The 57671-nt window shown below is 72.0% G+C and carries 43 protein-coding genes (2 of these 43 only partly in view); 18 read left to right on the top strand and 25 right to left on the bottom strand.

All coding sequences use genetic code 11. The features are described from left to right. From L3078_RS04740 to L3078_RS04720, 5 genes are all read right to left on the bottom strand, one after another. On the bottom strand, positions 1–1402 hold the start of the coding sequence (locus L3078_RS04740) for a vWA domain-containing protein (protein WP_239751034.1). 2504 nt of this gene lie to the left of the window's left edge; 1402 of the gene's 3906 nt are visible here — the first part of the coding sequence; its start codon is at positions 1400–1402; its stop codon lies beyond the left edge, outside the window. Next, positions 1399–2559, bottom strand: coding sequence for an ATP-binding protein (locus tag L3078_RS04735; protein WP_239751032.1), 1161 nt, complete (start codon positions 2557–2559; stop codon positions 1399–1401). The genes L3078_RS04740 and L3078_RS04735 overlap by 4 nt, the downstream gene beginning before the upstream one ends. 115 nt (positions 2560–2674) lie before the next feature. Continuing rightward, positions 2675–7588, bottom strand: a complete 4914-nt coding sequence (locus tag L3078_RS04730; protein WP_239751030.1) for a DNA-binding protein — start codon at positions 7586–7588, stop codon at positions 2675–2677. Beyond that, positions 7585–8451 (bottom strand): DUF4132 domain-containing protein, encoded by an 867-nt coding sequence (locus L3078_RS04725; RefSeq protein WP_239751028.1) that lies wholly within the window; start codon positions 8449–8451, stop codon positions 7585–7587. The genes L3078_RS04730 and L3078_RS04725 overlap by 4 nt, the downstream gene beginning before the upstream one ends. Positions 8452–8816: 365 nt before the next feature. Continuing rightward, positions 8817–11663, bottom strand: coding sequence for a M4 family metallopeptidase (locus tag L3078_RS04720; RefSeq protein ID WP_468164485.1), 2847 nt, complete (start codon positions 11661–11663; stop codon positions 8817–8819). A 527-nt stretch (positions 11664–12190) separates the two neighbouring features. Between L3078_RS04720 and L3078_RS04715 the strand changes: the two genes are divergently transcribed. The 10 genes from L3078_RS04715 (at position 12191) to L3078_RS04670 (ending at position 24302) form a co-directional block, all read left to right on the top strand. Beyond that, positions 12191–12718 (top strand): hypothetical protein, encoded by a 528-nt coding sequence (locus L3078_RS04715; protein WP_239751005.1) that lies wholly within the window; start codon positions 12191–12193, stop codon positions 12716–12718. 409 nt (positions 12719–13127) lie between these two features. After that, entirely contained in the window at positions 13128–15317 is a 2190-nt protein-coding gene (locus L3078_RS04710; RefSeq protein ID WP_239751003.1) for a hypothetical protein, read from the top strand. Positions 15318–15411: 94 nt separating this feature from the next. After that, positions 15412–16920, top strand: a complete 1509-nt coding sequence (gene pelF, locus L3078_RS04705; RefSeq protein WP_239751001.1) for a GT4 family glycosyltransferase PelF — start codon at positions 15412–15414, stop codon at positions 16918–16920. Continuing rightward, positions 16917–18335, top strand: a complete 1419-nt coding sequence (locus L3078_RS04700) for a hypothetical protein (RefSeq protein ID WP_239750998.1) — start codon at positions 16917–16919, stop codon at positions 18333–18335. The genes pelF and L3078_RS04700 overlap by 4 nt, the downstream gene beginning before the upstream one ends. Positions 18336–18411: 76 nt before the next feature. Continuing rightward, on the top strand, positions 18412–19413 hold the full coding sequence (locus L3078_RS04695) for a GDP-mannose 4,6-dehydratase (RefSeq protein WP_239750996.1): 1002 nt from the start codon (positions 18412–18414) through the stop codon (positions 19411–19413). A gap of 40 nt (positions 19414–19453) precedes the next feature. Continuing rightward, positions 19454–20167 carry a nucleotidyltransferase family protein gene (locus tag L3078_RS04690; protein WP_239750994.1) on the top strand — a complete coding sequence of 238 codons (714 nt, stop codon included), beginning with the start codon at positions 19454–19456 and terminating at the stop codon, positions 20165–20167. A gap of 7 nt (positions 20168–20174) precedes the next feature. Beyond that, complete coding sequence (locus L3078_RS04685) at positions 20175–21302, top strand: SDR family oxidoreductase (protein WP_239750992.1); 1128 nt, start codon at positions 20175–20177, stop codon at positions 21300–21302. Beyond that, positions 21299–21961: a spherulation-specific family 4 protein gene (locus L3078_RS04680; protein WP_239750989.1), complete on the top strand. Its 663-nt coding sequence runs from the start codon at positions 21299–21301 to the stop codon at positions 21959–21961. Before L3078_RS04685 ends, L3078_RS04680 begins: the two co-directional genes overlap by 4 nt. Continuing rightward, positions 21958–22764, top strand: coding sequence for an endo alpha-1,4 polygalactosaminidase (locus L3078_RS04675; protein WP_239750986.1), 807 nt, complete (start codon positions 21958–21960; stop codon positions 22762–22764). The genes L3078_RS04680 and L3078_RS04675 overlap by 4 nt, the downstream gene beginning before the upstream one ends. Positions 22765–23072: 308 nt before the next feature. Beyond that, a complete protein-coding gene (locus L3078_RS04670; RefSeq protein ID WP_239750984.1) occupies positions 23073–24302 on the top strand; it encodes a PP2C family protein-serine/threonine phosphatase in 1230 nt (409 codons plus the stop codon). 6 nt (positions 24303–24308) lie between these two features. Here the strand turns inward: L3078_RS04670 and ligA are convergent, their stop codons facing one another. The 3 genes from ligA to L3078_RS04655 are packed head-to-tail and all read right to left on the bottom strand — an operon-like array spanning position 24309 to position 27312. Continuing rightward, the gene (ligA, locus tag L3078_RS04665) at positions 24309–26402 is read right to left on the bottom strand and encodes an NAD-dependent DNA ligase LigA (protein ID WP_239750981.1); all 2094 of its coding nucleotides are present in this window, start codon (positions 26400–26402) and stop codon (positions 24309–24311) included. 58 nt (positions 26403–26460) lie between these two features. After that, the gene (locus L3078_RS04660) at positions 26461–26871 is read right to left on the bottom strand and encodes a VOC family protein (protein ID WP_217178351.1); all 411 of its coding nucleotides are present in this window, start codon (positions 26869–26871) and stop codon (positions 26461–26463) included. 48 nt (positions 26872–26919) lie between these two features. Further along, on the bottom strand, positions 26920–27312 hold the full coding sequence (locus L3078_RS04655) for a helix-turn-helix domain-containing protein (protein ID WP_239760208.1): 393 nt from the start codon (positions 27310–27312) through the stop codon (positions 26920–26922). A gap of 505 nt (positions 27313–27817) precedes the next feature. On the opposite strand from L3078_RS04655, the gene L3078_RS04650 reads away from it, so the two are divergent. After that, positions 27818–28531 (top strand): hypothetical protein, encoded by a 714-nt coding sequence (locus tag L3078_RS04650; protein ID WP_239750978.1) that lies wholly within the window; start codon positions 27818–27820, stop codon positions 28529–28531. A gap of 90 nt (positions 28532–28621) precedes the next feature. On the opposite strand, the gene L3078_RS04645 is transcribed toward L3078_RS04650, so the two are convergent. Further along, positions 28622–30361 (bottom strand): AIPR family protein, encoded by a 1740-nt coding sequence (locus tag L3078_RS04645; RefSeq protein WP_239750976.1) that lies wholly within the window; start codon positions 30359–30361, stop codon positions 28622–28624. Positions 30362–30509: 148 nt separating this feature from the next. Between L3078_RS04645 and L3078_RS04640 the strand changes: the two genes are divergently transcribed. Beyond that, positions 30510–30944, top strand: a complete 435-nt coding sequence (locus L3078_RS04640; RefSeq protein ID WP_239750974.1) for a hypothetical protein — start codon at positions 30510–30512, stop codon at positions 30942–30944. Positions 30945–31228: 284 nt separating this feature from the next. Here L3078_RS04640 and L3078_RS04635 read toward each other — a convergent pair whose 3' ends face one another. Beyond that, entirely contained in the window at positions 31229–31480 is a 252-nt protein-coding gene (locus L3078_RS04635; protein WP_239750972.1) for a hypothetical protein, read from the bottom strand. Between the two features lie 755 nt (positions 31481–32235). Further along, positions 32236–33117 (bottom strand): LysR substrate-binding domain-containing protein, encoded by an 882-nt coding sequence (locus L3078_RS04630; RefSeq protein WP_239750970.1) that lies wholly within the window; start codon positions 33115–33117, stop codon positions 32236–32238. 71 nt (positions 33118–33188) lie between these two features. Between L3078_RS04630 and L3078_RS04625 the strand changes: the two genes are divergently transcribed. From L3078_RS04625 to L3078_RS04615, 3 genes are read left to right on the top strand one after another with little or no spacing between them, the layout of a single operon-like run. Next, on the top strand, positions 33189–34394 hold the full coding sequence (locus L3078_RS04625; RefSeq protein ID WP_239750969.1) for a thiolase family protein: 1206 nt from the start codon (positions 33189–33191) through the stop codon (positions 34392–34394). After that, positions 34391–35086 carry a 3-oxoacid CoA-transferase subunit A gene (locus tag L3078_RS04620; RefSeq protein WP_239750967.1) on the top strand — a complete coding sequence of 232 codons (696 nt, stop codon included), beginning with the start codon at positions 34391–34393 and terminating at the stop codon, positions 35084–35086. Before L3078_RS04625 ends, L3078_RS04620 begins: the two co-directional genes overlap by 4 nt. Then, entirely contained in the window at positions 35083–35730 is a 648-nt protein-coding gene (locus L3078_RS04615; protein WP_239750965.1) for a 3-oxoacid CoA-transferase subunit B, read from the top strand. Before L3078_RS04620 ends, L3078_RS04615 begins: the two co-directional genes overlap by 4 nt. Positions 35731–35866: 136 nt before the next feature. Here the strand turns inward: L3078_RS04615 and L3078_RS04610 are convergent, their stop codons facing one another. The 3 genes from L3078_RS04610 to L3078_RS04600 all read right to left on the bottom strand — a co-directional run bounded on the left by L3078_RS04610 (position 35867) and on the right by L3078_RS04600 (position 41834). Next, positions 35867–37312: a glyceraldehyde-3-phosphate dehydrogenase gene (locus L3078_RS04610; RefSeq protein ID WP_239750963.1), complete on the bottom strand. Its 1446-nt coding sequence runs from the start codon at positions 37310–37312 to the stop codon at positions 35867–35869. 128 nt (positions 37313–37440) lie between these two features. Next, a complete protein-coding gene (locus tag L3078_RS04605; protein WP_239750961.1) occupies positions 37441–40287 on the bottom strand; it encodes a helix-turn-helix transcriptional regulator in 2847 nt (948 codons plus the stop codon). Between the two features lie 257 nt (positions 40288–40544). Next, complete coding sequence (locus L3078_RS04600; RefSeq protein WP_239750959.1) at positions 40545–41834, bottom strand: alpha-L-fucosidase; 1290 nt, start codon at positions 41832–41834, stop codon at positions 40545–40547. A 419-nt stretch (positions 41835–42253) separates the two neighbouring features. On the opposite strand from L3078_RS04600, the gene L3078_RS04595 reads away from it, so the two are divergent. Continuing rightward, positions 42254–42676: an SseB family protein gene (locus tag L3078_RS04595; protein ID WP_184898176.1), complete on the top strand. Its 423-nt coding sequence runs from the start codon at positions 42254–42256 to the stop codon at positions 42674–42676. 72 nt (positions 42677–42748) lie between these two features. Here the strand turns inward: L3078_RS04595 and L3078_RS04590 are convergent, their stop codons facing one another. The 7 genes from L3078_RS04590 to L3078_RS04560 all read right to left on the bottom strand — a co-directional run bounded on the left by L3078_RS04590 (position 42749) and on the right by L3078_RS04560 (position 51514). After that, positions 42749–43150, bottom strand: coding sequence for a MarR family winged helix-turn-helix transcriptional regulator (locus tag L3078_RS04590; RefSeq protein ID WP_239750956.1), 402 nt, complete (start codon positions 43148–43150; stop codon positions 42749–42751). 84 nt (positions 43151–43234) lie between these two features. After that, positions 43235–43588, bottom strand: coding sequence for a VOC family protein (locus tag L3078_RS04585; protein WP_239750954.1), 354 nt, complete (start codon positions 43586–43588; stop codon positions 43235–43237). Beyond that, positions 43585–45939: a 1,4-alpha-glucan branching enzyme gene (glgB, locus tag L3078_RS04580; protein ID WP_239750952.1), complete on the bottom strand. Its 2355-nt coding sequence runs from the start codon at positions 45937–45939 to the stop codon at positions 43585–43587. The genes L3078_RS04585 and glgB overlap by 4 nt, the downstream gene beginning before the upstream one ends. A 4-nt stretch (positions 45940–45943) precedes the next feature. Next, complete coding sequence (locus L3078_RS04575) at positions 45944–47332, bottom strand: maltokinase N-terminal cap-like domain-containing protein (RefSeq protein WP_239750949.1); 1389 nt, start codon at positions 47330–47332, stop codon at positions 45944–45946. A 29-nt stretch (positions 47333–47361) separates the two neighbouring features. Then, entirely contained in the window at positions 47362–49080 is a 1719-nt protein-coding gene (gene treS / locus L3078_RS04570) for a maltose alpha-D-glucosyltransferase (protein WP_239750945.1), read from the bottom strand. Then, positions 49077–51092: an alpha-1,4-glucan--maltose-1-phosphate maltosyltransferase gene (locus L3078_RS04565; protein WP_239750943.1), complete on the bottom strand. Its 2016-nt coding sequence runs from the start codon at positions 51090–51092 to the stop codon at positions 49077–49079. Before L3078_RS04565 ends, treS begins: the two co-directional genes overlap by 4 nt. Before the next feature lie 59 nt (positions 51093–51151). After that, the gene (locus L3078_RS04560; protein ID WP_239750940.1) at positions 51152–51514 is read right to left on the bottom strand and encodes a DUF5133 domain-containing protein; all 363 of its coding nucleotides are present in this window, start codon (positions 51512–51514) and stop codon (positions 51152–51154) included. Positions 51515–51781: 267 nt separating this feature from the next. On the opposite strand from L3078_RS04560, the gene L3078_RS04555 reads away from it, so the two are divergent. Beyond that, positions 51782–52297 carry a pep a2 gene (locus L3078_RS04555; RefSeq protein ID WP_239750937.1) on the top strand — a complete coding sequence of 172 codons (516 nt, stop codon included), beginning with the start codon at positions 51782–51784 and terminating at the stop codon, positions 52295–52297. Then, positions 52294–54420: a glycogen debranching protein GlgX gene (gene glgX / locus L3078_RS04550; RefSeq protein WP_239750935.1), complete on the top strand. Its 2127-nt coding sequence runs from the start codon at positions 52294–52296 to the stop codon at positions 54418–54420. Before L3078_RS04555 ends, glgX begins: the two co-directional genes overlap by 4 nt. Positions 54421–54437: 17 nt before the next feature. On the opposite strand, the gene L3078_RS04545 is transcribed toward glgX, so the two are convergent. The 4 genes from L3078_RS04545 to L3078_RS04530 form a co-directional block, all read right to left on the bottom strand. Further along, entirely contained in the window at positions 54438–55238 is an 801-nt protein-coding gene (locus L3078_RS04545; RefSeq protein WP_239750933.1) for a VOC family protein, read from the bottom strand. A gap of 388 nt (positions 55239–55626) precedes the next feature. Continuing rightward, positions 55627–56658, bottom strand: coding sequence for a LacI family DNA-binding transcriptional regulator (locus tag L3078_RS04540; protein WP_239750930.1), 1032 nt, complete (start codon positions 56656–56658; stop codon positions 55627–55629). Beyond that, positions 56655–57560, bottom strand: coding sequence for a carbohydrate ABC transporter permease (locus tag L3078_RS04535; RefSeq protein WP_093788958.1), 906 nt, complete (start codon positions 57558–57560; stop codon positions 56655–56657). The genes L3078_RS04540 and L3078_RS04535 overlap by 4 nt, the downstream gene beginning before the upstream one ends. Further along, on the bottom strand, positions 57557–57671 hold the end of the coding sequence (locus L3078_RS04530) for a carbohydrate ABC transporter permease (protein ID WP_093788959.1). It continues 809 nt past the right edge of the window; only the last 115 of its 924 coding nucleotides appear in the window; the start codon falls outside the window, past its right edge — the gene reads right to left on this strand; it ends in the stop codon at positions 57557–57559. Before L3078_RS04530 ends, L3078_RS04535 begins: the two co-directional genes overlap by 4 nt.

Genomic DNA, 57671 nt, shown 5'->3' with positions numbered 1-57671 from the left:
CGCCCTGGCCCATCACCGTCGTCAGCGCCTCCAGGACCTCGCCCCGGCCGGGGGCCGCGAGCCCCCGGAGACTGGCCAGGTCGCCCGCCATCCGCAGGGTCTCGGCCGCCTCGCCCGTGCCCGCGGTGTGCCCGGCCGCACGCAGCTCCCGGCACACATCGGTGATCGCCCGCGCGGCGGCGGCGTGCAGCAGCTCGGGGTCGCCACCGGCCGTGAACACCGCCTGCTGCCAGCGCGGGTCACGGATGCCCGCCGGATACCCGGAGCGGGAGTCCAGCAGGTCGAAGGCGTACGGGACGAGCGAGGTGACGACCGGCGGGTGCTCCCCGGCGAGGCCCGATCCCCGGGCCCCGGTCGCGGTGCCGTCCGTCCTGCGGGCGGCCGTCGCACCGCCCGTCGCGGGCCTCCCCGTGCCGACGGTTCCGGCCGCCGCCTCCTCCGCGTCGGACGGGTCGGTGTCCGCGTCGGCCGCGTCTGTCAACGCCGGGGCGTGGAACGCGCCGATCACGGCCGCGACCCGGCGTCCGCCCGCAGCGGCGCGGGCGATCGTGTCGCGCATGTGCGCCTCACGGGCCAGGTCGACCAGCGGCACGCCGCCCGCCGACTCGGCGTCGCGACGCAACGCCCACCCGACGCCGAGGGCCGCGCGCCGGATCGCCTCGGGCGCGCAGCCGGGGGCGAGCACCTCCACGCACCGGTCCCACAGATCGTCCCCGTCACGACCGGTCCCGGCGGCGGTGAGAGCCGCCGCGAACGCCGTCGGCGAGGCGACGGCGGTCCCTTCGACCACCACGCTGCGCGTGCCCACGGCCGGGGCGGGGCTGCCCGGCTCGGCGCCGGTGCTGCTCGCACCCGGGGTTGGGTCGGCCGCGTCGGCGGTGGGGCCGCTCGCATCGGCCATGGGGCTGCCCGGGTCGGAGTCGGGGCCGCTCGCACCGGCCGTGCCACCGGCCGGGTCGGCCGTCGTGGTGTGCGAGCCCGGTGCCGGGTGGTCGGCGTGCGGTGCGGGCGCTTCCGCGCTCGGCACCAGCCGGTCCACGCTCCACGCCGGGTCCGACATCGGGAGATCGCAGCAGATGACCTCCTTGCCGCGGTCCCGAGCCCAGCGGAGGGCGGCGAGTTCGGGGGAGAAGTCGGCGAACGGGTAGAAGCCGAGGCGGCCGCCCTCGCTCGCCCCGGCCAGGGCGACCGGCGCGAGCGTGCCCGGCGCCGCGAGGTGGGGCAGCCAGTGCTGGAAGTCGGCCGGCAGCTCCACGCAGACGACGTCCGCGCCGGAGGCGTCCAGCAGGGCGGGCACGGCCGCGGCCAGGGCCGGGCTGTGGTGCCGTACCCCCAGCAGGTACGGCGCCGCCGAGTCGGCGAGGGCCGTGACGGCGGCCCTCGGGTCCTGAGTGGTCGTCACCGAAGGTTCTCCCGCAGGTCCCAGAGGCGGCGCCACATCGCCGAGCCGTCCTCGGCGCGACGGCGCACCGGGCCGTCCCAGTAGCCGAGGAGGCGGGCGTGGTCGGCCGGGTCGTCCTTGCGGACCACGCCCAGCAGGTGCCCGGGGACGAGATCGAGCGCGTCGCCGCCGGGCAGGTACGCGGCGGCCACCCCGAGGGAGGCCGCGACCGACACGGCCTCGGCGGTGGACATCACCGTGCCCGGACGCTCCACGTCCCAGCCCTCGGCGGAACGCCCCGCACGCAGATCGCGGAAGACGGTGACCAGTACGTCCAGCACCGCGTCGTCCACACCGAAGGCCGCGCCCGCCCGCTGCACGGCCGCCTCCGCCTGCCGCCGGACCAGGGCCGTCTCGGCGTCGACGTCGGCGATGGGGTGCACGGTCTCGAAGTTGAAGCGGCGCTTGAGCGCGGCCGACATCTCCGAGACACCCCGGTCACGCAGGTTGGCCGTGGCGATGACCGTGAACCCGGGCGCGGCCGCGACCTGGGCGTCGTCCGTGCCGGACAGCTCGGGCACGCTCACCCGGCGGTCGGACAGGATCGACACCAGGGCGTCCTGCACCTCGGGCAGACAGCGGGTGATCTCCTCGACCCGCGCCACCCGGCCGGAGCGCATCGCGCCCAGCACCGGCGAGTCGACCAGCGCCTGCGGCGTCGGGCCCTGGGCGAGCAGCAGGGCGTAGTTCCAGCCGTAGCGGAAGGCGTCCTCGGTGGTGCCGGCGGTGCCCTGCACGGTGAGCGCGCTGGTGCCGCACACGGCGGCCGACAGCAGCTCGGAGAGCATCGACTTGGCCGTGCCGGGCTCGCCGACGAGCAGCAGGCCGCGCTCACCGGCGAGGGTGACCACGCACCGCTCGACCAGGGCGCGTTCGCCGACGAACTTGGGTGCGATCACCAGCTTGTCCGGCAGGGTCTCGTGCGGCTTGGGCAGCTTCAGGGCCTCGCCGCCGCTGCCGCAGACGAAGGTGACCACGGAACGCGGGGTCAGGCGCCAGCCGGGCGGGCGCGGGCCCTCGTCATGGGCGGCGAGGAAGTCGAGTTCGGTGGCGTGGCGCTCCTCGGCGGGCAGGATCTGCCGGGCCGGAAGAGCCGTCGCCGTGTCGGTCGCGGTCATGAACGTCCTTGCTCAGTAGGTAAGTAGGAAAGTGTGTAAGGCGGTATGTCGGCAGGTGCGTGGAAGGGCCGAAGTCAGGACGGGGCGCCCGGTGGCCGGGCGCCCCCGATCCCGTTCAGCGGCGGCGGCCCCGCCGCACCTTCAGCTCCTCGAACCGGGGCGCGTCGCCGTCCTGGATCCGCTGCCAGGCCCTGCGGTACAGCTCGGCGGCCGGTTCCGACGGCACGATCACGCCGAACGTGGGGTGCTCGTCGTTCATCAGGCCGGCGAACAGCGGCAGCTTCCACCGCTCCAGCGGCAGCCGAGGTGCCTTCGGGTCGACCCAGGCGCCGGGCAGGAAGAGCGAACGCCCGGCCCTGGCGCGGCTGGCCTCCACCACCAGCTCGCCCCCGGCCAGTTCGGCACGGGCCGCCTTGAGCCGGGCCGGCTTCCACCCCGTCCAGCGGGCCGTCATGCGGTCCGTCGGGTCGGGCATGGCGAGCAGCATCAGATAGAGCGTGGCGGCGTCCTCGCCGATGCCGTACTCCTTCGCCACCTCGGTCACCAGCTCGGGCACCGAACGGCTGGGGTCCTGCGGCCACCAGGTGCCGTCCTTGCCGCGCTCGCCCGCCACCGGGTCGCCCGGGTCGGCCAGCAGCGCGGCGTACGGGGCGGAACGGGCCAGCCGCAGCGCCACCTCGGCGGCGTAGGGCCGCTGGTCGTCGATGCGCAGCGCCGGCAGGTACGGGTCCTCGCCGGCCTCGTCGAGCAGCGAGACCCTGATGCCCGGTGACGGCTGGTCGTCGTGCGTGGCCAGGATGACGGCGCCGTACCGCTCGAAGCCCTCGCCGACCTCGGTCGGGGTACCCGCGGTCTTGCGGAACTGCGGCAGGCCGATGTACCGGTTGAGGTCCAGGACGAGCCCGGGGTGCGCGAGCCGCTCGCGCACGGCGGTGAGCGCGGCGGGCAGCGCTGCCCGCAGCGGGTCGCCGGCGGGCAGCCGGTGGGCGAGCCAGGCGGCCAGGCCGACGGAGCCGACGAGGGTGTCCGCGGTGAACCCGACCGCGTCGTCGTCGACGGGACGGACCCGGTCGCCCTTGACCGCCCATTCCAGGTCCCGGGTGAGCCGGGGTTCACCGGCCGGGTGCAGCAGCGCGGGCAGGGCGGCGCGGAGCTCCCACGGGGAGTGCTTGACCGCGCGGGTCGCGTCGGCGAACAACTCCTCGGGGACGGCCGTCCGCCTGCCCACCTTGCTGTTCCAGACCTCGGCCGCGGCGGCCGCGTCGGGCCCGTCGGTCCACAGCCGGGCGGGGTCGGCGGGCAGCAGCGCGGCCACCACCTCGGCGCGGATCTCGCCGTCGACGCGGCGCAGTTCGTCCTTGGCGACGGCCGCGGGCCCCTGCTTCACACCGAGGGCGGTGCGTGCCTCCGTGGACAGGAACGCACGCTGGTAGACGTCGACCTGGGGCAGTCCGGCGACGATCAGCCGGGCCATCGTCTCGGTGACGCCGGTGCGGCGCGCGAACTCCTCGGCGGCCTCCGGGAACCAGGGGGCCGGGCCGCGCGCGTCCAGCTCCGCGAGGAACGCCGCGAGCCGGTCCGCGTGGTTTGCCCCGGGCACCGGGCAGGACTCGCGGAGCGTGTACGGCTCCGGTGTCTCGAAGCGTCCCGTCGGGTCGTGGAAGAACCCGGTGAAGACGGCGCCGTCGTCGTTCAGGGACAGGCGTCCCACGATCGCGAGGAAGGCGTCGTCGCCCAGCGGCAGCAGACCGTTCCACGAGCCGGAGCGCCACTCGCCCGACGCGGTGCGCAGCTGGGCGGCCGTCAGGCTCACGATCACCCCGCGCCACCGTTCGGCGTGGGCGCCGATCCCCAGGCCCAGCGTCTCGAACCGGTCGAGCAGGGCGCGCAGCGCCTCCCGGTGCTCCGGCGAGGTGGTGGCGGCCGTGGCGCGGAAGACGACGGCGGCGGTGCGGTCGGCCAGCGACCACAGGTCCGGCTGCCCGGTGGGCAGTTCGGTCCCGTCGAGGTGGAGGCGCACGTCCGCCGACCTCGCGGCGGTGGCGGCGGGGAGCAGCCCGGCGGCCCTGCTCAGCGTACGCAGCGAACGGAAGACGGTGTCGGCCTCCTCGTCGCGGTTCCACCAGTGGCTCGTCGGCTCGCCGAGGCCGCTCAGCGCGCCCTGGAGGACGGTGTCGGCGGGGCCGGCGGGCCCCTCCAGCTCGTCCACTCCCTCGTCGAGCGCCCGGGTGAGCCGGGCCGCGGCGGCGTCGAGGACGGCCTGCTGGTCGGCGGCGTGGCGGACGACTCCGGCGATGCCCGCGACGAGGGCGTCGTGCGTGACCGGCAGCAGCGCGCGGATCGCGTCGGGCAGCGCGTCCTTGTCCTCCTGGGCGGCGGCGGCCAGCAGGGCCGTCGACGTGGCCGCGTCGATGCGGCGCAGCGCGGCGGAGCCCTCCGGGTCGCGGGGTGTCATGCACTCCCAGAACTGCACCGGAGGCAGCAGGAGCGTGCCCTCGCCGTAGACGCCCGGCGTGCGGTCAGTCTTCGCGACGGAGGTGACGACGCCGTCGTGGTCGACGATCTCCAGCTGCCAGCCGTTGCGGACGACGGCCCGGGCCCGGTCGTCGCCCGGGAACACGACGAGCGCGGACGGCCGGCCCTTCCCCGCGGGCAGGGTGACGGTGTGCCCGGCCAGGTCCTGCGTGCGGTGGGCGCCGTCGGGCAGCCGGACCGTGCGGAGGCCGACCACGCCGTCCACGGGCGCGGAGGCCGGCGTGCGGCCGACGGTGGGGGAGGGGCCGAGCCAGCCGCTGTCGTAGGTGCTGCCCTCGGGGGCGTCGCGCAGCGCGTCGGCGAGGAAGGCGGGCATGCTCATGCGCCCGCGCCCGCCCGTCGCCGGGTCGTACTCGTAGAAGCCGTGCGTCTCCCGCTCGCCCTCCGCGTGCCAGACCCAGTACGAGGCGCCGTCGAACACCAGCCACCGCTCGTCGGGGATCGTGGTGTCGCCGGCGTGCAGTACGCCCGCGCCGGTGGTCCGGCCGCCGCCCGGCAGGGGCAGGGTGAGCTTCAGGTCGCCCTTGTACCAGTCCATCTCGGTGCCCCGGGTGCCGCCGGGGCCCTCCATGGGCTGGGGGCTGTCGGCCCGGGTGTGCCAGTAGCCGCGCAGGCCGTTGTCACGGGACCGCCAGTAGACGAGCAGTTCGCCGTCCACGTGGTGGAAGCCCGGGTCGCCCCACTTGTCGTCCGCGGGGATACGCAGGTCGTGGGTGAGGAGCGTGCCCTCCGCGCCGATCACCCGGGCCTGGGCGGCGCCCGCCACGACGAGGTGCGGCCAGGCGTCGGCGACGATGATGTCCTCGACGTCGTCCTTGGGGACGAGCGTGGCCGTCGCGTCCTCCCAGGCGGGCCAGCCCAGTTCGTCGAAGAGACCGGCGCGCAGCGTACGCGAGAGCACCGGTGCCAGCTCGGTGGAGACGGCGGCGCGCACCTCGTCCTCGGCGAGCGCCAGCGCCTCGGCGGGCAGCCACTTCAGCCGGGCCAGTGCCTCGGGCAGTTGGGGCAGACCCACGGCGGTGAACCGCCGGACGACCGAGCGCACCCACTCGGCCAGCAGGGGCCGACCGCCCGGCGACGCCGCCAGCACACGGATCGCGCGCCGCCCCGAATCGTCGTCGGCGAACCGGTCCGCGCCCCGCCGGAACGCGTCGTGGAAACGGGAGTCGGCGGCCAGCGACAGCAGCTCGCGGTGCCCTTCGCCCGGGGCCCACTGCTCCAGCGGCAGCGACGAATCCTTCGCCGGGGCGGCCACGGGCACGCCCAGGGACAGCAGCAGATCCATCAGGTCGATGTCGTGCGTGACCCGCAACTCCCGCCCTGTGGCGGTGAGTTCGGCCCGCAGCTGGTCCACGGTCCGCTCGACCAGCGGGTACAGCCGGGGCATCCGGGTGGAGCCGCGCCAGGACCGGGCCCGCTCCCGGTAGGCCAGGAACCGCTCCAGCCAGCCCGCCGTTCCGTCGTGCGGACGCTGCTCCTCGGGCAGGGAACCGTCCCACAGCCCGGCCGTGGCGCCGGAGGCCTCCAGGATGTCCAGCCACATCGCGGGCATGTCGTCGTCATAGGAGGAGGGGAACGTGTCCAGCAGGGTGCCCCGCACCTTCGGCTCCCGCGCGGCCAGCGCCACCAGCGCCGTCCGGTGCCCCTTCCACCAGCCCGCCGCCGCGCGCAGCGTCGACGGCAGGACCAGCAGCTCGGCCAGGTAGTCCTGTTCGGTCAGGTCCGCGTCCCGGCCGGCGGCCCGCGCCAGCCGGCGCAGGTCGTTCGCCATCTGCGCCGAAGGCGGCAGACCGCCCGCCGTGCGGCGCAGGCACAGCTTGGTGAAACGCCGCAGCGCCTCCTCGGCCGGGACCCGCGCGGCCAGCTCCTTCGCGTACGCCGACAGCACCTTCACCGGGAGCGCGCCGGCCAGCGCGAACTCCAGGAAGACGGCGTCGAGCCGCTCCTCCTCCACGACGAGCCCGTGCTCCGCCTCGGCCTTGCGGGCGCGGGTGAACAACTGGGCCGCGTACGTGGCGTTCTCCTCCGCGAGGAACACCCGGCCCGCCTGTTCGAAGAAGGTCGGCAGGAAGTGCGGCACCGACGCCGCCAGCCGCTCGCCCAGCTCCAGATAGGCGTCCATGGCCATCTTGGGCTTCGACTTCGCCTGCCGTGCGGCCCGCTCCAGGTCCGGCACGATGCCCAGCGCGTGGTGCCCGTCCGCCGGGTGGTGCACCAGCACCCACTCGGGGAAGCCCAGCGACTGCCGCAGCCCCAGCCCCACGACCGCCGGCTCCGCGTCCTGCTCCAGGCCCAGGAACCCGGCGGCCAGATCCTCCGCCGCGCCCAGCTCCCCGGCGACCAGCCGCACCACCACCCGGTCGTCCAGGCCCGGGTGACGGTACGTCCGCGCGGTCAGCGGCACCGCCCGCTCCCCGGCCTCCTCGGTGTCCGGCGGCAGCACCCCGCCCGCTGCCAGCACGTCCTCGTACGACACCCGCGTCCCCCCGCTCATGCGTCCTTGCCCTCCTCGATCACGCGCCCGGCGTACAGCGCCGCGGCCATCCGCATTCCCTCCGACCACGCCACCGGGCCCACCTCGCCGAGCGGCAGGGCACGGCCGTCCTGGTCCTGCCAGGTGAGACCGCCGGTCTCCACCTCGGAGTCCCAGTACGGCTCCCCGATCCACACGCAGGCCTCGACGGTGCGCCCGCCGTCCCGGACCCGGGCGGTGGCATAGCCGCCGGAGACGCGGTACCCCAGGGAGGTGGCGCGCGCGGCGAGGGCGAAGCGGGAGCGGTACTGCCCGCCGGTGAACTCCCGTACCTGCGTGGCCTTGGCGGCCAGGTCGTCCGGCCTTCGCCAGGTGGCCCGGTGTATCTGCTCGACGCGCTGGACGATGCCGAGCTCCGCCGCGAACTCCCGGATGTCGTCGAGGTCCGGCAGCAGCACCGGGTGCGGCAGGGTCACCGTGCGCGGGGAGAGGCGGACCGTCTCCCCGTCCAGGTTCACCACCCGCAGTTCGCCGGCGTCGGTGGCGCCCCGCAGGAAGCCGACCTCGTCCGGGTCGTCGCCGACCACCGCGAGGTCGCGCAGCGCGGCCTGCCACGCCTCGTCCGGCCACACCCGGGCCAGCAGACCGGTGGGTACGGGCAGTGACGACACCATCCAGGCGTCCACCTGTTCGACACATGCCGTCGCGTGCCGATCCAGCCATTCGGCGAACCGGCGCAGCCGGTCCACCTCGGGGTGGTCCTTCAGCGCCTTCGGCAGCGACTTCAACTGCCGTCCCGCCGCACGGCCCGAGGTGGCTCGTGCGGCCACCCGCCCCTCCACAAGAGCGACTTCGTACCCGTCGCCCGCCGACAGCCAACCCACGAACCCCAGCCCCTAGCGTCAATTGCACAGGAAGAAAGCACAGTTCAGCCGGGGAATCCCGGCCCAAGTGCGACCATGTGCGGAACGCTAGCGGCAGCCACTGACAATCGGTCCGGCGCCTCCCCGCGAAGCCCCCTCCGGCACGTCGGGGACCCCGACGGCGCGACGGGCACACGGGGCGACCCCTCCGGCGTCCGGCAAGCCAATCGAAGCGAACAGGGGCGACGCATCCGTAGACCTACGTAACCGGAGTACGTATTACCGGCCAGTCGCCGTAGGCGGCGCCGCGGCCGCGGCGCTCACCCTCCGCAGTGACACGTGCCCGCCCACCGGCCGGCCCGGCGCCGCCCCCGTTCGCCCCTGGGTCAGGGCATGGCCGCCCCGGCCGACGACAGCCCGGTCTCGCACCTGCCGGTCGGGCGGGCCCGTGTCACCACGCTGCTGACGCCGGTGGTGGCGTCGAGCCAGATCACCCGGGTGCCGGTGGCCGCGGCGGCGGACAGTTGCTCCCCGCGGTTGCAGGACACACGGACGCGCTGTCCCGCGTCGCCGGGGAACTGCCACAGTTTGGCGAGGGACTCGTTGCGGATCGCGGTGTCGCCCGTGCGGGCGGTCGCGGTGACCGTGTCCTCGGACGCCGTCACGTCGGAGACGTTGAGGGAGTTCGGGCCGCTCTCCGGGCTCAGGTCCACCACACCGGAACCGTCCAGGGCGGAGCGCCTCAGCAGTGTCCTGCCGTCGTTCCGGACCTCGTTGGCGAGCCAGTAGGCGTAACGGCCGTTCACGGCGGTCGGGCCGAGGCTCGTGGTCGCCTCCGACCCGTGCAGTAGCGTGTCCTCACCGGTCGCGACGTCGATGATCCGCGTCGAGTACGCGTACGACGCCCGCACGCGCCGGTAGTCCTGGTAGACGACCCGTCCGTCGCTCAGCGACGGGAACGACGCCCGGCGATACGTGCCGCCGCCGACGGAGACCTTGGCCGCCGGGTCCTTCAGGCTCAGATACGTCACGCCCCGGCGCCCGCCGTGGTTGTGGTGCTCGAAGGCCACCGTGTCGCCCTCGACGTCGATCGAGTGGCCGACGCCCCGGCCGGACCACAGCTTGCGGACGGGACCGCCCGCGATCGGCCGCGCGAGGACCTCCACGGGACCGGAACCGTACGCCGCCCACACCACCGTCTTCCCGTCGGTCGCCGGATCGACGTGGTAGCGGCCGTCGTTGGGGCTCATCAGCCGCAGCCGTCCGGAGCCGTCGGCGCGCCCGGCCCACACGGAGTACGCCTCGGTGCCCGCCTCGTTCGAGGAGGAGGCCACCCACCAGTCGCCGCCCGCGCCCAGGCGGGAGTCGGTGGTGTTGACGCGTTCCAGCAGCGGGTCGGAGTCGACGCCCAGGGCGAGTTCCCAGTTGGCGACGATGCCGTGGGCGTTGAACGCCCGCCGCACCGCGTTCAGTTCCTGCCCCTCCACCCCGAGGGCCCCGGCGGCGGCGACCACCGCGTCCCGGCCCTGGGTGAACCCGTCGAGGGGGGTGAGGTACTCGGTGAGCGCCTTGTACACGACGCGGTCGGTGAGCGTGGCGCCGAGATCCTCGCGGATGTCCCACAACGCCCCGGAGAAGATGGTGGAGTTGAGGTGGACGCCGCCGTTGTCCGTGCCGAACCCGACCCCGAGGAAGGACTTGGCCGTGGTCCGCCCGTCGTTCAGGTCGCGCAGGGCGCACTCGGACGGGGCCTTCGTACGGCACAGCCGCTCGCCCAGGAGTCCGGCGTCCGGGTCGTCCATGGAGACGCCGTACACGTCCGTCTCGATGGCGTTGCCGAAGTAGTCCGCGAACGCCTCGTTCAGGGCGCCCGACTGACCCGCGTAGACGAGGTCGGCGGAGTGGTCGACGACGCCGTGGGTCATCTCGTGCCCGACGACGTCCAGCCCGGCGGAGAGCGGGAGGTACTCGGCGTCGCCCGTGCCGTAGACCATCTTCGTGCCGTCCCAGAAGGCGTTGACGTACGGCTCCCCGTAGTCGGTCACGCCCACGAGGGAGTCGACCGACATGCCGCGCCCGTCGAGGCTGTTCCGGCCCTGCTTGCCCTTGAACCAGTCGAACACCTGCCCGGCGGCCCAGTGCGCGTCCACCGCGCCCGCCTCGGTCGCCTCCGCTCCGAAGTCCGGGCCGGGCGAGGCGAATTCCCCCATGTCCGCGGGCCATACGCCGGCCACGTCGGTGACCTGCCTGCCGCGCGCGTCCCAGGTCGACAGGACGGGACGCCCGGTCTCCTCGTCGACCCGCGACGTGTCGCGCAGGACATGCGCGCCGCGGATCTCGTCCAGGGTCACCTCCAGGCCCACGGTCCGGCCGCCCAGCGTGACGCCGGAGCCCGCGGCGGCGGCCCGCCCGGCCGTATCGACCCGCCCGGCCCCATCCACCCGCCCGGCCGCGTTCCCCTCGGCGGCCGCCCCGGGCGCGCCGAACGTCCTGATCCCGCTGTACTGCAGGACCGGATACCCGGCGTCGGCGTCGACGTAGACCTCCCGCAGCACCGGCTCACCGCCCGCCGGGCTCTCGCCCCGGACGGTGACGTGCCGGGTGAGGACTCCGGTGCCGGAGGGCAGGACGACCAGGCCGTTCGAGGTGCCGGTGAGCGGATGCCCGTCCTCCGCGCCGCCCTCCTCGCCACCGTCCCCGCCGTTCTCCTCGTACGCGGTGAAGTCCCGTTCCCGCAGCTCGGACAGGACGGCGTCGACAGCCCGTTCGACGGCGAGCGCGTCGTCCACCCCGGTGGCTGTGGTGTCGGCCCGCAGGCCCGTGAAGTACCTGCCGGACGTGCCGGTGACGACCCGTTCGCCGTCCCGCCGCTCCATGCGTACGACGTACTGGCCGCCCAGCACCGGCACGCCACGGTGCTCCTGCCGCAGCCGTACGATCTCGTGCCCGTCGCCCGTCGTGAGGGTGCCCGCCGGTTCCAGGTCGCGCCGCGGATCCGCGATCCGGTAGCGGTCCTCCTGTTCGGCGAGGTGGGCGCGGGCCGCGGCCACCGCGTCCGTGGCGTCCGGGGCAGGCTCCTCGAGGCCCTCCACCAGCGCCGGTGTCGCCGTCCGCTGCCCCGGTATCACCTCTCCCGGGCTCGGTGGCGGTGTCGCCGCCCCCGTCGCCGCGCCGGCGGGCACCGCCGACACGACGAGTGCGGCGACGCCGATCAGCGCCGCCGCACCCGACACGCCGTACCGACGCGCCCCCGATGTCCTCGACCGTCTCTCCGAACTCGCTCCGGACCGGCCCACAGTGCCCCCATTCGCCCCAGCATCGGAAACCGGCGGTGGTCGACCGCCGGGCACGGCCATGCAACAGGCGATGCTCCGACCCATCAACGGGACGGCGGTTCCCACGGACGACTTCCGGCCCCTGCCCGCAGGGGCGGCGCGCGGCCGGAGAACGGCCATGGGAACGGGGCCGGAAATCGGCGAATGGCCGAGATGCCGCGTACCGCGCGGCGGCGGGGGAGCGGCCCGCCAGGTGCGATACGCGCCAATGCCGTCCCGTACGCGTCACCGCCCGAACCGGCCGCACCGACCCCGCCCGCACCCCCAGTCACACCACGGTTACCATGCGCTGACGCGGGCCCCTGGGTGGCCGTCACGGATCCGCCGCATCGCCTTCACGCGGCGCGCACTTCCGGCCGGGTGGCGGTCGGACGCCGTCCGCCGGGGCAGACGGTGCGCCCGCCGGATGCCTAGCCTCCCGGCCCATGCGATCACCACTGATGAGACGCTTCGGCCTCGGCGCCGTACTGGCCCTCGTTCTCGCCGTGTTCGGCACCGCTCCCGGCGCGAGCGCGGCCGCCGCGGCACCCGCGGAGCTCACGTTCACCACCAGCAGTGCGACCACCACGCGCGGCGGCACGGTCGACCTGTCGATGACGATCACGAACAACCACACCTACGACGTCTGGTTCATCTACCAGACCATCGAGCCCACCTGGCTGACCAACCAGCGCCCCGACCTGAAGTACTCCTTCACCGGCTGCACCCTCGCCACGGCCGCCGGCGCCACCCCCTGCTCCGGGACCGGCCCCGCCAACCTCGGCACCAACTACGGCGCCACGATCCCGCCCGGCCAGAGCCGTACCGTCACGCTGACGCTCCAGGTCGCCGCCGACTCCGGCTGCAACGGCAACATCGGCTTCTACTCGTACTACTACGCCGAGTTCAGCGACAGCACCAACGTCAGCGGTGGTCCGGTGTTCACGCCCGAGACGCGGGTGCTCTGCGCCTGACGGTCCGGCGACGGGGTGGGCGGTCGTGACGGGAGTGACCTGAAATGATCTGCGATCAGGCTTCCGTCATGGTCTGAACCACTGGCGGACGATCCGGCGGGCCCGAACCGTCCGCCGACGCGCCCCGCGGGGCCCGGACCAGCGCGCCGGGCCCTCGCGGTCGTCCCCCGCCCGGTTCGGGTCGGATGAGAAAACGGCCAATTCGGTTCCAGGTTCGCCCAGTTGGACACCTGCGCTTTTCCGTCATGTTTCGCGGCATGACCACGAAAGCCACACACAGACACCACTATGTGACGCGACGGATGCGTCGACGACTGGGTTCTGGAGGGGGACACCGGCGTCACGCAAGGGGGTGCGTCCGCTCCAGGAGAGGCGTGCTCACCCCTGCCCGGGGAGGGGACTTCACCGCATGAAGCGGACCTTACGCACCACCGTGCTCACGGTGGGCGCGCTCATCGCCGCGCTCGGCCTGCCGGCCGGACCGGTCCACGCCGACGACACCACACCCCGCGTCGACCTGCGGGTCCTGGTGGTCAGCGACGGCGGCCCGTCCACCGACGCGATAGCCGCCGAACTCACCACCGCCGGCACGCCCTACACCGAGATCGACCTGACGAGCGCCGACCGGCCCGTGATCGACGCCGCCTTCCTCGCGGACACCGTCGACGGCCGGCCCCGCGCCAAGTACCAGGCGGTCGTGCTGCCCAACGACAACCCGTTCCCGGCCGGCTCCGCCGAGATGACGGCGCTCGCGGAGTACGAGCGGACGTACGGGATCCCCCAGGTCGACGCCTACACCTACGCGCGTCCAGAGGCAGGTCTGCAGTACCCGGTGTACGGCGGCTACTCCGGCGGCCTCGACGGCGCCGAGGCCCGGGTGACCGACGCCGGCAAGGCCGGCCCCTTCGGCTACCTCGACGGCGCCGTGCCCTTCGAGGACAACGACCCCGCCATCGGCGAGAGTTACGCCTACCTGTCCAGACCGGTGGCGGGCGCCGACTTCACCTCCTACGTCGACGCGGCGATCCCCGGCCAGTCCACCCGCGGCACCCTGGTCGGCGAGTACCGGCACGACGGACGGCGCGAGCTCGTCGTCACCTTCGTCTACAACCAGTACCAGCAGCAGTTCCGGCTGCTCGCCCGAGGCATCGTCGAGTGGATGACCGGCGGGGTGCACCTGGGCGCCTCACGGAACTACTTCGCCGTGCACGTCGACGACGTCTTCGCCGCCGACGACCGCTGGAACACCGCACTCAACTGCACCCCCGGCGACGTCGACTGCACCGACCCGAACGTCGAGCCCGACCCCATCCGCATGACCCCGGACGACGTCGACCACGCCACCGCCTGGCAGACGGCGAGGGGATTCACCCTCGACCTCGCCTACAACGGCGCCGGCAGCGTCGACCACCGCGAGGACAACAACGGCGACGACGCGCTCACCGACAAGTTCATCGCGGAGCGCGACCGGTTCCGCTGGATCAACCACACCTACTCGCACCCCTTCCTCGGCTGCGTCCAGGACACCAGCGTGGTCCCCTGGAAATGCGCGACCGAAGCCGACGGCTCCACCCGGTGGGTGAGCCGCGACGACATCTCCGACGAGATCGCCACCAACCGCGTCTGGGGCGAGAGGGCCGGACTCCCGCTGGAGAACGACGAGTTGGTCACCGGCGAGCACTCCGGCATGAAGGTGCTGCCGCAACAGCCCGAGGACAACCCCAACCTGGCGCTCGCCCTCGACGACAACGACATCGCCTGGCTCGGCTCCGACAACTCCCGCGAGCCCGCCCAGCGTCAGGTCGGCCCCGCCACCACCGTCCCCCGCTACCCGATGAACGTCTTCTACAACGCGGGCCGCGCCGCCGAACAGGTCGACGAGTACAACTGGATCTACACCGACCGCGCCCAGGGCGGCAGCGGCATCTGCGAGGACAACCCGGCCACCACCACCTGCCTCACGGCACCGCTGGACACGGCCACCGGCTACGAAGAGGTCATCGTGCCGCTGGAGAAGCGGATCGCCCTCGGCCACGTCCTCGCGAACGATCCGAAACCGCACTTCATCCACCAGTCGAACCTGGCCGAGGACCGCATCGCCTACCCGGTGCTCGACGGCGTCCTCGACGCCTACGCGGCCCTGTTCGCCGAGAACACGCCCGTGGTCAACCCGCGGATGAAGGACATCGGCGCCGAACTCCGGCGCAGGGCCGCCTGGCAGGCCGCCCTCCGGTCCGGCGAGGTCACCGCCCACCGCATCGGCGACACCGTCACCGTCGAGGCACCGGACGGCCTCGCGGTCACCGTCACCGCGCCCACCGGCACCACCCTCGCCGGCTCCGCCTTCGGCGACGCCTACGCCGGCGCGGTCTCCGGCTGGACCCCCTCCACGGGCGCCCCCCTCACCCTCGCCCTGCCCACGCCCGCCGCCCCCTCGGCCGTCGGCGCCACCGGGCCGGGCGACGCCACGGCCCCCGCGCCGGACACCCGCGTCCCCGCGGGCGTGAGCGACAGAGTGCCGTACACCGCGGACACCGACTCCGCGGGCACGGACACCGCGGACACCGACTCCGCAGGCACGGACACCGCGGACGACTGACCTGCGGCACCCGCCCATCGAGCCGTCCCGGCCGCGTCATCCGCGCGCCGGGACCGGCCGGAACCACCCCACACCACGGCCGTGGAGCACACCGATGCCCGATCCCCACGACGCGCGCCGACTCGGCGCGGCGCGCGTCACTCTCCTCACCGAAGGCACCTATCCCCACAGTCACGGCGGCGTCAGCGTCTGGTGCGACCAACTCGTCCAGGGCATGCCCGACCTCGACTTCGACGTCATCGCCGTCACCGGCACCGGACGCGAACCCCTCGTCTGGGACCTGCCCGCCCATGTCTCCCGTGTGCTGTCCGTCCCCATGTGGGGCGACCCGCCCGAGGGCCGCGCGCCCCGGGGCCGAGCCCGCCACCGACTCACCACCGCCTACGAACGGTTCCTCACCGCCCTGCTCGACCCGGGCGCCGAGGACGGCTTCGCCCCCGCCCTGTACGAGCTGGCCCGGGCCGCCGCGGACGGCACCCTCAGCCCCTTCCTGCGCTCGGACCGGGCGATCGCCCAGCTGGCCGCCGTCTGGAACCGCCCCGGCCTCGCCGTCCGCGAGGCCCGGCCCACCCTGCACGACGCGCTCACCGCGACCTCCCTGCTCGAACACGCCCTGCGCCCGCTCGCCGCACCGACGCCCGAGACCGGTGTCGCCCACGCGGTCAGCGGCGGCGTCGCCGTCCTCCCGGGCCTCGCCGCCCTCGAACGGCACGGCGTACCGCTGCTGTTGACCGAACACGGCGTCTATCTGCGCGAGCGCTACCTCGGCTACCGCACCGCCCCCTACCGCTGGCCGGTGAAGGCGGTCGTCCTCGGGTTCTTCCGCCTTCTCGCCGAGGAGACCTACCGCAGGGCCGCCCTGATCACCCCAGGCAACCGCTACAACCGGCTCTGGGAGGAGCAGGGCGGCGCCGACCCCGAGTCGATCCGTACGGTCTACAACGGCGTCGACCCCGCCGCGTTCCCGCCCGCCGGGCCCGAGCCGGAGACGCTCACCCTCAGCTGGGCGGGCCGCGTCGACCCCATCAAGGACCTGGAGACCCTCATCCGCGCCTTCGCGCTGGTCCGGGCCCGACTCCCGCACACACGGCTGCGGTTGTTCGGCGGCACGCCGCGCGGCGGCGAGGCCTACCGGGAACGCTGCGAGGCCCTCGCCGCCGAGCTGGGCCACGGCGACGCCGTCACCTTCGAAGGCCGGGTCGACGACATCAAGGACGCCTACGCGGCCGGCAACGTCGTGATGCTCTCCAGCATCAGCGAGGGCTTCCCGTTCACCCTCATCGAGGCCATGTCGTGCGGGCGGGCCACCGTCTCCACCGACGTGGGGGGCGTGCGCGAGGCCGTCGGCGACACCGGGCTCGTGGTGCCGCCGCGCGACCCGGAGGCGATGGCGCGGGCCGCGCTCGACCTGCTGGGCGACCCGGCACGCCGCAGGGCCATGGGGGAGGCGGCCCGGCTCCGGGTGATCGAACAGTTCACCCTCCGCCAGACCATCGACACCTTCCGCTCCATCTACCTCGAACTCCCCACCCGGGAAAGGCGGTCGACGACCGTCGAGGTCCCGGCGCGGACACCCGCCCCGGTCGGCACGGTGGCCGGATGAGCGGCCCCCTGTCACTCGAACCCGGCGGCGCCGAACAGGACACCCTCGCCATCCGGCTGGCCGACCGCCGCCGCCCGCGCCGCCGCCCCAGCTGGGCCGTCGGCGACGACACCACCCTCACCATCAGGCTCCCGCGCCGGGGCCCGGACGAGGAGGCCGTGAGCGAACTCGCCGCCGAACTCGCCGACCGCGTCGGCCCGGCCGTCCACCCCTACGAAGTGGCCGCCCTGCTGGAGGCGGAGGGCCTGTCCGCGACCCTCATCAAGGAACGCTACGGTCACCCCAACCTGTTCTCGCTGGCCTCGGCGCTGTACGCACAGGTGCCGAGGACGTTCCCCGAACCCGCGCGGGGCGCCGACCCCTGGCGCCCGGACACGGTGCGCTGCCTGCTGCGCGGCGTCCTCTTCGCCCTGCCCGGCCTCGCCTACCTCCTCACGGCCCCGCTGTGGAACCCCGGCGCCCACGCCCCCGCCCTCGTCGTCGCCGGACTCGTCTCCTGGGCCTGGGGCCAGGCCCTCGGCCACCGGGCCCACCTGCGGCTGGCGACCGGGCGGCACGAAGCGGGCCGTACGCTCCTGACCGGCGCCCCCGCCGGAGCGCTCGTCGCCACGGCGATCGCGGCACTGCCCGCGGGCGGCGGCCCGGTGACCCTGGTGGCGGCCGCCCAGTCCCTGTACCTGGGCGCGGCCGGCGTCCTGCTGGTCCTCGGCCGGGAGCGCCAACTCCTCGCCGCGCTCAGCCCGTTGGTCGTCGGCGCCGCCGTCCTGCCCTGGTGGGAACCGGGCCCCTGGCTCCGCGCCGGACTGCCCCTCCTCGCGCTGCTCGCCACCCTCGCCGTCACCGGCCGGAGCCTGCGGGACACCCTCGCCGCCCCGGCCGTCCCGGACGCCCGCCGACCCCGCCTGCTGTGGTCCCTGCCGTACGGCCTCTTCGGCCTGGCCGCCGGTGTGCTGGTGCTGCTGGAGGGCCGGCAGGAGCCGTACGCGGTGATCGTGCTGACGGTGAGCATGGGCCCGGCGGAATGGCTGCTCTACCGCTACCGGGGACTGTCCGTCGCCGCGCTGCGCGCCGTCGCCACCCCCGCCGGTTTCCTGCTGCGCTCGGCCGGGATCCTCGGCCTCTGCCTGCTCGCCTACCTGCTGCCGCTGCTGCCCGCGGCCCTGCTCACCGACGCCGCCCCCGCCCCACTGCTGCTGCTCGCCGCCGTCCTGTGGATCGCGCTGCTGCTGCAGGCCTTCGGAGCGGCCTGGCCGTCGGCCGCGATCTGCCTCGCGGCGGCCTGCGGCGCCGGGACGGTCACCCTGTTGCGCCTGCCACCGGGCGACCTGGCGCTGCCACTGTGCTGCGCCGCCGCCGCGCTCTGTCTGTCGGCGTGCGCGCTGCGGCTCCTCGGCCGGCCCGCCCCGCACGCCTGAGCCCGTGCCCACCCCCGACCACCGCACCGCCCCCCACGCGCCACCCCCCACACAACCAACCGGAAGGACACACCAGTTGACCTCCGCACCGCTCGCCGCCGTCACCGGAGCCGAGGGCTTCATCGGCTCCCATCTGACCGAGGCGCTCGTCGCCTCCGGACACCGGGTCCGGGCCATGGCCCAGTACAACTCCTTCTCCTCCTACGGCTGGCTGGAGACCCTGCACCCGGACGTCCTGGACCACGTCGACATCGTCCTCGGCGACGTCCGCGACCCCGGATCGGTCCGCGGCCTCCTCGACGGCGCCGACACCGCCTACCACCTGGCCGCGCTCATCGCGATCCCGTACTCGTACCAGGCACCCCACAGCTACGTGGACACCAACGTCACCGGCACCCTCAACGTCCTGGAGGCCGTCCGAGCCCTCGGCACACCCCGCCTGGTCCACACCTCCACCAGCGAGACCTACGGCACCGCCCGGACCGTGCCGATCACCGAGGACCACCCCATCAACACCCAGTCCCCGTACGCCGCCTCGAAGGCCGGCGGCGACCGGCTCGCCGACAGCTACCACGCGAGCTTCGACACCCCCGTCGTCACCCTGAGACCCTTCAACACCTTCGGGCCCCGCCAGTCGATGCGCGCGGTGATCCCCACCGTCATTGGCCAGGTCGCGGCGGGGGAGCGGACCATCACCCTCGGCGATCTGCGCCCCACCCGGGACTTCACCTTCGTCAAGGACACCGCGCAGGCGTTCCTGACCGTCGGCACCGCACCCGCCGAACAGGTCGTGGGCCGCACCTTCAACGCCGGCACCGGCGGCGAGATCTCCATCGGTGACCTCGTCGCACTGATCGGCAAGGTCATGGACAGCGAACTCGACGTCCGCGAGGACGAGGCCCGTATCCGGCCCGCCAACTCCGAGGTGATGCGGCTCGTCGCGGACGCGAGCCGGCTGACCGCCGCCACCGGCTGGCAGCCCGCCCACACCCTGGAACAAGGCCTCGCGCACACCGTGGAGTTCTTCCGCGACCCGGCCAACCTCGCCCGCTACAAGACCGGCATCTACAACATCTGACTCCCGTCCGGCAGAAGCACATCGACCAAGGAGGAGCACCATGCACGCAGTGATCCTGGCGGGAGGCAAGGGCGTCCGGCTGCGGCCCTACACGACCGCGCTGCCGAAACCGCTCGTCCCCATCGGCGACCAGCACGCCATCCTGGAGATCGTGCTGCGCCAGCTCTCCACGGCCGGCTTCACCCATGTCACCCTCGCCATCGGCCACCTCGGCGAGATCATCCGTGCCTACGTCGGCGACGGCTCCCAGTGGGACCTGACCGTCGACTACGCCCCCGAGGAGAGCCCGCTGGGCACCATGGGGCCGCTGCTCAACCTGCGCGAGAAGCTGCCCGAGTCGTTCCTCGTGATGAACGGCGACATCCTCACCGACCTCGACTACGCCGACGTCCTGCGCCGGCACCGGGAGTCCGGGGCGCCGCTCACCATCGCCACCTACGCCCGCAAGGTCCACATCGACTTCGGTGTCCTGACCACCGACGACAGCAAGGTCGTCGCCTTCACCGAGAAGCCGAGCATGGACTACCGCGTCTCCATGGGCGTCTACGGCGTGTCCCGCTCCACCCTGGAGGGCTACACCCCCGGACTGCCGCTGGGCTTCGACGAGTTGGTCCTCGACCTGATCAGGGCTCAGAACCAGCCGCACGCCTACGACTTCGACGGATACTGGCTGGACATAGGGCGCCCGGACGACTACGACCGGGCCAACGCCGAGTTCACCACCCGCAAGTCGCTTCTGCTCAAGGGAGCCTGAGCACCCCATGCGCATTCTCGTCCTGGGCTTCACCGGCTATCTGGGCACCCAAGTCGTCGAGGGGCTGCGGGCCCTGCCGGGCGCGCTGGTCCTCGGCGGCGGCCGGGCGCCCACCGCCGACCACGCCGTCGACCTCGCCACCGTCCGCCCCGCGGAACTGGCGAAGACGCTGGCGTCGGCCGCGCCCGACACCGTGGTCAACTGCGCGGGCGCGACCGGCGGCGACCCCGTCACCCTCGCCGAGGTCAACGCCCGGGGCCCCGCCGTCCTGTGCGCGGCGCTCCGGGAGGCCGCCCCCGGCGCACGGCTGGTGCACCTGGGCTCGGCCGCCGAGTACGGGCCCGGCGTCCAGGACGTCCGGGTGACCGAGGCGGCGGCCACGCGTCCGCTCGCCCCCTACGGCGCGACCAAGCTCGCGGGCACGGTCGCCGTCACCACGTCCGGCCTGGACGCGGTGGTCCTGCGGGTCGGCAACCCCGTCGGCCCCGGGGCGCCGCCCACCAGCCTCCCCGGCCGTATCGCCGCCCTGCTCCGCACCGCGGGCCGGGACCCCGAGGCCGTTCTCCCACTCGGCGACCTCTCCGCGTACCGCGACTTCGTCGACGTCCGCGACGTCACTCGAGCGGTCGTCCTCGCCGCCACGGCCCCCGGCCCCCTGCCGCCCGTCCTCAATATCTCCGGCGGCCACGCCGTCCCGGTCCGCGAGATGGTCCACCTCCTGACCGACAAGGCGGGCTTCCGAGGACGGATCACGGAGAACGCGACGGGGACGAGGGCGTCGGCGACGAGGGCGTCGGATGCGCGGGCTTCGGGGGACGGGGGCACGGGTGGGGGCGCGGGCCCGGACGCGGTCGCGGCCGGGCGGGGGGCCGGTGGGGACCGGGCGGGCGGGTCGGTCCGGTCGGCGGATGTGTCGTGGCAGTGTTCCGATGTCACCGCCGCCGAGGCGGCCCTCGGCTGGCGGCCGGCCCACAGCCTGGACGACGCGCTCACCGCACTCTGGGAGAGCGGCGGAGGCGGCGGGGGGCACAAGGATGTCGGCGTGCCGAACGGCGGCGGGGAACACAAGGCCGTAGGCGAACCGGAGTGCGCCGGGGAACGCGGGGGCGGCGAGAAAGGTGTCCGTACGCCGTGAGCCTGCTGATCCCGCTGTACGTCCACCCGGCCGAGGACCCGGGCGCCTGGCACCGCCTGATCAGCGCGGCGCCCCGTACCTACGCCGTCGTCCTCAACCCGGCGAACGGCCCCGGCGACGTCCCCGACCCCGCGTTCACCGCGGCGGCCGGGGCGCTGCGCGCGGCCGGGGCCCGGCTGCTCGGCTATGTCGACACCGACTACGGCGTGCGCGACCGCGCCGAGATCGCCGACGACGTACGCCGTCACCAGGAGTGGTACGCGGCCGACGGCTGCTTCCTCGACCAGGTGACCGCCACCCCGGACGGCCTGCCCGCCTGCCGCAGCCTCGTCCGGGCCGTCCGCCGACTGGGCGCCGCCACCGTCGTCCTCAACCCCGGCGTCCACCCGGCCCCGGGGTACGCCCGCCTCGCCGACCTGACCGTCACCTTCGAGGGCCACTGGTCGACGTACGTGTCGGCGTTCAGCAGACCCGCCTGGGCCGAGCGCCACCCGCCCGAGCGGCTCTGCCACCTCGTCTACGGCGTCCCCGAGGCGCTCGTACCGCTCGCCGTGCGCACCGCACACGACCGGGGCGCCGCCGTCTGCGGCCCGGTGACCGGCGAACCGCCCAACCCCTGGGCCCAGTTGACGCCCGCGCTCACCGGGACGGAGCGATGAGGAGGCCGACGTCCGCGTACGTGGCGCTGCTGGCCGCCCTGGTGGCCTCGACCCTCGCGGGCTGCGGCGGCGCCTCCGACCCGGATCCCGGTTCCACGTCCGGGCCGCGTTGGAAACCCCGTCCCGGTCTCGCCTGGCAGTGGCAGCTGGACGGCAGGGTCGACCCCTCGGCGGACGTGCCCGTCTACGACATCGACGGCTTCGAGAACTCCGCGAAGGACGTGGCCCGGCTGCACCGGGACGGCCGCAAGGTCATCTGCTATGTCAACGTCGGCGCCTGGGAGGACTTCCGGCCCGACAAGGCGGACTTCCCGCGCTCCCTCCTCGGCGAGGAGAACGGCTGGGCGGGCGAACGCTGGCTGGACATACGGCAGTTGGACGTCCTGCGGCCCCTGATGGAACGCCGCTTCGACATGTGCCGCGACAAGGGCTTCGACGCGGTGGAGCCCGATCTGGTGGAGGGCTACGCCGACGACACCGGCTTCCCGCTCACCGCACGGGACCAGCTGACCTACAACCGCATGATCGCGGACATCGCCCACGAGCGGGGCCTCGCGGTGGGCCTGAAGAACGACCTGGCGCAGATCCCCGAGCTGCTCGCCGACTTCGACTTCGCGGTCAACGAGGAGTGCGCCCAGTACGACGAATGCGCGCGGCTCTCGCCCTTCATCGAGGCCGGCAAGGCCGTGTTCCACGTGGAGTACACCGAACCAAGGAGCAGCTTCTGCGCGGAGTCCCGCCGGCTGAAGCTCTCGTCGATGGTCAAACGACTGGAGCTGGGCGTGTGGCGACAGCCCTGCTGAGGCGACGCCGTGGCGAGGCCGCCCGGTCTCGCCATGGCGAGACCGGGCGGCGACTCCGACTCCCGTGACGACCTTTTCACCCTGCGTGACCTTGCACGGGCGCCCGGCACGCGGACATTGCCACCGGCCCCTCCCGCGCACCGCCCCCCGACCTCCCCGGCGGATCCCAGCAGGCCCGCGACGCTGTGTTCTCCTCCCCACGACCGTGCGTGACCTGGCTGTTTTCCTGGGGACGGGACCGCGCTCGGGGGGCTCGCGGCTCCTATGGTGGAGATCACAGGCAGGCGACGGACGCTGAGGCGGCGACCATGGCGGATACGGCGATCGACTACGCGGCGGTGTTCCAGGCACTGCCGGGCATGGTGGCGCTGCTGACACCCGAGCTGGTGTACGCGGACGCGAACGAGGAGTTCCTGCGGATGTCGGGCCGCACCCGCGAGCAGGTGATCGGCCGGTACCTCTTCGACGTGTTCCCCGACAACCCCGACGACCCGTCCGCCAACGGGATGCGGAACCTGGCGGCCTCCCTGAACCGCGTGGTGGAGACCGGAGAGCGGGACGCGATGGCGCTGCAGCGCTACGACGTGGAGTCGGCGCAGCAGCCGGGGGAGTGGGAGGAGCGGTACTGGAGCCCCGTGAACGCGCCGATCCTCGGCCCCGACGGGAAGGTGGTCCTGCTGATCCACAAGGTGGAGGAGGTCACCGAACTGATCCGGGCCCGCGAGCGCGCCCCCGGTGACCGCGACCGCGTCATGGAGGCCGAGCTCTACACCCGCGCCCGCGAGCTGCAGGAGGTCAACGAACGGCTGCGCGAGGCGCACGCCCACGAACGGGAGGTCGCGCTCGCCCTGCAGAAGGCGATGCTGCCCGCGCCCAACCCGATCGGACACCATCGCGTCGCCGTCCGCTACCAGCCGGCGACGGACGCGCTGAACGTGTGCGGCGACTGGTACGACCTGGTCGACCTGGAGGGCGTCGACCGCATCGGGATCGCCGTCGGTGACGTGGTCGGTCACGGCCTGGCCGCCGCCTGCGTCATGGGCAAGCTCCGCAGTGCGCTGAGCGCGGCGTCCCTGGTGGCCGACGGCCCCGCCCAGGCGCTGGACGCGCTCGGCCTGTACGCCCGCTCCGTCGACGGCGCCGAGAACACCACCGCCGTGCAGACCTGCGTCGACTGGGACACCCACACCATCACCTACAGCAGCGCCGGCCATCTGCCGCCCGCTCTGCTGTGCCGCGACGGCACGGTCGCCTTCCTCGACGGCGCCACCGACCCGCCGCTCGGCGCCCGACCCGAACACACCCCCCGCCCCGAGGCCACCCTCGACTTCACCGAGGGCGACACGCTGGTCCTCTACACGGACGGTCTGATCGAGCGCCGCGACGAGGACATCGACGTCAGTCTCGGCCGCCTCGCCGAAGCGCTGACCCGTCATCGCCGCTCCACCCCCGAGCTCCTCGCCGACGCCCTCCTCCTCGACCTCCTCCACCACGGCCGCGCCACCGACGACACGGCCCTCGTGATCATTCGGCTGTGAGCGTGATCATTCGGCGGTGAGGAAGTCGGCCACCAGTGCGGCGAACTCGTCCGGGTCGGCCAGGCGGATGCCCAGCGTCTCGGCCTTGGCGCGCTTGGAGCCGGCGTTCTCCCCCGCGACGACCAGGGACGTCTTCTTGGAGACGCTGGAGGAGGCCCGCCCTCCGGCCCGTTCGATGAGTTCGTTCATCTGGTTGCGGCTGAGCTTCTCCAGGACGCCGGTCATCGCGCCCGTGACCACCACGGCCATCCCGGCGAGCGGCCCGCCCACGGCCTCGGAGCCCTCCTCGGCGTCGGCGGGGTTCTCGTCGGCCGGCGCGGGAGGCGTGGCGCCCGGCTCGGTCATGTTCACCCCGGCCGCCACGAGCTTGTCGATGAGCGGGGCCAGTTCGGCGAGCTCGGCCACGATCGACGGGGCCTTCTCGGTGCCGATGCCCTCGACCCGCTGGATCGCCTCGGCGTCCGCCGCCCGGAGGTTGTCCATGGTGGCGAAGTACCGGGCGATACGGCGGGACATGGAACGTCCGGTGCCCCGCACCCCCAGCGCGCACAGCACCCGCGACAACGGCCGCCCCTTGGCCGTGTCCAGCGCGGCGAGGAGATTGTCGGTGCTGGTCTCCCCCATGCGTTCCAGCCCGAGGAGCTGCTCCCGGGTGAGGGTGAACAGATCAGCGAGGTCGGCGACCAGGCCCGCCTCGACGAGCTGGACGACCCGGGTGTGCCCCAGCCCTTCCACATCGAGCTGGTCGCGGCCGACGGCGTAGGACAGGGACGCCACCAGGTGGCAGTTGCGGCCGTTCTCGCAGCGCCAGCGCTGTTCGCCGGTGTCGATGCCGGAGCCGCATCTCGGGCACACCTCGGGGAAGACGATCGGCTGCTCGTCGCCGGTGCGCAGATGGGCGACGGGCGCCTCCACGCGCGGGATCACGTCTCCGGCGCGGTGCACCATGACGTGGTCGCCCAGCCGCAGGTCACGGCGGGTGATGTCGGCCGGGTTGTGCAGGGTGGCGTACGTGATGGTGGAGCCGTCGATCTCGACGGGCTCCAGCACGCCGCGCGGCGCGATGATGCCGGTGCGGCCGACGTTCCACTGCACCTCCAGCAGCCGCGTGATCTTCTCGACGGCGGGCAGCTTGTAGGCGATCGCCCAGCGCGGGGCGCGGGAGCCGGACCCGGCGGCCTGCTGGTCGGCGGCCAGGTCGGCCTTGACGACGATCCCGTCGATCCCGAACGGCAGTTCGGCCCGCAGCTCGGCGATCTCCTTCACCCGGGCGAGGACCTCGTCGACGGAACCGGCGGTGACGCCGGGCACGGCCGTACTCGCGGTGGTGTTGACGCCCAGCTCGGCGGCGCGGGCCATCAGTTCGCTGTGGGCGACTTCGGCGAGCCGGGTGGCGTCGGCGGTCTCCGTGCCCGGGAGGGGCAGCAGCCCGTACCCGAAGAACGTCATCGGCACGGTGTAGGCACGCTCCTTGGCGCGCAGGGTGCCCGCCGCGGCGTTGCGCGGGTTCGCGAACGGCTGCCCGCCGTGCTCGGTGCGTATCTCGTTGGCGTGCTCGAACTGGGCGGTGGTCATGAGGACTTCGCCCCGCACCTCCACCGTCACCGGCTCGGCCAGCTCGCCGGGCAGCCCCTCGATGGTGCCGATGGCGTGCGAGACGTCCTCCCCGGCCGTCCCGTCGCCCCGGGTGATCAACCGCGTGAGCCGTCCCTGGGTGTAGCGCGCGGCGACCGCGAGCCCGTCGAGCTTGGGCTCCACGCTGAACCGCTCCACGTCGTGCCCGATCCGGCGGGCCAGCGACGCCGTCCACGCGGTGAACTCCTCGCCCGAGAACACGTTGTCCAGGCTCAGCATCGCCACCGTGTGCGGCACGTCCCCCTCGACCGCGCCACCGGCGACCTTGCCGGTGGGGGAGTCGGGCAGTATCCCGTCGGGATGCTCGGCCTCCCATGCCGCGATGCCGCGCACGAGCCGGTCGTAGGTGTCGTCGTCCAGCGCCGACGTGCCCCCGGTGTAGTAGGCGGCCGAGGCCCGCACCGCGTCCTCGACGGCCTGTGCGTAGGCGGCGGCATCCACGATCACTGCAGCTGATGTCGTCATGCCCCCATCCTGCCGCCCACCACTGACAATGCCCCCGCGGCCGGGGAGCGACCGGGGCTCAGCCCTTCGGCTGGGTGAAGCGGATGCTGTTGCCGAACGGGTCGCGCAGGCCGCAGTCGATGCCGTAGGGGCGGTCGGTGGGTTCCTCGGTGAACTCGACGCCCTTGCCGAGGAGGGTGTCGTAGGTCTTGCGACAGTCGTCCGTGCTGAAGATGAGGTGGCCGCCCATGGCCCCCTTGGTGAGCAGTTCGCGGACCTGGGCCGCGGTCTCCTCGGAGAGCGCCGGAGGCCCCGGCTTCTCCAGAAGGATCTGGCGCTCCGGACGGCCGGGCACCTGGACGGTCAGCCAGCGCATGAAGCCCAGGTCGACATCGGTGTTGACCTCCAGGCCGAGCTTGCCGACGTAGAAGTCGAGGGCCTCGTCCTGGTCGAGGACGTAGATCTGCGAGTGCGTGATGGCGGTGAACATGGGCCTCACGCTACCGAGCGGACGGGTCGGAAACTTATCCAGAACTGCTCAATCGCTCGGCCGCGTCCACGCCTTCGTGAAACACGTCGGGACGGGCAGCGGCGGCGCCTCCTTGCGGTACTGCCGCGGCGAGGTGCCCACGATGTCGCGGAAGGTGCGGCTGAAGGTCCCCGGGCTGCCGAAGCCCACGTCGAAACAGATGTCCGTCACTCCGCGGTCGGTCTCCCGCAGCAGGAACATCGCCCGTTCGACCCGGCGACGCTGCAGATAGCGGTGGGGCGTCTCCCCGAACGCGGCCCGGAACGTACGGGTGAAGTGCGCCTCGGAGACATGGGCGATCCGGGCCAGCGCGGGCACGTCCAGCGGCTGCGCGTACGCCCGGTCCATGGCGTCCCGGGCCCGCAGCATACGGCGGTTGGACTCTTCGGAAGCTCGGCTCACGGCGCCATCACACCATGCCGCCACTCGGGCGGAGCGGCCGGTCGGCCGAGGCGTGGTCGAGTGGCGGCCAGGTGCGGCGATGATGCCCAGGGCCAGGGAGCGGGATCCGTGGGTGGTGGCCAGGGTACCCAGGTGGTTACGGCTGGTCACGGCGACCATGCAGGTGGAGCCGCCGGGCGGCAGGGGACGGATCTGGTCGAAGTCACGGGCGTTGTCCAGCACGATCAGCATGCGCCGCTCCGCGACGAGCGACCGGACCAGTCCGCACGTGCGCCGATAGAACCCGATGATCCGATCGCGGGTCTCGTCCTCGGCTGCCCACAGATCGCTGCCGTCGGAGTCCCGCCACCGGGGCGGCGGTTCCGGGGAAGGGCGGTTGCAGAGTGAAGAGAGGGACAGCGGGCGGTTCCTGCTCACGTCCGTTGCGCCCCGTAGCCTTTGCGTCTCTCCCCCCCCCGCACCATCGGGTGGAGCGAGCCGACTGCGCCAGGAGATGATCCCGTGCGTGGCTGAAGAGGCAGGTACAGATGCGGACGACGCTGGTGCATGGGCTGAGCGACTGGGTTGGGCGTTCGGACTCATAGCGGAGGATCCGGCTGCGAGAGGTGAAGCGCTCGTCCGTCTGGCGGAGGCCCAGAGGAAGGTCACTGACGCGCTCGCCCGGTCCAATGAGATGTGGCTGCTGACGCGGCCCCTGGGAGCGGACGAGCAGTACCGCGAGCCGGCCTTTCTGCAGGCGCGCCGGAGGCATCAGCAAGCCCAGAGGCGTTCGCTGCCTGATGGGGTGTGGGGTGGTCCTGCGGGCAGGGATCTGGCGACGTGGCCGGGGCTGCCCTATGTGTTGCTCTTCCTGGAGTGGGAGGCGAAGTACCCGCTGGAGTGGACGCAGCATGCGAAGGCGTGGGGCACGAAGCAGCGTCTGATCCGGGAGGTGGCCCGTGCTCGCCACGAGGAGGCGATCAAGGCGAAGCTCACCGACCTGGTCGAGATCGTCGTCCAGCGGGCGTATCGCTGCAAGGATCGCGAATACGTGCGCGTTGCCCGCGCTGTCGACAGCGCTGATCTTCGCGGCAGGCTCGAGCGGGCCGCTGATTCGGACAGTCCGTGGGCCCGGTGCCATGCCGGGTACGTGCTCTGGCTCCTTGACCGCCCTGACCTGCCGAACACCCGTCATGTCTGGCAGACCTGGGTGGCAGGCGAGGCGGCGGCGTTGATGTGACCGACCGACGATGCAGGGAGGTTCCGTCTCATGGAGTGCTCTGCGCCCCGTGACCTGCCTGGAAGACCGTGCCTGCCGACGCATCAGCCACTAACGTTCGATGTGATATCGGCTTTGAGAGATGATGGCCTGGCGGAGTTTGGCGGTGAATTCAGGGGTGCGGGCGATGCGGTCGACACCGCCGGCTTTGCTCTGACGCAGGGCGCTCTTGAAGTTCTGTTCCAGCGTGCCCGTCATACGGGACATGAGGTCGTCGCTGAGGTGCTCGAGGTCGATATTGAGCAAATCCCGCTGGGTGGGCTGCCTCAGCCTGGTCAGGGTGTGGGCAGACATGGCTGCCAGGGGATAGAGCCAGTTCTCCAGGGTTTCCCCCAGCAGTGGGCGGTCTTCTGCGTACTGAGCCAGGAAGGTCCGTAGACGGGTGTGGACGTCGAGGCAGAGGCGGTAGATGTCCAGGTCGTGACGGGGCGAGAAGATCTGGGCGTAATGCTGGTCGTCCAGTAGCAATGCGTCCGAGTGCCGCAGGGCGGTGTGTGGTTCCCGCTGTACGAAGGCGGTGAACTCTCGGGCCAAGCGGGTCATGCTGATGACCCGGTCGAGCGGGAAGCCGAGGTTGCGGTAGTAGCTGGCCCGCCGTTCGTAGTAGTAACCACCTGCGTGGCCCAGGCTTTCCTCGATATCTTTCTGGATGGCTTCGGTGGCTCGCAGGGCGCCCGCCGGCAGCTGTGTCTGGCTGTTCGTGGCTCGGATGATGCGGTCGCGGGCGGTGCCGGACTCGGGTGCGACCACGATCTTGACCAGGAGGGAGCGGTCACGATGTTGGCCGCCGTTTTGGAAGTAGCTGTAGATCTCATGGCTGGTCTGTAGCCCGTTGACGATCTGCGGCTCCTTGACGACGATCCTTTTGCCTGCGATCTGGGCAGCGTCGGCGACTACGGTGACGCCGTTGTTGAACCACCAGAAGTCCTCGCCCGTACCGGACTTGAGCGTCTCGCTGATGGCGTTGTTCACCGCGGTGGACCCGGCGTAGTCACGCACGTTCGATTCGAACAGTTCCAGGCGCAGTGCTTCGTTGTCCGAGGTGATGAAGCGGTAGTACTCGTCCAAGCGGGCCAGGCACACGTACCCCTCGCCGAGCGAGGTGCTCATCGGAGTCTCGGTGAATACCAACTGCGCGACCGCTTTGGCCCCCCGGGCGGTACGTTCACGAAGGTCAGCGGCGTTGAGGTACTCCAGATCTGCCTTGGTGTCCGAGGTGATTTTCGCAAGTTCGCGTCGCAGCCGATCTCCCTTGGCCTTCACGTTGGGGTGCGGCGTCTCGGCGGCTTTGTTGGCGTAGATCACCTTTATGCGGACTTGGGGGAACGATGACGCCAACTCTTCGAGGATATGGAGGAAGCGCCTTGTGCGGTCCAGGAGTTTGGCGTTCGTGTGGGGAGCCAAGTCCTCTTCGTCCCGGCTCATGTCCAACAGTGTCGGCAGATGGAAATGCAGCTTCTCGACCACGGTTTCCTGGTAACCGGTCGACGTCTTCGCTTGCAGGATCACCAATTCGATCTTTCCGGCACGCGAGGGCAGGAACTGATGGGCATCGGCGGTGACGTAGCGCTCGTCGACGAATGTCCAGAGGCCGTCGATGCCGCAGTCGTGGGCCCCGTCGACAATGCCGTCCATGATCTCGTCGTTGTCGAGGTCCCAGTCCTGCAGAGCCTTGTCGGCCGCGAAGAACGTGAAGAAGTCGTCCCTGCTCTTGTCCGGTGCCAGCTTCCGATGCTGGTCCTCCAGGATGCGGTCGAGCAGCCGCTGGTCGTTGTTCTGTACGGACGTCATGCAGCCCTGCCCCCCACCAAAGCGTCAGACCTGGACAACGATGTTGGCAGGCTGATGCGGCTGTGAACAGCCCGCGTACTGGGGAGAGTTGAGGCATGTCCCGAGGAAGCGTGTGAGCTGGAACCTTGCTTGACGGTACGGTCGCCGAGTGGAGCTGGAGCGGTTGAACGGGTGCCCGTTGCACGGGGTCGGTGTGCTTCCTGACTACCTGGTCGGGCGACGCCTTGAGCGGGTGGTCGCGTCGTGGCACCTGTACGGCACGGATGCCCCGGCCGGCCCGCTGGATGTGTGGCTGATCGATAGCGAAGAGGTCGCCACCCACGTGACAGCCGGGTCGGACTGGTGCCTGATCGTGGATTCGTCGGCGCCTTTCGCGGGATACGACATGGCAGAGCTGGGCCGCGTCCAGGTAGCTCCGGTCAGCGGTGAGACTCCGTTCGCGGACCACCTCGGAGAGATGGTCCTTGCGGTACGTGAGGAGGGGGAGCCGGACATCGGGCGGCTCGCGTTGGAACTCACCTTCGACTCCGGTCGTGTCCGGTGCGATACCTGGTCCGGAAATCTCCGCCTGTCCAGCAGGTGATCAGCGCGCCGGAGGCCAGCGGGATCCGTGTGAGGATCTTGCGGCGGCTGGTGTGATCATGGCGTCGCAGCCGCGCTTGCTGCCAGCGGGAGAGTCAGCGGGCAAACAGGCGGCGCCTGGGGGAGCGTTGGGAGCAGACCGGAGTTCGTCTGAGGGCAGCAACTCCCATGTGTCGCCCAGGAGTCGGTCACCCCAAGTACCGCAGCAGCCTCGACTTCGGAGGGCACGGACGACGGCGCTGACTCTCCCGAGACAAGGCCGAACGCTCAGTCAGTGCTCAGTGCTCAGTGCTCAGGGCGCGGCCTGGCCTTGGTGGCGTGGCGGGCGGCCTTGTAGGGCTCGGGCAGGAAGCGGTGTTCGATGGCGGTGCCCTTGGTGGCGGCGTCACCGCCGACGACTTCGGCACGTCCGTTCATCAGGGCGAGGAAGCCCTGGCGGGCGACTTCCTTGCGGCTGTTCTTCTTCATGCCGGGGCCGAAGGCGGTGTTGTTCATGCCGGCGCGGGCGTGGAAGTTGCTGTCGGTGGCTCCGGGCATGAAGCGCAGTCCTCCGATGCCGGCTGGTACGCCCGGTCCATCGCCCACCCCACCACCGTCGGCAAGGACACCTCCCACCCACGACGGGACGGGGCGGGCGAACAAGACCCCCGCCACGCGTAGACCAGCCCCGGCGCCCTGCCCGTCCATGGGGAGGGCATCTCGTGCCTGTCGAACGTGCCGGTCACGGAACGCACGTTGGAGTGGGGCCCTGTGTGCCGGTCGAGTCTGTCGGTCTCCCGGACGCTGAGCGGGCGGGGGGCCGTCACGGCACCGGCGGCGGACCAGGTCCCTACGATCGACGCGGTGCTCACCGGATTCGTCACGGGAGGCATCTCGGTCCCGGCCGAGGACTTCAGCCAGCCAGGACCACCGGGCGGACCGGCTCGGCCACACGATCAAGGCAGCCCTCGAAAAACGTCCGCCACGCCGGACGAGGCCGCCAGACAGTGAGGTCGTGGTCAACCAGAGTGGTGTCACCAAGGTTTGCTCAGCGGCGACGGCGTCGGTCCGTTCGCCGTGGAGACCGTGCGACGCATGGCGTACACCTCAGCCGTGAGCGGCGTCCCGACCGCCGAGTTCGCGGTTTTCGCGGCCTCCCCGCAGACGCGAGTGGCGCCTCACCACCTGGTCGTGCCGTCCTTCAGCCGGTGGCCGGTGGCCGGTGGCCGGTGGCCGGTGGTCGGCGGCCGGCGGCCAGTGGCCAGTGGCGTGCCGAGCGTGTCGGCCGACGGGACGGCATCGGTCCCCGCCTCTCAGATCACCGCCCGGATGATCCCCACCGTGCGCGCCAGGTGCGGCTCGGCGCGGTCCGCGCGGTGGGCGACCGCCAGCTCCACGCGTGCGTCGGCCCCCGCCAGGGGCAGGTAGGTGACGCCGTCGAGTGCCAGCGCCGTGACCGGTTCGGGTACGACGGCGACACCCAGTCCGCCGGCCACGAGCGTGACCAGCGTCGAGGTCTCGCCGACCTCGTGGCGGATGTGCGGCTCCACACCGGCGTCACGCAGCAGGCCCAGGACGACGTCGTACATCACGGACCGGCGGTCGGCGGAGTGCACGATCAGGTCGGCGCCGGCGAGGTCCGCGGCGCGCAGCCGTTTCCGGCGGGAGAGGGGATGCTCGACGGGTACGGCGACGACGAGCCGGTCCCGGCGCAGGGTGTGCACGGTGAGGGAGAGGTCGGCCGCGGGAGGGCGCAGCAGCGCCACATCGATCGCGCCGCTGCGCAACGCGTCGACCTGGTCGGGTGCGAGCATCTCGCCACGGAAGGAGAAGTCGACGCCGGGCAGTTCCTCGGTGAGCCGCCGCGAGAGCGCGGGCAGCAGGCTGTACGTCGCCGAGCCCACGCACCCGATCGCGAGGTGCCCGACCGAACCGGCCGCGACGAGCCGCGCGTGGTGGCCGGCCTCGTCGACGTCGGTGAGGATCGCGCGGGCCCGCTCCAGGTAGGCGCGGCCGGCCTCGGTCACCTCCACGCGCCGTGTCGTGCGGTGCAGCAGCTCGACGCCCAGCTCCGCCTCCAGCTGCCGGATCTGCTGGGAGAGCGGGGGCTGGGCCATGTGGAGCCGCTCGGCGGCACGACCGAAGTGCCGCTCCTCGGCCACCGCCACGAAGTACCGGAGGTGCCGCAGATCCATATGTCGTCCATATCAATCGGCTTCGATATGCGTACTTCAGAATATCGCGGCTCGGGATTAGCGTCCCTGTCATGAGTGCTTTCCTCTACGCCGCGACACGGACGCCGTTCGGCCGCTTCAACGGTGCGCTGGCCGGCGTGCGCCCCGACGACCTCGCCGCCGCCGCGATCACCTCGACGCTCGCCCGGGTGCCCCGCTTCGACCCCGCCGCCATCGACGACGTGGTGTGGGGCAACGCCAACGGCGCCGGCGAGGAGAACCGCAACGTCGGCCGCATGGCCGCGCTCCTCGCCGGCCTCCCCGTGAGCGTCCCCGGCACCACCGTCAACCGCCTGTGCGGATCGAGCCTCGACGCGGCGATGACGGCCAGCCGCACCATCGAGTCCGGGGACGCCGAGGTGGTGCTGACCGGCGGCGTGGAGTCGATGACACGTGCGCCGTGGGTGCTGCCGAAGTCGGCGAAACCCTTCCCGGCCGGCGACGTCACCGCCGTCTCGACCACCCTCGGCTGGCGGCTGGTCAACCCGCGGATGCCGAAGGAGTGGACCGTCAGCCTCGGCGAGGCCAACGAGCAGCTCCACGAGCGCTTCGGGATCTCCCGCGAGCGCCAGGACGAGTTCGCCGCCCGCTCCCACCAACTCGCCCACACCGCCTGGGAGTCCGGCTTCTACGACGACCTGGTGGCACCGGTCGACGGCATCGACCTGACCCGCGACGAGGGCATCCGGCCCGGATCCACCGCCGAGGTGCTGGCGGGGCTCAAGCCCGTCTTCCGCACACCGGATCAGGGCGGCACCATCACCGCGGGCAACGCCAGCCCCCTCAACGACGGTGCCTCGGCGGTGCTGTTGGGCAGTGAGCAGGCGGCGTCCGCGATCGGGGCCGACCCGATCGCCCGTGTCGCAGGGCGCGGGGTGATGGCGCTGGAGCCGCAGGCCTTCGGCTACGCCCCGGTCGAGGCCGCGAACCGTGCGCTGGCCCGGGCCGGGATCGGCTGGGACCAGGTGGGCGCGGTCGAACTCAACGAGGCCTTCGCCGTGCAGTCGCTCGCCTGTGTCGACGCCTGGAAGATCGACCCCGCAATCGTCAACCAGAAGGGCGGCGCCATCGCGATCGGCCACCCGCTCGGCGCCTCGGGCGGCCGCATCCTCGCCACGCTGGCCAAGGTGCTGCGTGAGACGCGCCAGCGCTACGGTGTCGCCGCGATCTGCATCGGGGTCGGCCAGGGCCTGGCCGTCGTGCTGGAGAACTGCGACGTCACGGGGGCGAAGCGATGAGCCGGGCAGAGATCCTCGACAGCACCGACGCGGCGGTCGCCGGCATCGAAGACGGGGCGACCGTTCTGGTCGGCGGCTTCGGGTTGGCCGGCATGCCGTTCGACCTGATCGACGCGCTCATCAGGCAGGGTGCGAAAGACCTGACGATCGTGTCCAACAACGCCGGCAACGGCGACGTCGGGCTGGCCGCGCTGCTGGCCGCCGGCAGGGTGCGCAAGGTGCTCTGCTCCTTCCCGCGCCAGGCCGACTCCTGGGTCTTCGACGGCCTCTACCGCGCCGGGAAGATCGAGCTGGAGGTGGTGCCGCAGGGCAACCTGGCCGAGCGTATGCGGGCGGCGGGTGCCGGCGTCGGCGCCTTCTACTGCCCGACCGCGGTCGGCACGCCGCTGGCCGAGGGCAAGGAGGTACGGGAGATCGACGGCCGGACGTACCTGCTGGAGTACCCCATCAAGGGCGACTACGCGCTGATCGCCGCGCACGTCGCGGACACCATGGGCAACCTCGTCTACCGCAAGACCGCCCGCAACTTCGGACCGGTCATGGCCACGGCCGCGACGACGACGATCGTCCAGGTCGACGAGGTCGTCGAACCCGGGAAGCTCGACCCCGAGACCGTCGTCACCCCGTCCATCTACGTCGACCGGGTCGTCCAGGTGGCCGCCCGGCACTACACCGTGCAGGGGGCACGATGACCACCACGTCCACCGATCACCGTCTCTCGATGGACGAACTGGCCGCCGTCATCGCACGCGACATCCCGGCCGGCTCCTTCGTCAACCTCGGCATCGGGCAACCCACCAAGATCGCCGACCACCTGCCGGCCGGCTCCGGGGTGGTGCTGCACACCGAGAACGGCATGCTCAACATGGGCCCGAAGGCCGAGGGCGACGCGATCGACCCCGACCTGACCAACGCCGGCAAGGTCCCGGTGACCGAACTGCCGGGCGCGGCGTACTTCCACCACGCCGACTCCTTCGCGATGATGCGCGGCGGCCACCTCGACGTCTGCGTCCTCGGCGCGTACCAGGTCGCCTTCGACGGCGACCTCGCCAACTGGACCACCGGTGGGCCCGACGACATCCCCGCCGTCGGCGGCGCGATGGACCTCGCCATCGGCGCCAAGGACGTCTACGTGATGATGACGCTCTTCACCCGCTCCGGTGAGCCGAAGCTCGTGCCGCGGTGCACCTACCCGCTCACCGGCCTCGGCTGCGTCAGCCGCGTCTACACGGACCACGGCGTCTTCGACGTCGGCGCCGAAGGCGTACGGATCCGCGAGACGTACGGCGTCGCCGCCGACGAACTCGCCGAGCGACTCGGCATCACGCCGCTCTAGCGTTCTCCGCGCGGCCCGTACCTGACGACGGCCTCGAACCTGACGACGGCCTCGGTGCCACCCCGAGGGGGCGGCACCGAGGCCGTCGACTGTTCGGAGTCGGTTCACACCGATCCGCGGATCCCGCGCCGGTGGATCAGACCGCCGGCGAGGGGAACGTCGGGTACTCCACCCCGGAGACGTGCTGGACGACGCGGATGACCTGGCAGGAGTAGCCGAACTCGTTGTCGTACCAGAGGTAGAGGATCGCGTTGTCGCCGTCGACCTTGGTGGCGCCGGCGTCGACGATCGAGGCGTGGCGGGAGCCGATGAAGTCGCTGGAGACCGAGTCGGGCGCGTTGGTGAAGTCGATCTGGCGCTTCAGCGGGGAGGTCAGCGAGACACCCCGGAGGTAGTCGAGGACTTCCTCACGGTCGGTCTCGCGGCCGAGGCGCAGGCTGAGGATCGCGATCGAGACGTCCGGGACGGGGACGCGGATCGAGCTGCCGGTGATCGGCGCCTTCAGTTCGGGCAGCGCCTTGGCGACGGCCGAGGCGGCACCCGTCTCGGTGATGACCATGTTGAGCGGCGCGGAACGGCCGCGACGGTCCGACTTGTGGTAATTGTCCAGCAGGTTCTGGTCGTTGGTGAACGAGTGGACGGTCTCCACGTGACCGCGCAGCACACCGAACTCGTCGTCCATCGCCTTCAGCGGCGGCACGATCGCGTTGGTGGTGCAGGACGCGCAGGACAGGATCTGCTCGTCCGGCTTGATCGTGTCGTGGTTGACTCCGTGCACGATGTTCGGGACGTCGCCCTTGCCGGGCGCGGTCAGCACGACCTTGTCGATGCCCGGCCGCAGGTGCTTCGAAAGACCCTCACGGTCGCGCCACTTGCCCGTGTTGTCGATGAGGATGGCGTTCTTGATGCCGTACTCGGTGTAGTCGACCTCGGACGGGTCGCCGGCGTAGATGACCTTGATCTCGTTGCCGTTGGCGTTGATCGTGCTGGTCGCCTCGTCGACGGTGATCGTGCCCTGGAACTGGCCGTGGATGGAGTCCCGGCGCAGCAGCGAGGCGCGCTTGACGATGTCCTGCTCCCCGCCGCCGCGCACCACGATGGCGCGCAGCCGCAGCCCGTTGCCCGAGCCGGCCTTCTCGATGAGCAGGCGGGCCACGAGGCGGCCGATGCGGCCGAAGCCGTAGAGGACGACGTCGCGTCCCTCCCCGCCCTCGATCTTGTTGGCGCCGGTGGCGCCGGCGACGGCCTCGGCGGTGAACTCCTCGACCGACAGGCCCCGGTCGTCGGCCTGGTAGGCCTCGGCGAGCAGGCCGATGTCGATCTGGGAGGGGCCGAGGTCGAGCGTGGTGAGGGTCCGCAGGAACGGCAGGGTGTCGGTGACCGAGAGCTCCACGCCGGCGATCTGGCGGGCGAACCGGTGGGTCTTCAGGATGCTGACCACCGACTTGTTCACCAGGGAGCGGCTGTGCAGCAGGACGGTGACGTCCCGCTCGCGGTGCAGCTTCCCGATGATCGGGATCATCGATTCCGCGATCTCCTCGCGGTGCTTCCAGACGGTGAACGAGTCCTCGTTGAGAGTCACAGATTTGTCTTTCGAGCTAGGCGGCGCTCATATGCTAACCACCCCGCTCGGAGGAGACGCATCGAGGGGGTGCACATCACACCCATTCATTGACATCCCACTGCTCACGCGTGCCTTGGCATCCCGCCTCACGCGCCGCCCTCGCGCAGTTCGTCCCGGGTCTGGAGGGCCGCCAGCGCGGCTCGCGACGTGACGCCTGTCTTGCGGTAGATGCGGGCGAGGTGCGTCTCGACGGTGCGCGGGCTGAGGAAGAGCCGCTCGGCGATGGCGGGACTGGTCAGCCCCTTCGCGACGAGGGCGGCGACCTCCCGCTCCCGCGCGGACAGCGCGGCCAGCCCCACGGCCGCCCCTTCCGGCGACGGCGGCCCGGCCTCCGCACCCCTTCCCGCATCCACCGCCGCGCCGGTCTCCGACTCCACGAAGACCGCGGGGCGGATCGCCTCCGCGAGGCCGGTCAGGAGGTGGGCGTCGGCCTCGCCGCTCAGTCGTACGGCGCGTTCCCACATGGCGCGGGCACGGGCCGGGCGGCCCGCCGCCGCCGTCAGGGGAGTTCCCATCAGCAGGGTCTGCGCCTCCCACAACCCGCCTCGCCCCCGGGCCGCCTCCTCCGCGGCCTGCTCGAACAGCTCGGCGGCGGCGGCCAGATCACCCTCGGCCAACGGCACATGTGCCAGGCTGCGCAGCGCGGACGCCCGCTGCGCCACGAGACCCAGCCGCTCCGCCTCCTTGCGGGCACGTTCCGCCCACCGCCGGGCCTCGTCATGGTCCCCGGTGGCCACGGCGGCGGAGACGAGAACCTCGGTGAACAGGGGCCGCATGCTGGGCTGCAGACCGGACAGGTCCTCACCGCCCGCCCGCAGCACGGCCGCCCGGGCCCGCACCGGATCACCGGCGTGGAGCGCGGCGAACCCCAGCAGGCACCACGCGATGGACGCCCACCAGCCGGTGCCGGTACCGGCCCGGGAGACGGCTTCCTCCGCCACGGCCAGCGCACCGCCGTCACCCGGCGGAAGCGCGGGGATCAGCGCCAGGGCCTTGGACGCCAGGACGAAGGCGAGCAACTCGTCGCTGCCGATGCCCCGGGCTATCGTCTCCGCCTCCTCCGCGAGTTCCAGGGCCGACCCCAGCCGCAGGGTCATGACGTGCAGATGGGACCGGCACAGCAGCAGATGCGGCATCACATAGAGCAGACCGCCCCGGCGGGCGATCCCGAGGCCGCGCTCGGCGTGCCGTTCGGCGTCCGGGTACCGCTCCAGGAACGCCTCCGCCCAGCTGAGCCGGGCCAGCGGTTCGCACAGGCCGGCGAGATCCTGGTCGGTCAGGGAGTCGATGAGCGCGGCTGCCCGGTCGGTCGCCTCGGCGGCGGCCGTGGGGTTGCCCTCGTACGCCTCCCCGAGCGCGGTGACGGCGAGCGCGCCCGCCTCCGCGACCTCGTCGCCCAGTGACCGGGCCAGCTCCAGGGTGCGGGCCACGTCGTCGCGGACGTCCGGATACGAGCTGGCGTGCGGCGCCGACGAGCCCAGCTCCAGGCCGAGTCGGACGGTCTCGCTGGGGGAGAGGTCGGCGCCCCGGGCCAGTTCACGGCGGAGCAGGGCCACGGCCTCCGTGTACCGGCCGAGATGGCGCTCCATCACCGCGCACAGCGTGACGGCCAGGGTCCGCGCGCCGTCGTCGGTGCCCGGCGGCGACAGGCTGATCACCTCGTGCAGCAGGTCCCGGCTCTCGCGCAGCCCGCCGCAGGCGCCGAGCGCCTCGGCCCGGCGCAGCATCAGATCCCGGCGCAGCACGCTGTGCACCGGCTGTTCGGGCAGATGGGCGAGGGCGACGCCGAGCCAGTGCGCGCTGCTCGCGGGCGCGGTCGCGGCGGCCTGCCGCGCGGCCTCGGTGAGCACGGTCACGGCGTGCGGGTCCCAGCCGGTCAGTGCCCGCTCGACGTGGTGCGCCCGCTCGTCGACCGGCGCCCCGATCCGGGCCAGTTCGACGGCGGCGAGGTGGTGCATCCGGGTGCGCAGCGTCGGGTCGGTGGTGTCGTGGACGAGGGACCGCAGCACCGGATGGCGGAGCGTCCACCGTCCGTCCGTCCCCGGTCGCGCCAGATCCCGGACGGCCAACTCATGGAAATCCGCGTCGAGTTCATGCTCCGGGCGCCCGGTGACGGCGGCCACCAGAGCGGGTGCCGCGTGGTCGCCGAGCACGGCCACGGCCTGGATCGTCCGGCGTTGGTCGTCGGTGAGCGGCGTCAGCTCGTCCAGCAGCAGTGAGCTGAGCCCCGCGGGCCTGCCGGCCTGGAGCAGGGCGAGGAAGTACAGCGGGTTGCCCTCGCTGGCGGCGTACAGCTCGGCGGCGAGACCGGCCGGGCGGCCCGGGGCCAGCGCCGCGAGGCAGGCGTCCCGGTCGAGGGGGCCCAGTTCCAGGCGGAGCACCGTCCCGGCCTCGACGCCCCGGGTGAGGGAGGCGACGAGCCGGGGCGCGGTCTGCCGTTCCCGCCGGGCCACCACGATCACCACGGGCGCGCGCCGGGGCGGATGCCGGACGAGGTGGTCGAGGAGCTCCAGGGACGCCGGGTCCGCCCAGTGCACGTCGTCGAGGGCCACCACGAGGCCGTTGCCCGTGTGCGCGATCCGGGCCAGGAACGCCGCCGCCGCGCGTTGCAGGGCGAACCGGTCCATGGTGTGGACCTCGGCGAACGGCGACGGGATCCCCGTCTCGGCGTCGAGGTCGGCGAGGGCGTCGGCGAACGGCTGGTACGGCAGGTGCCGCTCGTACTCGGTCGCCCGGCCGCGCAGCACCGTCATGCCCTTGTCCCGGGCCCGCGCGCAGAACTCGGCGACCAGCCTGGTCTTGCCGATGCCGGCCGTGCCGGTGACGTCCACGACCGCCGGGCCGTGGCCGGGCCCGGCCAGCCCGTCGAGCACGTCGGCGAGGCGGCTCAACTCGGTCTCCCGGCTCACCAGCGGAGCGACGTCCCACGGCAACGCGATTCCCCCTGAAGCGGGCCCGGGGCCGTCCCGGGCCGATCCGGAGGTTCCTGAGAGCGAACCCACGGTCGATTCCCCGAGGATTGTACGTAGGCCCCGAACACGTCCCCGGCCCGCTCCACGCCCTCGTACGGGCCCAGCAGGTGCGGTGACGAGCGGTGACACGCGGGGTGATGAGCCCCGCGCCCGACGCCTTGGGGCCGACGCCCCGTGCCCGACGTCCCGGCCCGACGCGGGTGTCGGGCCGGGACGGGTCAGTCGCGGCCCGTGCCCCGGTAGAGGTCGATCTCCCCTTCCAGTTCCACCGCGAGGACGGTCGCGTACGGATCGAGGTCGGCCTCCGCGGGTGCGTCGATCCAGGTCACGCCGGGTACCGCGTCGAGACCGCCGATCACCCGGTGGGCCAGCTCGGTGCCCGTGCCGAGGACGGTGACCTTGCTGACGGGATTGCGCAGCCCCCGGACCGCCACGGACTCACGCGGCACGTCGAAACACATCAGGTACAGGGTGCGCCGGTCGGCGGAGAGGGTGCTCGGACCGTAGTGGTGCCCGGCGGGCAGCCCGGCGACCGTGCCGTACACGGCGTCGGCGTGCCGCCCGATCCACGCCCCGAGCCCTTCCAGCCGCTCGACCTGCTCGGCGGGGATCGTCCCGTCCGCCCTCGGCCCGACGTCCAGCAGCAGGTTGCCGCCCATGCCGATCGTCTCGGCGAAGTAACGCACCAGCTGCCGCACGGACTTGTGGTTGTGGTCCGCGTGCTGGAAGCCCCAGGAGTCGTTGATGGTCAGGCACAACTCCCAGGGTCCGTCGGGGGCTTCGAGCGGCACGCCCTGTTCCGGGGTGGCGTAGTCGCCGTACGAGAGCATGCGGGCGTTGAGCACGGTGTCCGGGTTCTCCCTGAGGATCAGCTCGGCCAACTCCCGCATCCGCCACTGCTGTTCGGTGCGCTCCCACTCGCCGTCGAACCACAGCAGGTCGGGGCGGAACCGCTGGACCAGCTCGCCCACCTGGCCGTCCCGGTAGGCGAGGTAGCGCTCCCAGGCGGCCGGGTCCTCCTCGCCGGGTGCGGCATGGGAGTAGGGGTTGGCGTCGTTGCCGCCGGGGTGTTCGTTCGTCCACTGGTCGATCTCGGGGTGGCGGACGCTGGCGTAGTCGGGGTGGTTCCAGTCGGAGTGCGAGTAGTAGAGGCCGACCTTGAGGCCCCGCTCGCGCAGCGCGTCGACGTACCCGGTGATCAGGTCCCGGCCGGCCGGGGTGCGGTGGACGACGCCCAGGTCGCCCAGGGCGGTGTCCCACAGGGCGACGCCGTCGTGGTGGCGTGCCGTGAGCACCGCGTACTTCGCGCCGACCCGGGCGAACAACTCGGCCCAGGCCGCGGGGTCGTACGCGGACGCGGTGAAGCCGTCGAGCTGTTTCATGTACCGCTCGTGCGGCACCTCGCCCCAGTAGAAGGACCAGGACTCCGGCACCCCCTCCACGGCGTAGATGCCGTAGTGGATGAAGATGCCCAGCTTGGCGGCGGGAAACCAGGGTTGCATGGTCATGCGGCCACGCTAGGGGCCCGCTCCCGGCGGCCGCGTGGGCGCGGGTCACCACTACTGGTCCATTTTCACCGTCGGCCGCTTCGGTGCATCGTCGACCGCGCGACCCCTCACGCAGGACGACAACAGCGCCGACCACACCCTGCCGACCGGCAGAACGACCGTGAAGGCCGGAAGGGCGATCCGCGGGTGTACGTCCTCGACGGCCCCGGAAAGAGCGGCACGGACGGGCTCGATCCGAAGTGACCTCCGGGGGGCCGCAGCCGTGCTGACCGGGCCCTCGCGCCCCACCGGCCCCTCGCGCCCCCCATGCATCGGCCAGGTGGAGGAATGCCCGCCTCCCCGTCGGGTACGCGACCAGCGCAGCGCCCGGGACGGACGCCGTCCCGGGCGGCCCTTCCGCTACTAGCTGGGATCTTCCGATGGACATACCCGCCAATGGCCACACCCCGCCCCAGGCCGCCTCGCCGGCCCAGCGGGCGCTGACCGCGCTCGCCTTCGACACCCATGACACGGCCGCGCTCCACACGCTCGCCGACACCGACGTGCTGATCCCGGTCCCGGACGACGCCGACGAGGCGGCCGTGAACGATCCGACGGCCGTGGCGCTGCCCGTGCTGGAGCAGCCCGGCGGCGAGCAGATCGTGCCGGTCTTCACCTCGGAGCCCGCGATGGCCGAGCTCCTGCCCTATGTGTCGCGCTACCGCCTGGTGCCCCTGGGCGCCCTGGCCTCCCAGTGGCCCGCCGACGCCGACCTCTCCCTCACCATCGACGCCGGCTCCCCGCACGGCCTCACCCTCGACGCCCACGACGTGGGCACCCTGCTCGGAGGTCAAGGGATCTGACCCGCACGGGACCGCTCGCCCGACGGACGAGGGGAGGGCCTTCAGGCGCTCCCGCGAGCCCCGAGGGCGGGGTCAGTCCTGCCGCAGCATGCGGGCCAGGACGTCACGCTGCAGCGGCTGGACCCGGGTGTGCAGCTCGCGGCCCTTGTCCGTCAGGGTGACCCACACCCCGCGCCGATCCTCCGCGCACACGGACCGCTCCACCAGGCCGTCCTTCTCCAGTCGGCCGATCAGCCGGGACAGCGCGCTCTGGCTGAGGTGGACCTTCTCGGCGATGTTCTGCACCCGGCACAGGTCCCCGGCCGCCGTGGCCGCCGCCAGCCCCGACGCGAGGATGTCGAGCACCTCGAAGTCGCTGGCGCCCAGCCCGTGCGGATGCAGCACGCGATCGATCTCGCACATCGTGCGGGCGTGCACGGACAGGATGTCCCGCCACTGGTCCTCGAGCCGGACACCGGTCGTGTTCGCTGCCATATGTGCACGGTAACAGAGGACGAATCGATCGTTGAGTGTGCAACTAGTGCAGCCGCATCGATCGTCTCGGCCCTACTCGGCCGTCTACTCCGCGACCGTGTCCTGGAGGAGTCCGATCAGGTTGCCGTCGGGGTCCTTCACCGAGGCGATCAGCCGGCCGCCGCCCACGTCATGGACGTCCTCCAGCGTCTGCGCGCCGGCCCCGAGCAGTGCCGCGAGCGTCGTCCGGATGTCGGTGACGTGCCAGTACGGCACCGGCCCCGTCATTCCCTTCGCGTGGCCGTTCGGGTCCAGCCCCACGTCCTGCCCCGCGTCCTTGAATCCGACGTAGTACGGCGAGTCCGCGTACGGCTCGACCTCCAGCAGCGCACTGAACAGGGCCTTCGCCCGAGCCAGGTCCTTCACGGGGTAGATGACGGTCTTCAGTCCGGCGGTCATGACGCACTCCTTCGCGGTGTTCTGCGGTCCTTGGAATCCGCCTTCACGCTAGGCCGGACCGGCACCGCCGGGCTTCTCCGATCCTGACCGGTCGCCCCCGGGCCGAAAGACGGCTCCGGGCGCAGCCACACCGTGGCCAGTGGGGGCAGGGTCAGACGGACACTGGCCGGCCGCCCGTGCCAGGGATGCGGCTCGGCCTCGACCGGCCGGGAACAGGTGACATCGCTGCCCCCGTAGACAGCCGCGTCCGTGTTCAGCACCTCGCGCCACGCCGCGACGCCGTCCGGCACCCCGAGGCGGTAGTCCTCCCGCACCACGGGGCTGAAGTGCGAGACGGCCAACAGCGGCGTGCCGTCCGCGGCGAGCCGCAGGAACGCGAAGACGTTGTCCTCGGCGGCGTCCCCACTCACCCACTGGAAGCCGGCCGGGTCCGTGTCCCGCTGCCAGAGGGCGGGCGTGTCGCGGTAGACCGTGTTGAGGTCGCGGACGAGGTCCCGCACCCCCCGGTGGTCCGCCTCCGCGCCGTACGCGGGGTCGAGCAGCCACCAGTCCGGCCCCTGGGCCTCCACCCACTCCCCGCCCTGGGCGAACTCCTGCCCCATGAAGAGGAGTTGCTTGCCGGGATGGGCCCACATGAAGCCGAGGTACGCGCGGTGGTTCGCTCGCTGCTGCCACCAGTCGCCCGGCATCTTCGACACCAGCGACCGCTTGCCGTGCACGACCTCGTCGTGCGAGATCGGCAGGACGTAGTTCTCGCTGTACGCGTACACCATCGAGAACGACATCTCGTTGTGGTGGTACTTGCGGTGCACGGGCTCGTGCTCGATGTAGCCCAGCGAGTCGTGCATCCACCCCATGTTCCACTTCAGCCCGAAGCCCAGCCCGCCGCTGTCGGTCGGGCGGGTCACCCCGTCCCAGGCCGTGGACTCCTCCGCGATCGTCACGACGCCCGGCGCCCGCCGGTACACGGTGGCGTTCATCTCCTGGAGGAAGGCGACCGCGTCCAGATCCTCGCGCCCGCCGAACACATTGGGCGACCACTGCCCGGAGTCCCGCGAGTAGTCGAGGTAGAGCATCGAGGCGACCGCGTCCACCCGCAGCCCGTCGACATGGAACTCCTCGCACCAGTACACGGCGTTCGCCACGAGGAAGTTGCGCACCTCGGTGCGGCCGAAGTCGAACTCGTACGTCCCCCAGTCCGGATGCTCCGCCCGCCGGCTGTCCCCGGGCTCGTACAGCGGCTCCCCGTCGAAGCGGCCGAGCGCCCAGTCGTCCTTCGGGAAGTGCGCGGGCACCCAGTCCACGATCACCCCGATCCCGGCCCGGTGCAGGGCGTCGACGAGGTACTTGAAGTCGTCCGGGGTGCCGAGCCGGGCGGTCGGGGCGTAGAAGCCGGTGACCTGGTAGCCCCAGGAGCCGCTGAACGGGTGCTGGGCCACCGGCATCAACTCGACATGGGTGAACCCCAGATCGGCCACGTATCCGGGCAGCACGTCCGCGAGCTGACGGTACGTCAGCCCAGGGCGCCAGGACGGAAGATGGACCTCGTACACCGAGAACGGCGCCTGGTGCACCGGGATGTCACCGCGCCGGGCCATCCACTCGGCGTCGCCCCACTCGTAGTGCGAGGCGTGCACGACGGACGCCGTCGCGGGCGGCACCTCCGCCCGGCGGGCCATCGGGTCGGCCTTGAGCAGCCGGCGGCCGTCGCGCGCGGTGATCTCGAACTTGTAGAGGGCGCCCTCGCCCACCCCCGGCAGGAACAGCTCCCAGACCCCCGAGGAGCCGAGGGACCTCATCGGGAACGCCGTCCCGTCCCAGCAGCCGAAGTCCCCGACGACCCGCACCCCGCGGGCGTTCGGCGCCCAGACGGTGAAGCGGGTGCCGGTGACCCCTTGGTGGGTCATCGGCTCGGCCCCGAGCGCCTTCCACAACTGCTCGTGCCGCCCCTCCCGGATCAGATGCAGATCCAGCTCGCCGAGCGCGGGCAGGAAACGGTACGGGTCGTGGACCTCGTGGTCGGTGTCCTCGTACGACACGAACAGCGTGTACGCGGGGACGGCGTCGAGCGGCAGGAGGACGGAGAAGAGACCGTCGCCCTCCGAGGCGAGATAGCTGCGCTCGCCCTCGATCACCACGCTCACGGCATGGGCGTACGGGCGCAGCGCCCGCACCGCGATCCCGCCGCCCGGCACCGGGTGGGCGCCCAGCAGGGCGTGCGGGTCGTGGTGTGCGCCGGAGAGCAGCCGTGCGCGTTCCTCGGGGGGCAGGGGAGGGGCGGCCACGGTCAGCCGGGGGCGGCGCCGGGGCGGACCGGCCGACTCGGGGGGCGTGGTGTCACGCAGGGCCACGGGTTCAGTCTCCTCTCACGGCGAGACGCTCGATCGCCGCCATCGGTACGGGGAGCCAGTCGGGTCGGTGCCGGGCCTCGTAGAGGACCTCGTACACGGCCCGGTCCGTCTCGTAGGCACGCAGCAGGCCGTGCTTCTCGCGCGGGTCCCAGCCGGCGCGGGCCGCGTAGCCCGCGCAGTACGCCTCCCGGCAGCGACGCGCCCACTCCGGGCGCCAGGGCCGACGCTGCCGCGCGGCGTAGTCGAAGGAGCGCAGCATCCCGGCGATGTCCCGCACCGGCGACTGGGTACCGCACCGCTCGGCGAGCGGACGGGACGGCTCGCCCTCGAAGTCGATGACGAACCACTCCGGGCCGGCCCGCAGCACCTGCCCCAGATGCAGATCGCCGTGGACGCGCTGCGCGGGCGGCCCCGCGTCGCAGGCCAGCAGGGCGCGGAAGGCAGTGCGCAGACCGGGGACGTACGGCCGCAGAGCCGGTACGGCGCGTGCGGCGGCGTCGAGCCGTTCGGTCATCGCGGCCGCCGTCCGCGCGTTCTCGCCGGGGGCCCCGGCGGGGAAGGCCGACGCCAGCGCCAGATGCACCTCCGCCGTGGCCCGGCCCAGCTCACGCGCCTGTTCGGTGAAGTCCTGCCCGGCGGCGAGCGCGCCGAGCGCCAGCGTCCAGCCGTCGGAGGCGTCGGGCAGGAACGGCTGCAGCACACCGAGGGTCGCCGGGAACGGATCGATCGTGCGGAACCAGGCGACCGGCGCCGGCACCCGGCCGCACCCCTGCCCGGCCAGCGCGCCCGGCACCTCCAGATCGGGGTTCACCCCCGGCTGGATGCGCCGGAAGACCTTCAGGATGTACGCGTCCCCGTACACCAGCGAGGAGTTGGACTGCTCGGCGTCCAGCAGCCGGGGCGCCAACCCGGCGGGTACCCGCGCGCCCGGGTCCGCCTCGAAACGCAGGGGGCCCGCCGAGCCGGGATGCCGCAGCCGTTCGAGGAGCAACTCGGCCGACCGGGGGTCGTACAGCGCGTCGTAGACCGTCAGACCGGCGAGCGGTCCTTCGTGCGCCTGCCCGATGAGCGCCCTGGCCAGGCGCGGCACCGGATGCTCCCGCACCCCGAGCAGGAGCTGATAGCAGTCGCCGGCCGGGGGAGTACCGCCCGGCGCGGGCACCCCGCCGTGACCGGTGTGGCTCGGCTGACCGGTGTGCACGAGCAGATGCAGGCACCCCGGATACAGCTCGGTCATCGACAGCAGGGCGAGATCCGTGACCGGCCGGTCCTTGCCGGCGAACCAGCGTTGCCGTGGCAGCCACTCGCGCAACAGCCCCGCCAGCGAGGTCATGAGGCCGGTGGCGACCTCTTCGCCGCTCGGCCGGAGCAGTGCGGATGCGGTCTTCGACATGGTGACGCGTCCTTTCGCCGGCCCGCGCTTCAACGCCCTCGGGCAGCGCGGGAGAGGACTCGGGAGAGCCGGAACCAGTAGAAGCCGTGGCCCGCGAGGGTGAGCAGATAGGGCAGTTCACCGATGGCGGGGAAACGGACGCCGCCGATGAGTTCGACGGGGTGGAGTCCCTCGTAGGCGTGCAGATCGAGCTCGGTGGGCTGCGGGAAGCGCGAGAAATTGTTCACGCACAGCACCAGGTCGTCCTTGTACTCCCTGAGATACGCCAGAACGGAGGGGTTGGACGAGGGGAGTTCGGTGTAGGTGCCGAGGCCGAACGCCGGGTTCTGCTTGCGGATCTCGATCATCCGGCGGGTCCAGTGCAGCAGCGAGGAGGGGGACGACATCGACGCCTCGACGTTGGTGACCTGGTAGCCGTAGACCGGGTCCATGATCGTCGGCAGGTAGAGACGGCCGGGGTCGCTGGAGGAGAAGCCGGCGTTGCGGTCGGGGGTCCACTGCATGGGGGTGCGGACGGCGTCGCGGTCGCCGAGCCAGATGTTGTCGCCCATGCCGATCTCGTCGCCGTAGTAGAGGATCGGCGAGCCCGGGAGGGACAGCAGGAGAGCGGTGAACAGTTCGATCTGGTTGCGGTCGTTGTCCAGGAGCGGGGCGAGGCGCCGGCGGATGCCGATGTTGGCGCGCATGCGCGGGTCCTTGGCGTACTCCGCGTACATGTAGTCGCGTTCTTCGTCGGTGACCATTTCGAGGGTGAGCTCGTCGTGGTTCCGCAGGAAGATGCCCCACTGGCAGCTGGAAGGAATGGCCGGTGTCTTGGCGAGGATTTCCGAGACCGGGTAACGGGATTCCCGGCGGACGGCCATGAAGATCCTCGGCATCACCGGGAAGTGGAACGCCATGTGGCATTCGTCGCCGCCGCTGGCGAAGTCGCCGAAGTAGTCGACGACGTCCTCCGGCCACTGATTGGCCTCCGCGAGGATGACCGTGTCGGGATACAGCGCGTCGAGTTCCCGGCGGACGTGCTTCAGGAACGCGTGGGTGGCCGGCAGGTTCTCGCAGTTGGTCCCTTCCTCCTGGTAGAGGTAGGGGACCGCGTCCAGCCGGAACCCGTCGATGCCCAGGTCCAGCCAGAACCGCAGGGCCGCCAGCATCTCCTCGCGCACGGCCGGGTTCTCGTAGTTGAGGTCGGGCTGGTGGGAGAAGAAGCGGTGCCAGAAGTACTGCTTGCGGACGGGGTCGAAGGTCCAGTTGGAGGCTTCGGTGTCGACGAAGATGATCCGCGCGTCCTGGAACTGCTTGTCGTCGTCGGCCCAGACGTAGTAGTCGCCGTAGGGTCCGTCGGGGTCTTTCCTCGATTCCTGGAACCACGGGTGCTGGTCGCTGGTGTGGTTCATGACGAAGTCGATGATGACGCGCATGCCGCGTTGGTGGGCGGCGTCGACGAATTCGACGAAGTCGGCGAGGTCGCCGAATTCGGGGAGGACGGCGGTGTAGTCGGAGACGTCGTATCCGCCGTCGCGGAGGGGGGATTTGAAGAAGGGCGGGAGCCAGATGCAGTCGATGCCGAGCCACTGCAGGTAGTCGAGTTTGGCGGTCAGGCCCTTGAGGTCGCCGATGCCGTCGCCGTTGCTGTCCTGGAAGGAGCGGACGAGGACCTCGTAGAAGACGGCGCGTTTGAACCAGTCCGGGTCCCGGTCCTTCTGCGGCGTGTCCTCGAAGGTGTCCGGGATGGGTTTGTTCATGGTCATGGCGTACCTGACCCTCCGATCTGCGACGAGGAGGACGAGCTGTCGTCCTGGAGCTGGACGTGGAGGACGTGCGCGGGTGCCCGCCCGGGCTCCAGGCGCACGTAGTTCGTCCTTCCCCAGCGGTAGCTCTCCCCTGTCAACTCGTCGCGCACTGGCACGTTTTCGCCCATGCCCAGACCGAGTTCCGCCATGTCGAGCGTGATCGTGGCCTCCTGGGTGCGGTGGGGGTCGAGGTTGACGACCACCACGACCGCGTCCCGCCCGGCGCGCTTGCTGTACGCGATCACCGCGTCGTTGTCCGTGTGGTGGAAGCGCAGATTTCGCAGTCCGTGCAGTGCGGGGTGCCGCCGTCTGATGTGGTTGAGCGCGGTGATGAGGGGGGCGATGGTGCGTCCGTCGCGTTCGGCGGCGTCCCAGTCGCGGGGGCGGAGTTGGTACTTCTCGGAGTCGAGGTATTCCTCGCTGCCGGGTTTGAGGGGGGTGTTCTCGCAGAGTTCGTAGCCGGAGTAGACGCCCCAGGTGGGGGAGAGGGTGGCGGCGAGGACGGCGCGGAGTTCGAAGGCGGGGCGGCCGCCTTCCTGGAGGAAGGCGTGGAGGATGTCGGGGGTGTTGACGAAGAAGTTGGGCCGCATGTAGGCGGCTGCCTCACCGGCGAGTTCGGTGGCGTAGTCGGTGAGTTCGGCTTTGGTGGTGCGCCAGGTGAAGTAGGTGTAGGACTGCTGGAAGCCGGTGGCGGCCAGGGTGTGCATCATCGCGGGGCGGGTGAAGGCCTCGGCGAGGAAGATGACGTCGGGGTCGGTCGCGTTGATGTCGGCGATGACCTGTTCCCAGAAGAACACCGGTTTGGTGTGGGGGTTGTCGACGCGGAAGATCCGTACGCCGTGGTCCATCCAGTGGCGCAGGACGCGGGTGGTCTCGGCGATCAGGCCGGGCAGGTCGGCGTCGAAGGCGATGGGGTAGATGTCCTGGTACTTCTTGGGCGGGTTCTCGGCGTAGGCGATGGTGCCGTCGGGGCGGTGGTGGAACCACTCGGGGTGTTTGTGCACCCAGGGGTGGTCGGGGGAGCACTGCAGGGCGAAGTCGAGGGCGATCTCCAGGCCGTGGGCGCGGGCCTCGGCGACGAAGAAGTCGAAGTCGTCGATCGTGCCCAGATCCGGGTGGACGGAGTCGTGGCCGCCCTCGGGGGAGCCGATCGCCCAGGGCACGCCCACGTCGTCCGGTGTCGGGGAGAGGGTGTTGTTGCGGCCCTTGCGGAAGGTGGTCCCGATGGGGTGGATCGGGGGGAGGTAGACGACGTCGAAGCCCATGGCGGCGATGGCCGGCAGGCGGCGGGCGGCGGTGCGGAAGGTTCCGTGGGGCTGCTCGGGGGTGCCCTCGGAGCGGGGGAAGAACTCGTACCAGGAGCCGAACAGGGCCCGTTCGCGTTCCACCAGCAGGGGCAGCGGCTCGGAGGAGGTGACCAGCTCCCGCAGGGGATGGCGGGTCAGGACCTCCTCGACCTCCGGCGCCAACGCCACCGCCAGCCGGTCGGCGGCCGACAGGGTGTCGTCCCGGAGCTTCCGGACCACCGTCACCAGAACCGCGTGCAGATCCGCCTCCGGCACCCCGGCGGCGGCCCGGGCGAAAAGTTCGGCACCCTCCTCCAGGACGAGCCCCGTGTCGATGCCGGCCGGGACCTTGATCCGGGCGGTGTGACGCCAGGTGGCGACGGGATCGCTCCAGGCCTCGACGCGGTACGTCCAGCGGCCCTCGGAGGTGGGGGTGACCCAGGCGCCCCAGCGGTCGGTGCCGGGAGCCAGTTCGCGCATCGGGGTCCATGGGGCCGGACGGCCCTCCGGATCCTTGAGCACGACATTGGCGGCCACCACACCGTGCCCCTCGCGGAACAGCGTCGCGGTGACCTCGAAGGTCTCGCCGACGACCGCCTTCGCGGGACGTCTGCCGCACTCGACGAGCGGGCGGACATCCCTGACGGGGACGCGGCCGACGGTCGGGGCCGGAGTCGGGCTCATGGGTCTCACCTCCGCCGTGCTCGGGGATCGGCGCTGGGCCGAACGGGTGTCTACGGGCTCTACAGCCCTGCCGTGGAACGCCGACCGGACGGCGGACCACCTCTGGTGGAACGGCTCTCGCCGGTCCGGGTCTTGCCGGCCCCCTTACGGGTCCGGTCCTTACCGGTCTTGCCGGTGGGTTCCTGCTGGGGACGGTCGCCCTGCTCCTGGAGATAGGCGGGCAGGCTCGTCCGCAGATAGCGTTCGGCGGCCGCCACGGCCTCGCGGGCGCAGCGTTTGCCCATCAGCACGCACAGCGTGTAGCCCGAGTCCTCGAAACTGTCCCGGGCCGCGCGGTCGGTCGGGGACGCGAGCATCACGCGTTCCCAGGTGCGGTAGCGCCGCAGATGTCTGGCCACCTCGTTCTTGGCGGGCAGCAGCATGTGCTGGTCCCTCCCGGCACTCTCGGCGGAGCACGCTTCCCGGGGGAGGTCGTGCACGGAGGAGCACCGGCGCCTCACGGGAGCCGATGCCTTCACTCATGGTGCACGCGCAACCACCGGGCGTCTTGTTGGTTCTTCAACCACCTCGGGAGTCGCTCGTGTTGCACGAATGGCGTAGCCCTCCCACTCTGGAGCTGACTCAGAAGTGATCGGTGCTCACGCTTCGTGCACACGAGGCGGGGCTTCGCCGGTGAGGAGCCAACGACGATGAAGACCGCAGTGCCTCGCTACTACCACCTCGACGTGGAAGTCAGTCCGGAACGGGTCGGACAGGCCAGCCGCATCCTGGCCGCTCACCTCCGGTTCTGGGACCTGGAAACCCTCGTCAAGCCCGTCTGCCACAGCGCCGAACTCCTTCTGCACGCCATCGAGGAGCACGCGACGGACAAGAACACGTCGATCGAGATGTGGTGGAACGGTCACCACCTCATCTCGGCGGTGGCCGAGAACGACCGAGAGCTGCGCCCGGACCGGGAGTTGCGCCCCTGCCTGACCCGTATCGCCGCGCTCAGCGACGGCTGGGGCTGCTGCTCCACGGACACCGGCAGCACCGTCATCTGGTTCACCCAGCGGGCACCCGTCGACCAGAGCGTGCCCCTGGTGCCCACGGCGCCCGAACCGGCCCTGCCCGAAATGCTCCAGGTGCCCCGCGAGATGCCCGTCGCGGCGCTCGCCGGCGCTCCCGGCGGCGAGGCCTCGGACACCTCCGCAGGCACGCGGTGACCGTACGTCCCGACCGCGAAGGGGTGCCCGTGTGGAGCGGGCACCCCTACCCGCTCGGTGCCTCCTACGACGGCACCGGCACCAACTTCGCGCTCTTCAGCGAGGTCGCCGACCGCGTCGACCTCGTCCTCGTCGACGACACGGGCCGCCATCGCGCCGTCCCGCTCACCGAGGTCGACGGGTTCGTCTGGCACGGCCGGCTCCCCGGCGTCGGCCCCGGGCAGCGCTACGGCTACCGGGTGCACGGCCCCTGGGACCCCGCCGCGGGCCACCGCTGCGATCCGGCGAAACTGCTCCTCGACCCGTACACCACGGCCGTCGACGGGCAGGTGGACAACCACCCCTCGCTCCGCGAACCGGGCGCCGACAGCGCCGGGCACACCATGCTCGGCGTCGTCACCGACCCGTTCTTCGACTGGGGGGACGACCGCCCGCCCCGACGTCCCTACGCCGACACCGTCATCTACGAGGCGCACGTCCGCGGCCTCACCCGCACCCACCCCGACGTTCCCCCCGAACTGCGCGGCACCTACGCCGGGTTGGCGCACCCCGCCGTCGTCGAACACCTCACCTCGCTGGGCGTGACCGCGATCGAGCTGATGCCGGTCCACCAGTTCGTGCAGGACGGCGTCCTCCAGGACCGGGGGCTCGCCAACTACTGGGGCTACAACACCATCGGCTACTTCGCGCCCCACAACGCCTACGCCGCGCACGGCACCCGGGGCCAGCAGGTCACCGAGTTCAAGTCGATGGTCAAGGCCCTGCACGCGGCCGGCCTCGAAGTGATCCTCGACGTGGTCTACAACCACACCGCCGAGGGCAACGAGAAGGGGCCCACCCTCTCCTTCCGGGGCATCGACAACAGCTCCTACTACCGCCTGGTGGACGGCGACTGGGCGCACTACTACGACACCACCGGCACCGGGAACAGCCTCCTGATGCGGCACCCGTACGTCCTGCAACTGATCATGGACTCGCTGCGGTACTGGGTCACCGAGATGCATGTCGACGGATTCCGCTTCGACCTGGCCGCCACCCTGGCCCGTCAGTTCCACGAGGTGGACCGGCTCTCGGCGTTCTTCGACCTGATCCAGCAGGACCCGGTCATCAGCAGGGTCAAACTCATCGCCGAACCCTGGGACGTCGGCGAGGGCGGCTACCAGGTCGGCAACTTCCCCCCACTGTGGTCCGAGTGGAACGGCAAGTACCGTGACGCCGTACGGGACTTCTGGCGTGGCCGTCCCCATATGCTCGGCGAGTTCGCGTCCCGGCTGACCGGCTCCGCCGACCTCTACGAGCACAGCCGGCGCCGCCCCCGCGCGAGCGTCAACTTCGTCACCGCGCACGACGGTTTCACCCTGCGCGACCTGGTCTCCTACGACGACAAGCACAACGAGGCCAACGGCGAGGGCAACCAGGACGGCGAGAGCGTCAACCGCTCCTGGAACTGCGGAGTCGAAGGAGCCACCAGGGACCGGCGCGTCCTCGCCCTGCGCGCCCGACAGCAACGCAATCTGCTGGCCACCCTGCTGCTCTCCCAGGGCATCCCGATGATCGGCCACGGCGACGAGTCGGGCCGCACCCAGCGGGGCAACAACAACGCCTACTGCCAGGACAACGAGGTCTCGTGGCTCGACTGGCGGCTCGACGACGAACGGCGCGCGCTGCTCGCCTTCACCCGCGACCTCATCGCCCTGCGCGCCGCCCATCCGGTGCTGCGCCGCCGCCGCTTCTTCCGGGGCGACACACCGACCCGCGCGGACCAGCCGCTGCCCGACCTGGTGTGGCTGCGGCCGGACGCACGCGAGATGACCGACGCCGACTGGGACCGCTCCGACGCCCACGCCATGGCCGTGTTCCTCAACGGCGACGCCATCGCCGAACGTGACCCCCGCGGCGGCCCCGTCGTCGACGACTCCTTCCTGCTCCTGCTGAACAGCCACTGGGAGCCGCGGGTCTTCCGGCTGCCCGGCACCGCGTACGGCGAGCGCTGGGCGACCCGGGTCGACACGACCGCGGAGCCCGACGGCGTCCCGGACGAGGCCGAGTACAAGGCGGGCGCCGAGATCACCGTCGAGGCGCGGGGGCTGATGCTGCTGTCACGACCCTCCCGGGCCGGCTGATCCCGGCCGGGGCGGCGTCAGCGTCCGCTGCGGGACGTGATCGTGAACTGGGCGCCGTCGGGGTCGCGGAGCACCGCCTCGTGCGCGGTCTCGGTGAGGATCGTGCCGCCGTGGTGCTGGGCGGCCTCGACCCGGGCGGCCACGTCGGAGACGGAGAAGTGCACCTGCCAGTGCGGGCGGATCGTGGGATCGGGCGCGGCCTCCAGCGCGCCGGAGGTGATCCGGGCCACCACCTCGCCCTCGCTGCGCAGGACGACCTCGTTCGCCTCGTAGTGCACCTCGCAGCAGCCGGGCTTCTCGGTGGCCCACTCCAGGACCTCGCCGTAGAAGATCGCCGCGTCGAAGGCGTCCCGGGTGTGCAGCCGGATGAAGGCCGGTGCGGCCTTGCGCCAGGTCTCCCAGTCCGTGAAGAGCGCGCCCTCCCAGATCCCGAAGGAGGCGCCGTGCCGGTCCGCCAGCAGGGCGGCACGGCCGGGCGGGAAGGACAGGGGGCCGACCGCGACCGTGCCGCCGCGCTCCCTGGCCCGGGAGGCGGCCGCGTCGGCGTCCGACACGGCGAAGTACGGGGTCCAGGCCACCGCCATCTGCCACAGCGAGGCCACCCCGGCGATCCCGGCGACCGGCACACCGTCGGCCAGCGCGATGCGGAAGTGGTCGCCGAGCTTGGCGGTACGCCATCGCCAGCCCAGCACGGCGGCGTAGAAGTCCTCCGTGGCCGGCAGGTCCCGGCTGGTGAGGCTCACCCAGCAGGGCGCGCCGAAGACGGAATGGCTGGAGACGACGTTCTCGGCGTCCCGGTGATCGCTGTCGCAGTTCATGGCAGTCGTGTCCTGATCTCGTCCGTCGGCACACCCCGGCCCCACTCCAGTGTCCAACCGGATCCGGGGCCGGTGCCCGTCGAGTACCCCGCTTCGGCGTTCCGACCCCGGTGGCGGGCGATCTTCGGACGACCGTTCGGGTGATGACCGGGTGCCCCGGGCCCTTACCGGGTGCCACTGCCGAGCGCGTGCGCCCGGAAGCGGATCAAGGGAGCAGCCAGGCGCCGAGCGGGGTCGGGCCCGTCGGCTCGGTGACCCGGGCACCCGGGGCCCCGAGGAGACACGGACGTCCGACCGGGAGCCCATGCACCACTGACACGGCCCGGACCCCGGACGGGCTCCGGCTTCAGGGCGTCTGACGCGGCACGGGCCCGGACGCGCCTCGGCCTCAGGTCGACTCCCGCCGCACCAGCTCCGTCGGCAGGATCACCGCGGCCGGGGCCTCGCCGCCGATCTGTGCCAGCAGGACCCGCACCATCTCGTTGCTGATCCGGTCGTAGGGCTGGCGGATGGTGGTGAGGGCGGGGACGGACTCCGTCGCCGCCGCCGAGTCGTCGAAGCCGCCCACGGACACGTCCTCGGGGACCCGGCGGCCCGCCCGGCGCAGCGCCGCGAGGGCGCCCTGCGCCATCAGGTCGGACGCCACGAACACGGCGTCCATGTCGGGGGCCCGCTCCAGCAGGAGGTCGGTGCCCGCCTCGCCACTGGCCCGGCTGTAGTCGCCGGAGGCGATGAGCCGCTCGTCGATTTCGACGCCCGCCTCGGTGAGCACCTCCTTGTAGCCGGCGAGGCGGTCGACACCGCCGGGCGAGTCCAGCGGGCCGGTCACCACACCGATCCGGCGGCGGCCCAGCGACAGCAGGTGGCGCACCATGTCACGGGCGCCGTCGCGGTCGTCCGCCGCCACGTAACTCACCTTGGAGCCGGGCGTCATGGGCTTGCCGCACTGGACGAGGGGGATGCCCGCCTCGCGCAGCTCCTGGGCGACCGGGTCCGCGGAGTGACTGGAGACCACCAGCACCCCGTCGACGTGGCCCGCCGTGATGTACCGCGTGATCCGGCGCCGCTCGTCCTCCGTACCCGCCACCATCAGCAGCAGCGGGATGTCGTGCGCGGCCAGCGCCTGGGTGCAACACCGCAGCAGGACATTGAAGTTGGGGTCCTCGAAGAGCTTCTCCTGCGGTTCCGTCAGCAGGAAGCCGATGGAGTCGGAACGCCCGGTGATCAGCGAGCGGGCGTGCCGGTTCACGACGTAACCCGTTTTGCGGATCGCGGCGTTGACCGCCTCGGCTGCCGTCGGGCTGACGTAGTGACCGCCGTTGAGCACGCGTGAGACGGTTCCCCTGGAGACTCCCGCCTCGCGCGCCACGTCGTGAATGGTCGGCGGTTTGCGCCTGCCCCCCGTGTTGCTCATGGTCATGACTTTACGGCTCCGGAGAGCAGATCGAGGCTCCAGAACCGCTGGATGACCAGGAACAGCGCGATCAGCGGGATCACCGCGAGCAGCGCGCCCGTGATCACCAGCGTGTAGAGCGCCGGCGTGTTGGAGCCCTGTTCGAGGAGCGTGAACAGGCCGAGGGTGATCGGGAACTTCTCGTCGTCGCTGAGCATGATGTACGGCAGCAGGAAGTTGTTCCAGACCGCCACGAACTGGAACAGGAAGACCGTCACCAGCCCCGGCACCATCATCGGCAGCGCGATCCGGGTGAAGATCCGCCACTCGCTCGCCCCGTCCATCCGCCCGGCCTCCACCACGTCGGCGGGGACGGCGGCAGCGGCGTAGATCCGGGCCAGGTACACGCCGTACGGGGAGAGGACCAGCGGCAGCAGCACCGACCAGTAGCTGTCCGCCAGGTCCGCCTTGGCCATCAGCAGGTACTGCGGGATCGCCAGGATCACCGGCGGCATCAGCACGCCCGCCATCAGCACGTTGAAGACGGCCTCGCGGCCCTTGAAGCGGTAGATCGCCAGCGCGTAGCCGCTGATCGCGGAGACGGCCGTCGAGAGGACGGCGCCGAGGCCCGCGTACAGCGCGGAGTTGCCCATCCACTGCCAGTAGACGCCGTCCCGGTAGGCGTTGAGGTCGGACAGGTTGTCCGCGAACCCGGTGCCCGGCAGGAAGGTGAAGGTGGAGAACAGCTCGCTGCCCGACTTGGTGGCCGCGATCAGCACCCAGGCCACGGGCAGCAGGCAGTAGATCGCGCCCAGCAGCAGGGTGAGCGTCGGGACGAGGGCGATGCGGCGGCGCAGCGGCGGGCCCTGGGCGGTGCCGGGCGTGGTGCCGGCCGCCGGGGCGGCCTTGCGTACGGCAAGAGAACTCATCGTGCTGCCTCCTGCTTCTGACGGGAGTTCGCGGCCCTCAGGAAGCCGAAGGAGAGGACCAGGGTGGCCACGGCGATGATCACCGCGCCGGCGGCCGCCGCGTAGATGTCG

Origin of the sequence: Streptomyces deccanensis, from assembly GCF_022385335.1 — a bacterium.
GTDB classification, from domain to species: Bacteria; Actinomycetota; Actinomycetes; order Streptomycetales; family Streptomycetaceae; genus Streptomyces; species Streptomyces deccanensis.
Note: the sequence above shows the minus strand (reverse complement) of the source record. Positions and strands in the feature narration are given on the sequence as shown.

Excerpts from the sequence above, each read along its gene's own strand:
- L3078_RS04735 (WP_239751032.1), bottom strand. The coding sequence starts at position 2,559 with ATGACCGCGACCGACACGGCGACGGCTCTTCCGGCCCGGCAGATCCTG.
- L3078_RS04730 (WP_239751030.1), bottom strand. The coding sequence starts at position 7,588 with ATGAGCGGGGGGACGCGGGTGTCGTACGAGGACGTGCTGGCAGCGGGC.
- L3078_RS04715 (WP_239751005.1), top strand. The coding sequence starts at position 12,191 with ATGCGATCACCACTGATGAGACGCTTCGGCCTCGGCGCCGTACTGGCC.
- L3078_RS04710 (WP_239751003.1), top strand. The coding sequence starts at position 13,128 with ATGAAGCGGACCTTACGCACCACCGTGCTCACGGTGGGCGCGCTCATC.
- pelF (WP_239751001.1), top strand. The coding sequence starts at position 15,412 with ATGCCCGATCCCCACGACGCGCGCCGACTCGGCGCGGCGCGCGTCACT.
- L3078_RS04700 (WP_239750998.1), top strand. The coding sequence starts at position 16,917 with ATGAGCGGCCCCCTGTCACTCGAACCCGGCGGCGCCGAACAGGACACC.
- L3078_RS04690 (WP_239750994.1), top strand. The coding sequence starts at position 19,454 with ATGCACGCAGTGATCCTGGCGGGAGGCAAGGGCGTCCGGCTGCGGCCC.
- L3078_RS04685 (WP_239750992.1), top strand. The coding sequence starts at position 20,175 with ATGCGCATTCTCGTCCTGGGCTTCACCGGCTATCTGGGCACCCAAGTC.
- L3078_RS04675 (WP_239750986.1), top strand. The coding sequence starts at position 21,958 with ATGAGGAGGCCGACGTCCGCGTACGTGGCGCTGCTGGCCGCCCTGGTG.
- L3078_RS04670 (WP_239750984.1), top strand. The coding sequence starts at position 23,073 with ATGGCGGATACGGCGATCGACTACGCGGCGGTGTTCCAGGCACTGCCG.
- ligA (WP_239750981.1), bottom strand. The coding sequence starts at position 26,402 with ATGACGACATCAGCTGCAGTGATCGTGGATGCCGCCGCCTACGCACAG.
- L3078_RS04660 (WP_217178351.1), bottom strand. The coding sequence starts at position 26,871 with ATGTTCACCGCCATCACGCACTCGCAGATCTACGTCCTCGACCAGGAC.
- L3078_RS04645 (WP_239750976.1), bottom strand. The coding sequence starts at position 30,361 with ATGACGTCCGTACAGAACAACGACCAGCGGCTGCTCGACCGCATCCTG.
- L3078_RS04635 (WP_239750972.1), bottom strand. The coding sequence starts at position 31,480 with ATGCCCGGAGCCACCGACAGCAACTTCCACGCCCGCGCCGGCATGAAC.
- L3078_RS04630 (WP_239750970.1), bottom strand. The coding sequence starts at position 33,117 with ATGGATCTGCGGCACCTCCGGTACTTCGTGGCGGTGGCCGAGGAGCGG.
- L3078_RS04625 (WP_239750969.1), top strand. The coding sequence starts at position 33,189 with ATGAGTGCTTTCCTCTACGCCGCGACACGGACGCCGTTCGGCCGCTTC.
- L3078_RS04620 (WP_239750967.1), top strand. The coding sequence starts at position 34,391 with ATGAGCCGGGCAGAGATCCTCGACAGCACCGACGCGGCGGTCGCCGGC.
- L3078_RS04615 (WP_239750965.1), top strand. The coding sequence starts at position 35,083 with ATGACCACCACGTCCACCGATCACCGTCTCTCGATGGACGAACTGGCC.
- L3078_RS04600 (WP_239750959.1), bottom strand. The coding sequence starts at position 41,834 with ATGACCATGCAACCCTGGTTTCCCGCCGCCAAGCTGGGCATCTTCATC.
- L3078_RS04595 (WP_184898176.1), top strand. The coding sequence starts at position 42,254 with ATGGACATACCCGCCAATGGCCACACCCCGCCCCAGGCCGCCTCGCCG.
- L3078_RS04590 (WP_239750956.1), bottom strand. The coding sequence starts at position 43,150 with ATGGCAGCGAACACGACCGGTGTCCGGCTCGAGGACCAGTGGCGGGAC.
- L3078_RS04585 (WP_239750954.1), bottom strand. The coding sequence starts at position 43,588 with ATGACCGCCGGACTGAAGACCGTCATCTACCCCGTGAAGGACCTGGCT.
- L3078_RS04575 (WP_239750949.1), bottom strand. The coding sequence starts at position 47,332 with ATGTCGAAGACCGCATCCGCACTGCTCCGGCCGAGCGGCGAAGAGGTC.
- treS (WP_239750945.1), bottom strand. The coding sequence starts at position 49,080 with ATGACCATGAACAAACCCATCCCGGACACCTTCGAGGACACGCCGCAG.
- L3078_RS04565 (WP_239750943.1), bottom strand. The coding sequence starts at position 51,092 with ATGAGCCCGACTCCGGCCCCGACCGTCGGCCGCGTCCCCGTCAGGGAT.
- L3078_RS04560 (WP_239750940.1), bottom strand. The coding sequence starts at position 51,514 with ATGCTGCTGCCCGCCAAGAACGAGGTGGCCAGACATCTGCGGCGCTAC.
- L3078_RS04555 (WP_239750937.1), top strand. The coding sequence starts at position 51,782 with ATGAAGACCGCAGTGCCTCGCTACTACCACCTCGACGTGGAAGTCAGT.
- L3078_RS04545 (WP_239750933.1), bottom strand. The coding sequence starts at position 55,238 with ATGAACTGCGACAGCGATCACCGGGACGCCGAGAACGTCGTCTCCAGC.
- L3078_RS04540 (WP_239750930.1), bottom strand. The coding sequence starts at position 56,658 with ATGACCATGAGCAACACGGGGGGCAGGCGCAAACCGCCGACCATTCAC.
- L3078_RS04535 (WP_093788958.1), bottom strand. The coding sequence starts at position 57,560 with ATGAGTTCTCTTGCCGTACGCAAGGCCGCCCCGGCGGCCGGCACCACG.